The following is a 57,671-nucleotide window of genomic DNA, read 5'->3' on the forward strand; positions in this document are numbered from 1 at the left end:
GTTATGTCATGAAACATTGAATTTGATGATGCTATTTTTTTTGAGTCATTTTCTAATTTTTTCAAATTATTTCAATAAGTCAAGATTAATATAATATAAATATTTTATTAGAATCAAAAAAATATTTTTTACAATGAACTTAGTATATCAATATTGTATTTTACAAATATTATGTTAATATCGTATATTTTTTATGATTTTGATTCATAAAATGCTATTTTGTAATATGAAAGATCAAATTATATGGTTAAACTTTATATTAATATTTATAAAATATACTAATATAAATTAGTATTAATTTTTATAAAAATCTAATTAAACATGATTAGTATAACATGTCTATATTATAAGGAAATTATAAAAATTTAATATGTAAATTATATTATTTTAATTAAATGTTTGAGTTAAATAAATACATTATATAACATATATTCATTGTTTTAAAATATAGAAAATTTTTGTATATTAATAATATTGTTTTTAAATTTATTTTTTTTAAATTCGATAAACAATTTATTCATTTCGCTTATAATATGACATCAATTATTGTATAAATTCTTAAATATTTTTAAAATTATTTAAGCTTATACAGAAAAACATTGTTTATAAAAATATTATGATATCAATGATTAAATGTTATTGTTTATTATAGATTTTGTCATTTGTGCTTTGTTAAAATTCTATATCAATATTTATAATAGTCTTCTATTCATATGTATATTATAAAATATATAATAAAAAAATTTCATTTTTATTTATTAATTATATAATGTTGAGTATGATAATTCATTGTTTTTTATAATTTTTAAAATATTTATTATTAGTTTAATTTTTATAAAAAATTTTATAAATATATATTTATAAAAATAATACAATAAAATACTATTTTCAATATGTTTTATTAATACTATTGAAAATTACATGATTATGAATAAAGAAAAACGTTATAAAATTTTATCATTATTTCAAATGAAATATCCTAATCCTGCAACAGAGCTTATTTTTTCTTCTAGTTTTGAATTATTATTGTCTGTCATCTTATCTGCTCAATCTACTGATGCAATTGTGAATAAAGTTACTAAAAAATTATTTCGAATAGCAAATACTCCTGAAAAAATTTTATTGTTAGGCGAAAAAGGTCTTAAGTATTATATTAAAAGTATTGGATTATATAATATTAAATCATCTAATATAATTCATACTTCTTTTTTAATATTAACTAAATATAATGGATATGTTCCCAATAATCGTATCGAATTGGAATCTTTACCTGGAGTTGGAAGAAAAACTGCAAATATTATTTTAAATATACTATTTAACAAAAAAACTATTGCTGTAGACACTCATGTATTTAGAGTATCAAATCGTACTAATTTTGCTACAGGTAAAAATGTTCAAGAAGTTGAAAAAAAATTAATTAAAGTTGTGCCTAGTATTTTTAAATTATCTGTTCATAGTTGGTTTATTTTGCATGGGAAATATATTTGTACTGCGCGAAAAATTCAATGTAATATATGTTTAATATTTGAATTATGTGAATTTAAAAAAAAATAATATATTTTATGGATACATATGTGATGATTGTGAAAGTTGTTTTACCGTTTTCAATTAGACAACACTTTAAATATATTATACCTGATTTTATGCGTCCCATTATTGGGGCGCGTATTTTAGTGCCATTCAATTCAAAAGATGTTGTAGGTATTATAATTGATTTTTATAAAACTAATAGTATCTGTCAATTAAATTTAAAATATGCTAAATCATTAATTGATACTCAATCTCTTTATAGTCCAATTGTTTTAGATATTTTAATTTGGATTAGCAAAAATTATCATTGTCCTGTTGGAAATTTATTGTTTTCTGTTCTACCAAAATGTTTACGTAAAACTTATGTGTTACAAGATATGATGATAAAATGGACAATAACAAAAAAAGGTCAAACATTAGATTTAAATTTTTTAAAAAATAGAAAAAAACAATTATATGCACTACAAACTTTTAGAAAGACTAGTATATTAAATTCTGAATTAAAAAAATACAAATTATCTAAGTTTATTTTAAAAAAATTAGAAAATAAAAAATTATGCAAAATAGATGTGTCAAATAATTGCGTTTTACAAGATACATGTCATATGACAATGAAAAAAAAATTTTTTTTAAATAAAAAAATATTAGTCATAATTAATAACATTTTAAATAAAAAATGTTTTATCTCGTGTTTATTAACAAATATTACTTTATACAATAAAACAAAATTTTATTTAGGTTTAATTAAAACTGTATTATTTAACGGTAAACAAGTGCTAATATTAGTTCCTTATATTAAATATATTAATATAATTGTTATGTTTTTAGAAAAATATTTTAATATTTCTATATATGTTTGTCATGCTAAATTAACTAATAAACAATATTTTACAGTATGGTGGAATATCAAGAATAGTAAATATTCTATTGTGATTGGAACAAATAAAAGTATTTTTTTACCTTTTTTAAAATTAGGTTTAATTATTATTCTTGAAGAACATAGTTTAAAATACAAAAACAAAAATCAATATAGATATCATATTCGCGATTTAGGGATATTAATAGCTTATAAAACAAATATACCTGTTATTTTAGATTCAAATACTCCTTCATTAAAGACATTATACAATATTTTATATAAAAAAAAATGTTTATATATTAGTTTTAATCAATATCATATTTCTGATAAATATAATTATAAAATTATTGATTTAAAAAAAGATAAAATAAAATTTCGTTTATCTTTGACTCTAATTAATTCAATTTATGAAAACTGCAAAAATAAACAAGTATTATTGATTTTTAATAAATTTAGTTTGTTATTTTATATTTTGACATGCAATGAATGTTCGTGGATATTTACATGTTTTATATGCCAAGAAAATATAGAAATAAATGAATATTGTAATATTTTATTCTGTAAATTTTGTTTAATTAAGTTAGAAAAACCAAAATTTTGTTATTCTTGCGGGAGTTTATCTTTAATAATTAAAAATATTCATTTAGAAGAAGTAAAAAATAATATAAAAAATATTTTTCCAAATATTCCATTATTTTTTCTATTTAATAAAAATAAAATTTATAAAAATACATTGAATCAGAATCCTTTTAAAATTTCTTTACCTAATCCTTATATTATTGTAACAACAGAAGAAATTGTAGAAAATTATTATTTTCCTAACGTGCAATTAATTGGTTTAATTTGTATTGATCATTATTATTTTTCGTTTCATTTTCGTTCTATAGAATATTTTTCACAATTTTATCAAAATTTAGATCAATTAACTCGATTTAAAAAAGAATCTTTAACAATCTTGATACAAACATCATTGTCAGATACTTTACATTTTAATAAAATATATAATAATAAGTATTATGATTTTGCTGATAAATTGCTATCTATAAGAAAAAATTTTTTACTGCCACCTTGGAGTTGCCAAAGTATTATTTATGCTGAAAGCATATATTCTGAAGATAATATTATTTTTTTAAATTTAATGCGTAAAATCTTAGAAAAAAAATCCTATGAATATAATATTTTTTTATGGTTTATAGGTCCTTATCATTCTGTAGATCTGAAAAATAAAAAAAAATTTTGTAATCAATTATTAATCGAATGTTCTTCACGTGTTATTTTAAATGCTTTATTAAATATTTCTATTGATATAATCAATATTTTTACTATTTCAAAACGTGTAAAATGGTTTATAGATATTGAACCTAATTAATATAATAATTATTTTTATTAATTGAAGTTATAAACAAATTAGAATAAAATATTTTGATTATAAAAATTAGATTATCAATATAAACACAATTTAATTTGATATAAATAAAAAAATAGAAGGTTTTATGAGTCAATTTAATTTAATTGAAAGATTACGTGATAGAAATTTAGTATCATATATTTCGCATGAAAATAGTTTAAACGAAATACTTCAAAATAACTCTATTTCACTTTATTGTGGTTTTGATCCTACAGATAATAGTTTACATATTGGTCATCTTTTGCCTTTGATTACTTTAAGAAGATTTCAAATATCCGGTCATAAACCTATAGCCCTAATAGGTGGTGCTACCAGTTTAATTGGTGATCCGAGTTTTAAGAAAAAAGAGCGTATTTTTTGTTCTAAAAATAGTATTAATTTATGGACAGAACAAATTAGTAAACAAATTTCTTATTTTTTAGATTTTAACTGCGGAGATAAAAGTGCAGTTTTATTAAACAATAATATGTGGTTCAATGAAATTAATATTTTAACTTTTTTACGTGATGTCGGAAAACATTTTTCGATTAATACTATGATTAATCGAACTGCAGTTAAACAAAGAATAATTAGACCTGATCAAGGTATTTCATTTACAGAATTTTCTTATAATTTATTACAAGCATATGATTTTTTTATTTTACATCAGAAATATAAAGTGTTACTCCAAATTGGAGGAGCAGATCAATGGGGTAATATTTCTTCTGGTATGCATTTGATTTATCGCAAAAACCGAAAAAAAGTTTTTGGTTTAACTATCCCACTTTTAATTCAATCTAATGGAATTAAATTTGGAAAAACAGAATCTGGAACTATATGGTTAAATTCTGATAAAACTAGTCCTTATAAATTTTATCAATTTTGGATGAATATAGATGATTCTAATGTTTATTATTTTTTAAAAATGTTTACTTTTTTAGATATTTTAGAAATTAATCAAAGAGAGAAAGAAAGGCATATTGGAAATAATATTATTTATGACAAATCTTGTCTTGCAAAAAGTATTACTGAATTAGTTCATGGAAAAGAAAATTTATTATCCGTTGAACGTATCACTAATTTTCTTTTTTCAAAAAAAAATATACATATTAAAGAATCTGATTTCGATCAATTAAAACAAGATGGTATACCATCAGAACAAGCACATAATATAAAAGATTTACAAGACGCATTAGTTTTGACTGGATTAGCAAAGTCTCGAACTCAGGCTAAAAATATGATTATTTCAGATTCTATTTCAATTAATCGACAAAAAATAAGAAAAAATCATATTTTTAATAATCAAGATAAATTTTTTGGCAAGTTTACTTTGTTATCTAGAGGTAAAAAAAATCATTCTTTATTGTGCTGGTAACTATTAAAATTAATTGAAAAACTTTCTCCACAACCACAAAATTTTTCTAGTTTATTGTTGTAAAATTTAAATACTTTATTTACATTCTTTGTAATAAAATCTATTTTTAATCCTTCTAATAAAGGCATGTCTTTAGAAAATATATATATTAAAATGTTTTTATAAAAAAAAGTTACTTCTTCTGCATCATTATCTTGTTTACAATCTGAATATTTTACTAATTCCATTATATAACGAAATCCCGCACATCCTGATTTTTTTATTTTTAATCTAATTCCTTTATTATTAGTACTAGAATTAATTAAAAATATCATTTGATTTATAGCATTATCAGTAATAACAATACCGTTCCATGCTGTTTTATTTATTGCATTTATATTTATTGCATATTTTTTCATAATATTCTCTTTGTAAAATATTTTATAAAGAAAAAAATAATAGTATTTAAAAATGTTTTCATTATTATTAAATATTTATAATTTTAAACAATATTTTTTTTATTAATTATTTTTATCATTTTTAATGTTATAATTATTTTATATTTCTATAGAAATATAAATTTTTTATGAAAATTAATTTTGCAAGAAATTACTTATAATATATAAATATTGGGGTAAAAATAATTATATGCAAAATTCAATAGACAAGATAGATTTGTTGAAATCTATTTTATCACTGATATTTATTATTTCTATGGGTGTAATAAGTTTTTTAGTTATTAGACCATTTATATTAGGATTTTCTTGGGCAAGTATGATTGTTATCGCTACTTGGCCACTTATGTTAAAAATACAAAAATTTTTTGGTAGTCAACGTTCTATTGCAGTAATAATGATGATTATCATGTTACTACTTTTGTTTATCATCCCAGTATTTTGTTTAGTAAATAGTTTAATTGCTACAAGCATACCAGTTATACATTGGTTAAGTTCAAATGCGTTAGAATTTCCAGAGTTGGAATGGTTGCAAGATATTCCCTTAATTGGAAAAAAAATATTTCTCAGTTACCAAGAATTATTAGATAGCGATGGAAGAGCTTTAATTCGAGAAATAAAACCTTATATGGGACGTACAACAGAATTTTTTATCATACAAGTTAAAAATTGTGGTTTATTTTTCGTCCATTTAATACTAATGTTATTTTTCAGCGCTTTACTATATTGGAATGGTGAAAAAATTAATGAAATTGTGAAAAAATTTGCATTACGGCTCAGTCAAAATAATGGTTATGCTATTGTTTTATTAGCAACACAAGCTATAAGAGCTGTTGCATTAGGTGTTGCAGTGACAGCTTTAATACAAGCTTTATTATCTGGTATAGGACTGTTAATATCAGGCATTCCTTATTGGGCATTGCTAATGATAATCATTTTTTTTTCTTGTCTCATACAATTAGGACCTTTACCCATTTTAATACCTTCAATTATATGGCTGTATTGGAATAATAATACTACTTGGGGTACAATATTATTAATTTGGAGTAGCTTGGTATTTATTCTCGATCATATACTTAGACCATTTTTTATACGTATCGGATCAGATTTACCTATTTTATTAATTTTATTTGGAGTTATTGGTGGTTTATTGACTTTTGGTATGATTGGTTTATTTATTGGACCAGTTGTATTAGTTATATTTTATCGATTGATAATATCATGGATATATGGTATTTCAATCGCATCTTTTTTAGAAAAAAATACATTATTAAAAATAAATAAATAAATATATTAATAATTCAATGAGATTAATTTTTTAAATGCAATATAATCTAAATTATGATATATGCAAAAATTATTTTTTTATACGTAATATTAATAAAAAATTATTATAATATACTATTTTTTAAAGATTTAATTTATGTTTATTTCTATTTAAAATTTCTATTATATTATACTATTAATAATTCTTCTCCCTAATATATGACACTTTTCTATAAAGTATTAAAAACTATTAGAAATTAAATTTGTACTAATTAATTTTTTCATGATTTTATCATATCTTGCTATTCTTTCCAGAATAAAAAATTCATTTAGAGAATAAAATGAAAAAAACAGATGAACTACGTACAATACGAATTGATCCATTAATTACTCCAGCTGAATTGGCTAAGAAATATGCTATTACTTCAGAGATTATGGATACTGTTATCGCAACAAGACAAAATATTGCTCGTATCATGACTGGAAAAGATTTGCGATTACTTGTTGTTATAGGTCCATGTTCGGTTCATGATCCTATTGCCGCAGTAGAATATGCTCATCGATTATATGAATTACGATTAAAATATAAAGAACGTCTTGAAATTATCATGCGTACATATTTTGAAAAACCAAGAACAGTAGTTGGATGGAAAGGATTAATTTCAGACCCAGATTTAAATGGCAGTTTTAGAGTCAATCATGGATTAGCTATTGCTCGAAAATTACTATTAGATATCAATTCAATAGGAGTACCTGCAGCAACAGAATTTCTTGATATAGTTATCGGTCAATTTATTGCAGATTTAATTAGTTGGGGTGCTATTGGAGCTAGAACCACTGAAAGTCAAATTCATAGAGAAATGGCTTCTGGTCTTTCCTGTCCAGTAGGATTTAAAAATGGTACTGATGGAAATATACGAATTGCTATTGATGCTATTCGTGCAGCAAAAGTAAAACATTTATTTTTAGCTCCTAATAAAAATGGTCAAATGACAATTAATCACACTAGTGGAAATCCATATGGCCATATAATCATGCGAGGTGGTCGTATTCCTAATTATCATGCTAATGATATTAATTCAGCTATAAATAATTTACGTGAATTTAATTTATCAGAATATTTAATGGTTGATTTTAGTCATGGTAATTGTTTGAAAGAACATATTCGTCAAAAAGATGTTGCTAAATCTATTGCACATCAAATTTTTAATGGCTCTAAAGCAATATTTGGTGTCATGATCGAAAGCTTTTTAGAAGAAGGTTTTCAAACAGTAGAAAAAAACCAATCATTAATATATGGAAAATCAATTACGGATGCTTGTTTAAATTGGAAAGACAGTGCTTTAATTATTCGACAATTAGCTGATGCTGTAGATGCTCGTTTTTAATTTATATGCTAGTCAAATATTTTGACTAGCATAATTCAGTTTAATTAAAAATTATTTTATATGTTTTTTAATATATAATTATTGTATTTTAATATATAAAATATTTTTTTATAAATAATTATTTTTTTTAAATTGATAATTGAATTATCAAATTAATAATATTTTGATTAAGGACTTAATAGAATGCCTGTAATAAGATTTTGCGATGGAAGTCAACAGGTGTACGAGAATTCTATTGCATTAATAGAAATTATTAAAAATAAATATCCTAATATCATTAAGTCTCTTATTGCAATTTCTATAAATAATCATTTTGCTAATTTAAATTTTATAATCACACAAGATTCTATTGTAAAATTCATCAGCAAACAAGACTCTCAAGCATTAGATATTATTCGGTATTCTTGTGCACAACTTTTAAGTTATGCTATAAAAAATATATGGCCATATGGGAAAATTGCTGAAATTAATATTTCAAAGGATGGTTTTTATTGTGATATAGATTTGAAAGATCAGATTACCATTAAAGATCTTTTAATATTAGAAAATCAAATGAAACTTTTGATTAAAAAAAAATATGATATTGTAAATAAGTTTGTTTCTCATTCTAAAGCTAAAAAAATATTTCAAGCATATAATGAAACATATAAAATATTTTTTATAAATAATAGTGTTGATCCTAATATTAATGTTTCTTTATATTATCATGAAAATTATGTAGATTTTGATATTGGCATGCAAGTATATAATATAAAATTTTGTGATCATTTTAAATTGCAAAATATAGGAGGTGTTTATTGGAAAGGAAATAAAAAAAATAAGATGTTACAACGTATTTATGGTACCGCTTGGTCTAATCAAGAAGAATTGAAAAAACATCTAAAATACTTAAATGAATTAGACAAAAGAGATCACAGAAAGATTGGGAAACATCTTGAGTTATATCATATGCAAGAAGAATCTCCAGGTATGATTTTTTGGCACGATAAAGGTTGGATTATTTTTAATGAATTACAAAATTTTGTACGATTAAAATTAAAAGAATATCAGTATGAAGAAGTTAAAACACCGTTGTTGATAGATAAATCAATATGGGAGAAAAGCGGACACTGGGATAATTATAAAAATGCGATTTTTACGACGTTATCAGAACATCGAGAATATTGTATTAAACCTATGAACTGTCCTGGTCATCTGCAAATTTTTAATAGTAAATTAAAATCTTATCGAGATTTACCTATTCGTATGGCAGAATTTGGTAGTTGTCATCGCAATGAACCTTCAGGGTCTTTACATGGTCTTATGCGTGTACGTAATTTTACGCAAGATGATGCGCATATATTTTGTACGCGAGAACAAGTACGTACTGAAATTAATGATTGTATTAAAATGATATATGATTTATATAGTATATTTAATTTTAAAAAAATATTAGTTAAATTATCTACACGTCCAGATAAACGCATTGGAACTGATATTTTATGGGATGAAGCAGAAAAAGATTTATCTGATATGCTAATAAAAAATCATTTATCATTTGAATATCAATTAGGAGAAGGCGCTTTTTATGGGCCTAAAATTGAATTTATTTTACAAGATTCTTTAGATAGAAATTGGCAATGTGGAACAATTCAACTTGATTTTTATTTACCATTACGTTTAAATTCATTTTATATCAATAAAGACAATGAACGTCAAGTTCCTATTATGATTCATCGTGCAATACTAGGTTCAATAGAACGTTTTATTGGTATATTAATTGAAGAATCTTCAGGGAATTTACCAACATGGTTATCTCCAATACAAGTAGTTTGCGTAAGTGTTGCAAATGTTAATGACAAATATATTAAAAAATTGATTAAAAAATTTTCTAGTAGTAATATTCGTATAAAATCAGATTTAAGAAACGAAAAAATAGGTTTTAAAATTCGAGAACATATATTACATAAAATACCCTATATTATTATTTGCGGTGAAAAAGAAATTAATTCTAAAAAAATATCTGTGCGTAATAGAAAAGGTAAGAATTTTAATATGATTGATGTTAATGTTTTTATTGAAAAGTTACGAAATGAAATCATAAATCGTGATTTTCATCAAATGGAGGAATAAAGTATTAAAGGTGGAAAAAGAATGCAATTAATACGTCCTAATCGAATTAACAGTGAAATACGTGCTGTTAAAGTTCGTCTAACAGGAATAGATGGTAATCAAATTGGGATAGTTAATTTACGTGAAGCTTTAGAAAAATCTGAAGCATTAGGATTGGATTTAGTAGAAATTAGTCCGAATGCTGAGCCTCCTGTTTGTCGTATTATGGATTATGGAAAATTTCTTTATGAAAAAAGTAAATCTTCTAAGGAGCAAAAAAAGAAACAAAAAATCATTCAAATAAAAGAAATAAAATTTCGACCTGGAACAGATGAAAGTGATTATCAAGTTAAATTGCGTAATTCAATACGATTTTTAGAATATGGTGATAAAGTAAAAATTACTCTTCGATTTAGGGGTCGTGAAATGGCTCATCAAAAAATTGGTATCAATGTTTTAAATCGTATTAAACATGATTTAACTGATTTAGCTATTGTAGAATCGTTTCCATTAAAAATTGAAGGTCGTCAAATGATAATGATTTTAGCTCCTAAGAAAAAATAGTGTTAATACACCAATTATATTTTCTTTTTATAATTTTAAATGAAATAGTTTATGCCAAAAATTAAAACTTTAAAAAGTGCAGCTAAACGTTTTAAAAAAACTGCATCTGGTAAATTTAAACGTAAACAAGCAAATTTACGTCATATTTTAACAAAAAAAACAACACATAAAAAACGTCATCTTCGTTCTAAGATTCTAGTATCTAAAGGAGATGTAGATAGAGTTAAATCTTTTTTACCATATGTATAAAAATTTATTTTATTAAGATTTTGCAAATAGGAGAGCATACATGGCTCGTGTTAAACGTGGCGTCATTGCACATGCTCGTCACAAAAAAATCTTAAAACAAGCAAAAGGCTATTATGGAGCTCGTTCACGTATTTATAGAGTTGCATGTCAGGCAGTGACTAAAGCTGGTCAATATGCATATCGTGATAGACGACAAAAGAAAAGACAATTTCGTCAATTATGGATTTCACGTATTAATGCCGCTGTTCGTCAAAGTCAAATGTCTTATAGTAATTTTATTTTTGGTTTAAAAAAATCTTCGATTAATATTGATCGAAAAATATTATCTGATATTGCAATATGTGATATTTTTTCATTTAATCAATTAGTTGAGCGAGCAAAAAAAGCTTTGTTATAAATATTGAATTATAATATATTAAGAGGGGACAACTTATCTCCCCTCCAGTTAGATCAATTAATAATATTATATACAATATTTTGTATTATATCTAAATGCGTTATATTTCATATAAAAAAATAAGCTTCCTGTTTTTGGAAGCTTTTTATTATATGTTTCATTGCAATTTTATCAAAATAAAAAACAAAAAAAATGTTAAATTTAAATAAATTATTTAAACAAATTAAAATAGATATCAAAAAGACTAAAACTATTGTCGAATTAGATCAAATTAAAATTAAATACTTAGGAAAAAAAGGGATTTTAACGGAATATATAAAAAATTTAAAAAATTTTTCGTGTATAGATAAAAAAAAATATAGTATTATTAATCAAAAAAAACAAGAAATTATTAAGAATATTAAACAACATAGTCAATATTTAACTGAAATGATATTAGAAACAAGAATAAAAAAAGAAAAAATTGATGTTTCTTTACCTGGTCGTCGTTGTAATAATGGCTGTTTACATCCTATAACACAAACAATGAATTATATTAAAAATTTTTTTTTTACATTAGGTTTTCAATCAATTAATGGTCTAGAAATAGAAGATGAATATCACAATTTTGATGCTTTAAATATTCCTAAGAATCATCCTGCTCGTAATAGTCATGATACTTTTTGGTTTGACTCTAATAGATTATTAAGAACTCATACTTCAAATATGCAAATTCGTATCATGAAATCAGAAAAACCACCAATTCGATGTATTTTTCCAGGTAAAGTGTATCGGCATGATTACGATATCACACATACTCCTATGTTTCATCAAATTGAAGGTTTAATAGTTGATAAAAATATTACTTTTTCTAATTTAAAATGGATAATATACAATTTTTTATATTATTTCTTTGGAAAGAAAGTATCTATTCAATTTCGTCCATCCTATTTTCCTTTTACTACACCTTCTGCAGAAGTAGATATTATCAATCAAAATACTTTACAAACATTAGAAATATTAGGTTGTGGAATGGTGCATCCGAATGTATTAACAAATGTTAATATTGATCCAAATATATATTCTGCTTGTGCATTTGGCATAGGTGTGGAACGTATGACGATGTTACGTTATGAAATATATGATATTCGATCTTTTTTTGATAATGATTTAAGATTTTTAAATCAATTTAAATATAATTAGTGAGATAAAATGAAATTTAGTGAAAAATGGTTACGTGAATGGATCAAAATTAAAATTGATAGTAATACATTATGTGAACAAATTGCTAACTCTGGCATTGAAGTAGAGTATATTCAAGAATTTAATCCAATGTTTACTGATGTTTATGTAGGTAAAATAGTTGAATGTACTATTGATTCTAAATCTAATAATTATAAAATAGTTAAAGTTGATATAGGTCAGGAAAAATTATTAAATATTGTATGTCGAGCAGCGAATTGTCGTTATGGAATTAAAGTGGCAGTAGCTACTATTGGTGCTATTTTACCAGATAATATTACCATTAAAAAAAAAATAATACATAACCAATTATCAGAAGGAATGTTATGTTCTTTTTATGAATTAGGAATATTTTCTCAAAATGATCAAATTATTGAATTACCTCAAGACACTACTTTGGGTATGAATGTTTATGATTATTTATTATTAAAAGATAAAATTATTAAAATTTCTACTACGTCAAATCGCCCAGATGGATTAAGCATTTTAGGCATCTCACGAAATATATCAGCTATAAATAATTTTAAACAGCCAGATTTAAAAAATATATCAGTACCTATTCATTTAACGAAACAAATAGATATTAATATTGAAGCAAAAAAAGAATGTAGATGTTTTTTAGGAAAAATGATTAATAATATTAACGTTAATATAGATACTCCTTTATGGATGAAAAAAAAATTATTTTTTTCTGATATGTTATCTGAAAATATTATTACTAATATTATTAATTATATATTAATCGAAATCGGACAACCTTTAAATATCTTTAATTCAGATAACATAGATGATAATCATATCATTATTCGTATGGCAAAAAATCAAGAAAATATTATTTTGAAAAATAATATTACAATAAAATTAAATAAAAATATATTAGTGTTTGCTGATAAAAATAAAATATTATCTCTTCCTGGTAATATTCATACTATTTATGCTGATATTAATCAAAAAACTAAAAATATATTTTTAAGTTCTGCTATCATCAATAAAAAATCAATTGATAATATTTCAAAAACAATAAATTCTAATAAAATATTAGAATATTATAACTATGGTATCGATCCATCTCTACAAAAATATGCTATAGAATATGCTACTAAATTAATTTTAAATATATGTGGAGGTCAATCTAGCGTCATTAATTATAAAAAAATTAATACATTATTGTATCAAAATTATTCGATTAGATTATATTATAAAACATTGAAAAAAATCACAGGTATTAATTTTAAAGATACAACTATTTCTAATATTTTATATAATCTTAATTATAAATACGATTTTCAGAAACATTTTTGGGATGTAGTTCCTCCTAGTTGGCGTTTTGATATATTAATAGAAGAAGATGTCATTAGTGATATTTTAAGAATATATGGCTATAATAATATTTTTTTGCATCCATTAAAAGAAGATTTAAACTATAATAAAAAAAATGAATTAACAGATTTTTTATTAAAAAAATCTGCTATTATATTAATTAATAAAGGATATCATGAAGTTATAAATTATAGTTTTATTGATCCAAAAATAGAAAAGTTACTTTTTAAAAATAAAAAAAATATTTTAGTTGCCAATCCTATTTCTCAAGATATGTCATGTATGCGTTCATCATTATGGCCTGGTTTACTTAAAAATATTTCTCATAATAAAAACCGTCAACAAAAAAGTATACGTATTTTTGAAAGTGGATTATGTTTTTCAATAAATGAAAAGGATAACCTTGGAATTAAACAAGAATTTTTATTAGCAGCAGCAATTAGTGGAGACTATTTTTCAGAACATTGGTTGTTTAAAATGAGAAAAATGGATTTTTATGATTTGAAAGGTGATTTGGAATTGATATTAGATTCAATATGTGAATTGAATAATATAGAATTTAGACGTGAAAAAATCCTTGGCTTACATCCTGAGCAAAGTGCATCTATATATTTTCAGAATAATATGATTGGAAAAATTGGAGCAATTGATCCGAGATTAGAAAATAAGTTAAATGTTGATAGTGCTACATTTTTATTTGAAATATCATTAAAATATTTTTTTAATATTATTAAAAAATCAAAATTTCAAGATATTTCAAAATTTCCTACAATACGACGAGACATTTCAATATTAATATCAGATGACATTATCATTCATGATGTTATTAAAATATGTCAAGATTTTTTTATAAATCAAAACGTAGAAGTAAATCTATTTGATGTATATTCTTATCAAGAGTTATTAAATAAGAAAAAAAGTTTAGGTATTAGTTTTATTTTTCAAAATTATCAAAGAACTTTACAAGATAATGAAATTAATTTAATGATTCATGATTGTATAGGAGTATTAAAAAAGAAATTTCAAGTGATGTTAAGGAAATAAAGTTATGGTATTAACAAAAGCTGAAATTGTAGAACACTTATTTGAAAAATTTCATCTAACTAAACGAGATTCTAAAATATTAGTAGAATTTTTTTTTGAAGAAATTCGAAAATCTTTAGAGAAAGGAGAAGATGTAAAACTATCTGGATTTGGTAATTTTTACGTTAAAAATAAAAATTCTCGACCTGGCAGAAATCCTAAAACAGGAGAAGATTTTTTAATTAAAGCTAGGCAAGTTGTCACTTTTAAAGCAGGTCGAAAATTAAAAGATAAAATTGATAATTTTTTAATAAAAAAAATATGAAATTTTTATATTGTATATTAGTAATTTAAACATAAAATAATTATTTCTAATTTTTTCTTTTATTTTTAACGAAATTATCTATATTTTTTATTAATTAACAATTTTTAGTTATTTTCAATCGCAATTCATAGATTAATTAGTAGTATATTTTATATTATTTTTCAATATTATTAATGACATTAATCTAGCAATTTAATTAATTTAAATGATGTATAATAAATTTTATTCAAATAATATACATAACTACATCTAAATAAGATTAATACAAAATATTATCTCTTCAGAAAAAATAAATTTAAATTAATATTTATATGAATATGTTTGTTAATAATCAGGTTTGTATAAAATATTTTATTATTAATTATATAAATATTATTTTCTGAAATTGTATTTCCTATAATGTAATAGATTATTGTATAGATGATTAATTATTTTATAAAATTTTTTATTTCTAATTTTTTATATAAAATATTTATGAATAAATTTTATCTTATTATAGTATACATTGTAAAATTATATTTTAATTTTATGTTTATGAAATTTATAGATTTATTAAATTATAAGATAAATTATATCACATGAATCATCTAATTATTAACAGATATAATCTGTTACATTTTTTTGATATCATACATATGATATTATATGATTAAATAAAATAATAATATTATAGTAATACTGTTAATATTTTATATATATTTTAATTATTCAAATAATTATAACAATATATAATTTAATAATTTTTTCTCAATCAATTTTAATTATATTAGTATTTTTTAATTCGTATAAATATTATACGTATTTATGCCATTCTCATCAATTAATATTTTTAAACTATGTAATTTTATATATCTTAAAATAAATTCGTGTTATATATTTTTAAAGAAAATTTTTTTGAAAATTTTATATAAAGATTTTGGAGAAAAAATGCATTTTAAACTTTTACATCAAGATGGAAATGCAAGATATGGTTGTTTTAATTTTAAACAAGAAATAATAGAAACTCCTATTTTTATGCCAGTTGGAACTTATGGAGCTGTTAAAAGTATTAGTACAAATGAGATTAAAAATACAGGTAGTAAAATTATTTTAGCTAATGCATTTCATTTATTTTTACGGCCTGGTCAAGATATTATTAAAATACATGGCACATTGCATAAGTTTATGAATTGGCCGGGTCCTATTCTAACTGATTCTGGAGGTTTTCAAGTTTTCAGTCTTTCTCGTTTTTGTAAAATTAATAAAGAAGGAGTGTTATTTAAAAACCATATTAATGGAAAAAATTTTTTCTTAAACCCCGAAATATCTATGAATATTCAATTAAATTTAGGTTCTGATATTGTTATGGTCTTTGATGAATGTATAGAATATACTAATAATTGGCAAAAAACTAAAGATTCTATGAAAAGATCATTAGAATGGGCAAAAAAAAGTCGTTTTTATTTTGATTTATCTAAAAATAAAAATTTATTATTCGGTATTATTCATGGAGGAATATATCCAGAGTTACGTGAAATTTCTCTTAAAGAATTAATAAAAATCGATTTTGATGGATATGCATTAGGTGGGTTAGCTGTAGGTGAGTCAAAATACGAAATGTATAAAATATTACAATATATTTGTCCTCAAATACCAAAAAATAAACCACGTTATTTAATGGGAGTAGGTAAACCTGAAGATTTAGTAGAGGGAGTGAAGCATGGTATAGATATGTTTGATTGTGTAATTCCTACTCGCAATGCCAGAAATGGATATTTATTTGTAACAAATGGTATAATTAAAATCAGAAATAAAAAATATGAAAAAGATTTATCGTCTTTAGATAATACTTGCTCTTGTTATACTTGTAAAAATTACACTCGTTCTTATTTACATCATTTAGATTCTTGTAATGAGATATTAGGTGCGCGTTTAAATACCATTCATAATTTACATTATTATCAAACATTAATGTCAAACATAAGACAAGCAATAAAAAATAATACTTTTCATCAATTTCAATTAAATTTTTATAACCAAAAGAAAAATCTTATCAATAAATATCAAGGACAATAAAATGAATTTTTTAATTCAAAATGCTAATGCTTTTATGACTGAATCTTCAGGAAACCACAATTCATATTCTTTTATATTTATGATTATTGTATTTTTATTAGTATTTTATTTTTTTATTTTTCGTCCACAACAAAAAAAAGATAAAGAACATACTAATCTTATGAACTCTCTTATGAAAGGGGATGAAGTTATAACTACTAGTGGTTTATTAGGACGTATTAATAAAGTTACACAAAATGGATATATTTTTCTACAATTAAATGAAACAACTGAAGTTTTAATTAAAAAAGATTTTATAGCATCATTATTACCTAAAGGCACTTTAAAATCTTTATGATATTTATTTTATTAATGATTTTAGTATAAATAAGAAAAATCTGCTATTTTAAAAATCAATTCTTTAAAACGATTTAATAAAATTAATCGATTTAAAAAAATTTTAGTATTATCATGATGTATTTTGACTTTATCAAAAAAATGATATATAGGTTGTTCTAGATCTGCAATTTTTAAAAAAATATCTTCATATTTTTGTTCCAAAAATAAATTTTTTGTATGTATATATAGATTATTAATTTGATTAAATAGCATTATTTCTTCTTCTTTTTCCATTAATTGAGTATTTATTTCAGTATTAAGTGTTTGATTTGCTTTATCTAAAATATTTATCACTCTTTTAATGCATAACATCACTAACTTTGAATTTTTTGATTTTTGAAAAATAGATATTGCTTGTATTCTTTTATGAATATCTATTGGTTGTGTTAATTTATACGACAATACTGATTGAATAATTTTTTTATTATATCCATTTTCTTGATACCAGTAAAATAATCTTGATATAAAAAATTCAATAATTTGGTTAGATACATTTGAATTCTTGATGTATTTTGTATTATATAAAGATAAACTATTGTTAATTAGTTCTTTTAAATCTAATGATATGTTTTTTTCTATAATAATACGTAGTATTGCAATAGCTAAACGTCTTAATGCAAATGGATCTTTATTTGAACTAGGAATATTTCCAATATAAAACATACCTGATAAAGTATCTATTTTATCAGCAATAGATAATGCAGAACCTATAGGAGTTATTGGTAGTTTATCTCCTGAAAATGCAGGTAGATATTGTTCTTCAATAGCAAGAGCAATATCTTTTTTTTCTTTATTTTCTAATGCATAATACATTCCTATTGTACCTTGTAATTCTGGAAATTCACATACAATATTTGTTAAAAGATCACATTTTGATAATATTGCTGCTCTATTTGCATCTTCTAAATTTTCTGAATAATGTTGAATAATCCATCTTATTAAGTATTGAATACGTAATGTTTTTTCATACAATGAACCAAGATTATTGTGAAATAATACATTTTTTAGAGAAATTAAATGATTTTCTAATATTGTTTTTCTATCGTTTTGTAGAAAAAATTCAATATCTGAAAGTCTAGAATGCATAACTTTTTCATTATCTGCAATAATCATTGTTGATTTTTTTGACTGGATATTAGATACAAATACAAAATATGGCATTATAGAATGATTAATATTGTATATTGGAAAACATTTTTGTTGTTTTTCTATTATATATTTTAATATTTTTTTAGGTATTTTAAGGAATTTTTTTGAAAAAGTTGCTAATAGTATAACAGGTGATTCTACTAGATTAGTTACTTCATCAATGAGAATATTATTTTGTTCAATATAACCATCAATTGTTTTTATAGTTTCTTTGATATTTTTTATAATTATTTTTTTACGAGCTATATAATCAGCAAGAATATTTTGTTTTTTCAATAAAATATCAGGATATTCTTTGCCATGATTTATAATAATTTTATCTTCTTTGTAAGCAATGTGATTATGTAAAATCCGATTAGTATTGATATTAAATATTTTTCCTGAAATAATTTGATGATCCAATAATATTACAATATTACGAATAGGACGAAAAAATTTTTGATTACTCACTTCCCAACGCATTGGTGCTATGAAATAATTTTTTTTAAGTGCGGATTCAGTTATTTTAGGTATTAAGGATTCTATTTGCTCTTGTTGTTGTTTTTTTTTATATAATAACCATTCACCTTTTTTATTTTTTAAACGCACAGTATCTTGTATATTAATTTTATAATATTTTAACCAAGAAATAGCTGCTGCAGTTAAACACCCATTTTTATCATAAGACTGAATAATAGATGGACCTCTTTTTTCGATTTCTATATACTGATTTTCTGTATTCATATCTTCAATTTTTAATGCCAATCTTCTTGGTGTAGAAAAACATAAAATATTTTTATAGCGAATATTCAATATGTTTAATTCAGTGATAAAATTTTTATAGAAATTAAGAGATATATTATTAAGTAATCTAGAGGGTAATTCTTCAGTACCTATTTCAATTAATAGTGTTTGTGTTTTCATTTTTTTCTCTTGTGTGAATGCATAAAGGAAAACCTAATTGTTCTCTTTGATTTAAATATTTTTTTGCAATTTGAGTAGTTAATTTACGAATACGTAAAATATAATTTTGTCTTTCATTGGCTGATATAACTTTTCTTGCATCTAGTAAATTAAATATATGATTTGCTTGTAAAATATTTTCATATGCAACTAATAATAATGGTTTTGTTAACTTAATTAATTGTTTTGATTCTAGTATATATTGTTCAAAAGTGTAAAATAAAAAATCAATGTTAGAATATTGAAAATTATATTTAGATTGTTCGATTTCATTTTGTTGAAAGATATCACCATAAGTAATTTTTTTATTATTATGTATATTCCAAATAACATTATAGATATTAGATTTTTTTTGTATATGCATAGCCAGTCGTTCTAAACCATATGTTATTTCAACTGTTATAGGATTACATTCCAATCCACCAACTTGTTGAAAATAAGTGAATTGAGTAACTTCTATACCATTTAACCAAACTTCCCAACCAATACCCCATGCTCCTAATGTAGGATTTTCCCAATTATCTTCTACAAAACGTATATCATTTATTTTTTCATTAATATTTAATAAATTTAATGAATGTAAATAAAGATTCTGAATATCGTCTAAAGGTGGTTTCATAATAACTTGAAATTGATAATAATGTTGCAGTCGATTGGGATTGTCTCCATATCTTCCATCTAAAGGTCGACGACAAGCTTGTATATATGCTGCACGTATTGGCTCTGGTCCAATAGTTCCTAAAAAAGTTTTTTGATGAAATGTTCCTGCACCAATTGGCAAATCTAATGATTGAAAAATAGTACATCCTTGTTGTAACCAGTATTTTTGTAAAATATCAATTAAATGATAAAAATCATTACAATTATGTTTCATGTTATATCCAGATATAGAAATATATATTCTTTTCTATAATTATTCTTAATAATAGTTAAAAAATCTTATATCATAGAAAAATTTGAAAAATTTTATATTTTATATAAAAAAGATTATTATATGAAATATAAAAAGCATACAATGATATATATGAAAAATAAAGATAATTTATTAATAGTTAATTATATATAAAAATAACAAATATTTTAAGTATATAAATAAAATATTTATAATATTTAGATTGTATAAAGATTTTTATAAAAAAATTTTTATTTTTTTACTAAATAAAATTTATTTTAATCTCAATGTTTAATCAAATTAGTATAATATTAAATGAATTTTAATTGATTAAAATTAATTTTGTTAGTATTATATGAGTATTTTATTTGATAGATAAAATATATTGATAATAATTATGTTCAAATAAATATAAAATTATTTTAAAATATTTAAAATTTTTTATCATTTTTATATAAATTAATAGGAACAATATGAATTATATTGGCGCACATATTAGTTCTGCTGGTGGTGTAGAAAAAACCATTTTACGCGCTTGTCAAATTAACGCAACAGCTTTTTCTTTTTTTACTAAAAATCAAATTCAATGGTATGCTAAGCCACTAATTCAAAAACAAATTGATTGTTTTAAAAATTTATGTATAAAATATAAATTTACACCTAATCAAATTTTACCTCATAGCAGCTATTTAATTAATCTAGGTCATCCAGTTGATGAATTATTAAAAAAGTCACAAATATTATTTTTAGATGAAATGACACGTTGTAGTCAACTTGGTTTAAATTTTTTAAATTTTCATCCAGGTAGTCATTTAAATAAAATTACTGAATCGTCTTGTTTATCAAGAATTTCTCATTCTATTAATATGATTTTAGATCAAACACAAAATATTACAGCAGTATTAGAAAATACTGCAGGACAAGGAACAAATGTAGGGTATTGTTTTGAACATTTAGCTGAAATTATTGATAATATTCATGATAAATCTAGAATTGGAGTATGTCTCGATACCTGTCATTTATTTGTATCAGGATATGATTTACGAACTATACAAGATTGTAAGAATACGTTTAACAAATTTAATAATATAATCGGATTAAAATATTTAAAAGGAATACATTTAAATGATTCAAAAAAGAATATTAATAGTCGTGTTGATCGTCATGAAAGTTTAGGTCTAGGTAAAATAGGAACAGAAGCGTTTAGTTGGATTATAAGAAATAATAATTTTTCTAATATACCTATGATTTTAGAAACTATTAATCCCAAAATATGGAAACAAGAAATTCAGTGGTTACGATCACATAAAAAATAACACATAAATTTATATAATTTTTAATATTATAGAAGAGAATTTAATATGTTAACTTTAACTGCAGAAATAAGAAATAATAAAGGTAAAAGTGTTAGTAGAAGATTACGTATGCATAATAAGTGTCCTGGAATTGTATATGGCATTAATAAAAATAGTATTTTGCTAACATTAGATCATAATTCTCTTTTTAATTTACAGAAAAAATCAGAATTTTATAATGAAAATATATTATTATTAATTAATAACCAAGAATATATAGTTAAAGTACATTTGATTCAAAGACATTCATTTAAATTAAAATTGCTACATATTGACTTTATATATGTTTAATGTAATTAAATCTGTTTATTTTCTAAATATGAATTCAAATCAATTGTTTTTTATAAATTTCAATATTACACATAAAAATAAATAAATAGTTTGACATTAATTATGATTTAAATAATATAGTAAATAAAATATGTCGAAACATAAACATAGTAGGATGAAATTGTATAGCAATTAATCCTGTTATTCCAGCAGACAATGTTAAAAAAGATAAAAATCCAATTATATTTTTCTTGACAAAAATGGAATTATTTTTATTAATTTTTTTAATTTTCCACCATTTTGATAAAAGCCATATTCCAATCCATATTAATATTGAAATTATTAATAATAGCCATTTAAAATAATTATTTTGTGAGCTTTCTGGTATATTAATAGCGATTCCTGTAATAATACCAGGGAAAAAATATACTGGAGGCCAGAATATACATCCAATAATACTAGGATAAATAAATTTATTTAATGATAATTTAAGCATACCACATATCATTGGCATTAATGGTCTAGTTGGTCCTATAAATCTTCCAAGAATAATAGCGATTATACTATGTTTATCTAAAACAGATGTAATTTTATCAACTAATTTTTGGTTATTTTTTAAAAATTTTAATTTTGTTAAACAATTTTTAAAATATAATCCAAAATAGTATGATGCCCAATCACCACATAAACATCCAATACTACCAGCAATCCAGGCAGGATAAAATAATAATTTTCCATTGCCAATAAATGTACCTAATGTTGTCATTAAAATAATTCCTGGCAATAACAGTCCTACTAAAGCAAGAGATTCTAAAAAAGCAACCATGCCAATTAATAATAAAGAATATATTGAAGATTGTGTTATAAAAAATTCTATCCAAGATTCCATAATTGCTCATTATATTATATTAAAATTAAATTTTTTATACAAATATTTTATACTTTATATTTTTTTTTATACAATCTCAAGAAAAATATTATAATTTATTTATTTGTTTTAAAAAATATAATAATTATTATATTATTAAAATAATGATAACATTATTTATTATCGCATCTTAATTATCTAGATTATTAATAAACAAAAAAAGGAGCATCATGAAATTTTTTATTTTTATAATTATTTATATTTTTGGCAGCATGTTTCATGTTTCAGCTAAAACATATGTAGTAGATAAAATTGTGGCTATTGTTAATGATCAAATTATATTAGATAGTGATGTTAATCAAATTTTATCTTTTTTAAAAAAAGACAATAATGTTAATCAATTATTAAAAAAAAGTTTTTTAAAAGAAAATATTATTCAAAAATTAATTATTAATTCTTTAATACTGCAAGAAGCTAATAAAATAAACATTGTAGTAACGAAAGAACAAATTAATAATATTATAAAAAAGATTGCTTTAAAAAAAAATATTAGTGTTGCAGAATTAAAAAAACATATTATTTCATATAATAAAGAAAATCATCATTATTATGATTATTATATAAAAAATATTGAAGAATTATTAAAAATTAAAATAATAGAGAATTATGAACTGAATAAACGTATTAATATTTCAGAAGCAGAAATCAATGAAATGTTGAAAAAATTAATTCAATCACATAATCAATTACAAAAAATTAATTTCAGTTATATTTTTCTGCCTACTTCAAAAAAATACTCTAATCAAAAAAATCATCATATCAAAACAATAGTAAAAAGAATTAAAGACAAAATTCAACAGGGTCATAGTTTCGAAAAATTGTTAGTTGATTTGAAAGAAGATAAAAATATTTTAGTAAAAAAAATGTTATGGATGTCTTTATTTGATATACATCACCAATTATCTCATAAATTAAATATTACTAAAAAGGGAGAAATTTTAGGGCCTATTTTAGGATCTAAAGGATTTTATATATTAAAAATACATGATATAAATAAGAATGAAAAACATATAGTTACTGAATTTCATATACAGCATTGTTTGATAAAATCATCATCCTTGAATGATTCAGAAAATAAAAAACGTATTTTAAATATATATGAAAATATTCAAAAAGGTATGTATAGTTTTGATTATGCTGTGAAGCATTTTTCTGATGATTCTGATATATCTGATAAAACAGGTGATTTAGGTTGGGTATCAAAAGAATTACTGCATACTAATTTTAATAAATTAGAATTAAAATTTAATAAAAATCATATTAGTAAACCTATTAAATCTCATTTTGGTTGGCATATATTTAAATTATTAGATACACGTCAAGTAAATCAATTTTATAATTTTAAAAAACAACAAGCTTATAGAATTTTACTAACTCATAAAAAAATATTAGCAAAACAAGAATGGATACGAGATCTAAAAAAAATATCTTATATAAAAATTATCAAATCATCATAGTTTAAAACATTCTTTCATAATTTTAAAAAATATATTAATTAGAATTTTATGATCATAAAAAAATATAAAAAATTTTTTCCTCTTAAAAGATATGGACAAAATTTTCTTGTGAATCAAGAAAGTATACAAAATATTATCAAAATCATAAATCCTAAAAAAACACAAGCATTATTAGAAATTGGACCTGGTTTAGGTGCATTAACACAACCTATTTGTGAATTTTTAGATAAACTTATTGTTGTTGAAATTGATCCTAATATATTGTTATTTTTAAAAAAATGTATTTTTTTTTATAAATTGCAAGTATATTGTGAAGATGCTGTGAGTTTTAACTATCGAAATGTATTATGTTCAAAATATAAATATATTCGTATTTTTGGGAATTTACCATATAATATTTCTACATCTTTAATTTTGCATCTGTTTCAGTATATTGATATTATTCAAGATATGCATTTTATGTTTCAAAAAGAAGTTGCTAAAAGATTAGTAGCAATGCCTGGTGAAAAATATTATGGTCGTTTAAGCATTATATCTCAATATTATTGTAATATTAAAATATTACTAAATATTCCACCTCAATATTTTAAACCTATACCTAAAGTGCATTCTATTTTTGTAAATTTAACTCCTCATACTAATTCTCCTTATTTTGTTTACAATATAAATTTATTAACGAGTATTACAAAAAATGCTTTTCAAAATAGAAGAAAAATATTGCGTCATAGTTTAAAAAAACTTTTTTCTGAAAGAGATTTAATAAAATTAAAAATTAATCCTAATTTAAGAGCTGAAAATATTTCTATTATTCAATATTGTCAATTAGCTAATCAATTATATAAAAAAAATAAATAATTTTTTAAAAATTTATTAATACGAATTATTAAGAATTTTGCTTGTCAATTAAGAAAATATAAGGACAAAAAATATGAGCACTTATTTTTTAAGTGATATTCATGGTTGTTATAAAGAATTGAAAATGCTTTTAAAAACAGTTTTTTTTAATCATAAAAAAGATAATTTATGGATTGCGGGTGATTTAGTATCAAGAGGTCCTGATTCTCTAAAAGTTTTAAGATATCTTTATTCATTAGGAGATGCTGTTAAAATTGTATTAGGTAATCATGATATTAATTTAATTGCCGTACATGCAGGCATAAAACAAAATAAAAAAGAGAATTTTTTTGATGAATTTCTTGCTGCATCAGATAGTATAGAATTGATTGATTGGTTGCGTTGTAAGTCTCTTATTAAAATTGATGAAAATCAAAATATTATTATGTCTCATGCAGGTATCAGCCCACAATGGGATATTAAAACAGCGAAAATGTATACGTGTGATTTTAAAAAACATTTATCTCAAAAAAATTATATTCCATTTTTAAAAAAGATCTATTCTTATAATATAAATTTTTGGACAAATAATTTAAGTCGATATGATCAATTACGATATACTGTAAATGCTTGTACAAGAATGCGTTATTGTTATCCTGATAGTAGATTAAATATGTTATATAAGCAATCACCAAATATTGTTCCCAAGCCTCTACAACCATGGTTTTTAATACCATCTAAAATTCCAAAAATTTATTCTATTTTTTTTGGACATTGGTCTTCTTTAAAAGGAACTATTGTTCCAAAGCCTTTTATTTCATTAGATGGAGGTTGTTGTTGGGGGGAGGAGCTCATGATGTTTCGATGGGAAGATAAAAAATGGTTTTCTCAATCTGTAATGTCATCATGAATATTAATTATAATTTTAATATATATTATCTTGATAAAATTTCGAAAGTATAATTATAAGGATTAAATTGATTTTTGATATTATTTTTTCTAAATAAAGTTTTCCATGATGGATATAATGTATATTTAGGAAAATAAGCGTCTCCAATTGTATTAATATCTATATGTGTTAAATATAATTTATTCGCAAAAAATAACATTTGTTTATATATTTCTTCTCCCCCGATTACCATAATTTCTTGATGATATTTTTTAGAAATAATTATATTAGATGCTGCATTAGATATTGCATCATCTATTGAACGACACCAGATAATGTTTTTATTTTTAATTTCGCTCTTACTAATGACAATATTTCTACGATTAGGTAAAGGTTGAGAAATAGATTCCCAAGTCATACGACCCATAATTATATTTTTATTTACAGTTTGTTTTTTAAACCATTTTAAGTCATTAGGAATATACCAAGGGATTTGATTTTTATATCCAATAATTAAATTTTTTGATATAGCTGCAATTAAACTGATATTCATAAAATACTAAAATTATTTTGTGTATTATAAATATGTTTTACAACATATTTATAAATATAGTTCATGATATAATAAATTAATTATGTTTTTATAAAGTAAGTTAAGTTTTTTTATGTATTTCTTGTAAAGAAATAATATTATTTATTGGATTATTATTTAGAGACATGATAGTAGCTAAAGCTCCATTAATCGTTGTATCATAGTGTACTTTGTATTGAACAGCATCGCAACATATTAATTTTGAATCTTTTATTGTTTGTTGTTGAGATGATGTTGTATTAATAATATAAGTATATTCTCCATTTTTTAAACGATCTTGTATATGCGGACGTCCTTCATGCACTTTATTAACTAATCTAGATGAAATACCAGCTTTTTTTAATGCTATAGATGTCTCTTTAGTTGCATCTATTTTAAATCCCATCTTTTTTAATTGTATTGCTAAATTAATAATCTTCTGTTTATCATCATGTCTAACAGAAATAAGGACTCGACCTAATTTTTGAATATTTATATGAGCACCTAACATAGCTTTAGAAAAAGCTTCTGAGAAGTTTTTTCCGATACCCATTACTTCTCCTGTAGAACGCATTTCTGGTCCTAATACAGGATCAACACCTGGAAATTTATCAAATGGAAGAATAGCTTCTTTGACTGAATAATATTTTGGTACAATTTCTCTAGTAAATCCTTGTTGTAATAATTTTTTTCCATACATGACTCTTACAGAAATTTTAGCTAACGCAAGACCTGTAGCTTTTGAGACAAATGGAACTGTTCTAGATGCTCGAGGATTAACTTCAATAATGTATATTTGATCATTTTGAATAGCAAATTGGACATTCATTAACCCTCTTACTGATAAAGCAAAAGCTAATTTAATTACTTGTTGTCTAATTTTATTTTGAATATTTTTCGTTAAGGTATATGCTGGCAATGAACATGCTGAATCACCTGAATGCACTCCAGCTTGCTCGATATGTTCCATAATACCTCCAATTAACACTTTGTCTCCATCACATATGGCATCAACATCTACTTCAGTTGCATAATTTAAATATTGATCCAATAAAATTGGAGTAGTATTATTTGGTCTTAATATGTTTTGAAAATATTTTTTTAAATTATATGGTGTATAAATAATTTCCATTGCTCGTCCACCTAATACATAAGATGGTCTCACCATAATTGGATATCCTATTTTTTCTGCTGCTTGATAGGCATCGTTTAAATTAAATACAGTACTATTTAAAGGTTGTTGTAATTTTAATTTAGTAACAATTTTTTGAAAACGATCTCGATTTTCAGCTTGATCAATAGAATCTGAACTTGTCCCTATAATAGGAACTCCTTCTTTTTCAAAATCACGTGCTAGTTTCAAAGGTGTTTGACCGCCATATTGAATAATTACACCTATTGGTTTTTCTATTCTTATAATTTCTAAGACATTTTCTAATGTAATTGGTTCAAAATACAAACGATCTGAAATGTCATAATCAGTAGAGACTGTTTCAGGATTGCAATTAATCATTATTGCTTCAAAACCATCCTCACGTAAAGCTTGAGCTGCATGTACACAGCAATAGTCAAACTCTATACCTTGTCCTATACGATTTGGTCCGCCTCCTAATATAACAATTTTTTTATTATTTTTTTTTGGATTAGATTCACATTCATCTTCCCATGTTGAATACATATATGCTGTTTCAGTAGAGAATTCTGCCGAGCATGTATCAATTCTTTTATATACAGGATGCAATTGTAATTGATAACGTAATTGTCTAATTTCATATTCTTGTCTTTTAGTTAATATAGCAATACGTTGATCTGAAAAACCTTTTCTTTTAATAAAATACAAGAATTTATAAGTTAATCCAATAAACCCTTTTTGTATAATTTGTTGCTCTAATAAAATAATTTCTTCAATTTGTATAAGAAACCACGGATCAATAAATGTTAAATTATAAACATCATTAACTGACATGCCATATCGAAAAGCATCTCCAATATACCAAATTCGTTCAGACCCTGCATCTTGTAATTCACGTTTCATGGTAATTAAATTTTCTTCATTAAAACAAGATATTTTTGAGTCAAAACCAGTTGCGCCTACTTCTAATCCACGAATAGCTTTTTGTATAGATTCTTGAAAAGTACGACCTATAGCCATAACTTCTCCAACAGATTTCATTTGTGTAGTCAATCTATCATCACATCCAGGAAATTTTTCAAAATTAAATCTGGGAATTTTTGTCACTATATAATCTATTGATGGTTCAAACGATGCAGTGATATTTTTTCCTGTGATGTCATTTGAAAGTTCATCTAAAGTATATCCGATAGCTAATTTTGCAGATATTTTTGCAATTGGAAAACCCGTGGCTTTAGATGCTAGAGCAGATGATCGCGACACTCTGGGATTCATTTCAATAACAATAATACGGCCATCTTTTGGATTAACTGCAAACTGTACATTTGAACCTCCTGTTTCTACTCCTATTTCTCGTAAAATAGCTATAGAAGCATTTCTCATAATTTGATATTCTTTATCAGTTAAAGTTTGCGCAGGCGCAATAGTAATCGAATCTCCTGTATGTATACCCATAGGATCAAGATTTTCAATTGAACATACAATAATGCAATTGTCATTTTTATCTCTCACAACTTCCATTTCATATTCTTTCCAACCAATTAATGATTCATCAATTAACAGTTCTGTATTTGGAGATAATTTTAATCCTCTTTCACATATCTTTTGAAATTCTTCATGATTATATGCAATACCTCCTCCGCTTCCACCCATAGTAAAGGAAGGACGAATAATACATGGAAAACCTACATACTTTAATACTGATATAGCTTCTTGCATATTATGAGCTATTCCGCATTTTGCAGTTTCTAATTGTAATTTTTTCATTGCTTGTGAAAATAATTTTCTATTTTCAGCTTTTTTGATTGCGTTAACTGTAGCCCCAATGATTTTTACATGATTTTTATTTAAAATACCTTTTTTATCTAATTCTAAAGCACAGTTTAATGCCGTTTGCCCCCCCATAGTTGGCAATAATGCGTCTGGATGTTCTTTTTCAATAATTTTTTCCACTGTGGTCCAATGAATTGGCTCAATATATGTAGCATCTGACATATCCGGATCTGTCATGATAGTAGCGGGATTAGAATTAACTAGGATAATTCTATAACCTTCTTCTTTTAATGCTTTACAAGCTTGTGTTCCAGAATAATCAAATTCACATGCTTGTCCGATAATTATCGGACCAGCTCCAAGAATTAAAATTGATTTGATATCAGTAGATTTAGGCATATTCTCTCCTAATTAATTACTGAGTTTGAAATTTATGATGAATAATTAGTTGAATAAAATGATCAAATAAAGATGAAGCATCATGTGGTCCAGGGCTAGATTCTGGATGACCTTGAAAACTAAAAGCGGATTTATTAATTAAAGAAATCCCTTGTATAGTGTTGTCAAAAAGAGAAGTATGTGTGATGTTAATATTATTTGGTAAATTATTAATATCTACAGTAAAATTATGATTTTGAGATGTAATTATTACACGATTATTTTTTATATCTTTAACAGGGTGATTACCACCATGATGTCCAAATTTCATTTTGATAATTTTAGCTCCACTAGATAAAGCAAGTAGCTGATGACCTAAGCATATTCCAAAAATAGGAATATTAATTTTTAAGAAATGTTGAATTGCATGAATAGCATAGTGACAAGGCCTAGGATCACCAGGCCCATTAGATAAAAAAATTCCATCTGGAGATAAATTCAAAACAGTTTGTGGATGAGTTTCTGCTGGTACAATGGTTAAATAACATCCTCTATCTACAAGCATGCGCAATATATTTCGTTTGACGCCAAAGTCATATACAACTATATGATATAAAATATTTTCTTTTTTTATAGAAAAAAATTTATTTTCTTTAAAAATGAAGCTACCTTCATTCCAATGATAAATTGATTTAGTAGAAACTTGCTTTGCTAAATCTAAACCCTGTAAACTTGAGAAGTTTTTCGCATAATTATATGCGATATTATAATTATCCTGTTTATCTGATATAATACATCCATTTTGTGAACCTTGTGTACGTAGAATACGCGTTAATTTTCTTGTATCAATATCAGATATTGCAACAATATTATTTTGTTTTAAATATGATATAAAATTTTTTTGATTTCGATAATTACTCGCAAGATGTGATATATCACGAACAATTAACCCATTTGCGTGAATTTTCGAAGATTCTGCGTCTTGTATATTAGTTCCAACGTTTCCAATATGAGGATGAGTTAATGTGATAATTTGATGTGAATAAGAAGGGTCAGTAATAATTTCTTGGTAACCAGTAATTGATGTATTAAAAACAACTTCTCCTACAGTTTTTCCTTTTGCTCCAATAGATTTACCATGAAATTTTGTGCCATCTTCTAAAACTAGTACTGCTGATTGACTCAAAACATCCTCCAAAAAAAATTATTTTATATTTTAATTTTTGTTAGTATTGTACTAGTTATATTTTATTTTAACTAAAATTAATATTTTTGTCTATGATGATTATTATAAATTTATTTCAATATTATTATTAAATTGATAATACATTTGTCATATCAAATAAACCTGTATATTTTTTTTGAATCCATAAAGCAGCATATATTGCTCCTTGAGCAAAAGATTCTCTACTAGATGCAGTATGTGTTATTTTGATTTCTTCACCAGAATTAGAAAACATAACAGTATGTTTACCAACAATATTACCAGAACGAATCATAGAAAATCCAATTTTTGAATTTTCTCTAATATTTGTTATTCCTTTCTGATAATATAAAGAGTGTTTATTTAAATCCCATTTCATTTCTTTTGATATAATTTCTCCGAGTGTTAAAGCAGTTCCAGAAGGAGCATCAAGTTTGTTACGATGATGATATTCAATAACATCAATATCAGCAGTATCTCCTATAATTTTTGTTGTTGTTTTAATTAATTGAAACATTATATTCATGCCAAGACTAAAATTAGATGACATAATTATAGCAATGTTTTTAGAAAACATTTTTATGACTTCTATTTCTTCTGATGAAAATCCAGTTGTACCAATAACAATATTTTTATTTAATTTATTACAATATTTTAAATATTTTAATGTACTTTTTGGTGTAGTAAAATCGATTAAAACATCAAAATCATTATCAATTATATTCAGTGTATCACTAATTAATACACCAATTTTACCTATTCCTAAAATTTGTCCAATATCTTGTCCAATTAATTTATGATCATTTTGAATTAATACTGTTGTTAAAGATGTTTTTTTATTTTTAATTATTTCTTTAACAAGAGTTTGACCCATTCGTCCTAATGGACCAGTGATAGCAATACGAATTTGATTTGTCATATTTATCCTGAATTAGTTTAAAATATTATTAATATCAAACATTTTTCGTGAAATTTTAAAATTCATTGTTTCTTTAATTCCTAACATTTCTATTGGTTGTTTTGCTCCTAATTTTTTTAGATATTGAATTACTTCTTGAACTAATATTTCTGGAGCAGATGCACCAGCTGTAATTCCAATATAATTTATGTTTTTTTTAAACCATTCTTTTTTAATGTCAGAAACAGAGTCAATTAATTGAGTATATGTACCAGTTTCTCTACTTAATTCTGCTAGACGATTAGAATTAGAAGAATTTTTTGATCCAATAACAAGTATCATATTTACTTTTTTAGATAATTTATATACTGCTTTTTGTCGATTTGTAGTGGCATAACATATATCTTCTTTATAAGGACCAGAAATATGTGGAAATTTATTCTTTAAAGCTGAAATAATTTTTTTTGTATTTATAATAGATAAAGTTGTTTGTGTAAAAAAATTTAATTTTTGATTATTTTTTATATATAAATTTTTTACATCTTCTACACTTTGTATAAGGTGTATTTGACTTTTTTTATTAGTATATTGACCTAATATGCCTTTAACTTCAGGGTGTTCTTTATGTCCAATTAGAATCGTTTCTATTGATTGTTTACTAGATTTTGATACTTCCGTATGTACTTTTTGAACTAACGGACAAATAGCATTTAATATAATTAATTGTTTTTTTTTGGCTTTTTGTAAAGTTTTTTTTGAAACTCCATGCGCTGAAAATACAACTATAGAATAATCTGGAATTTCTAAAATATTTTCAACAAAAATAACTCCTTTAAGACGTAATTGATTAATAATATACTGATTATGAACAATTTCATGTTTGACGTAAATTGTTTTTTTATAAATTTTCAATGCTTGTTCAACTATTAAAATTGCTCTTTTAACTCCTGCACAAAAACCTCTCGGATTAGATAATATAATATTCATTAATTTAGTCTCTAGAGAGAGTATATATTTTAATAATAATAAAAATTATCAAAGATATTCATTATTTATAATAATTTTGCAAAAAAAATAATAATTCCAAAAAAAATACTACAATCTGCTATATTAAATGTTGCAAAATGCCAATTTTTAATATGTAAATCAATAAAATCTATTACAAAACCATAAAAAATTCGATCAATTAAATTGCCTATTGCACCTCCAATAATAAGAGATAAAGAAATAATTTGATTCATTTTTTTTGTTTTTAATTTTTGAATCATTTTTATGATCATAAAAATAATCAAACAACTAGTAGTAGCTAATATCCATCTTTGACATCCATTTTGAAGAGAAAATAAACTAAATATTGCTCCATAATTATGTATATGAAATAAATTTAAAATTGAAAAAATTATTTTCGTATCATATAATTTAAGGTATTTTGTGATTAAATATTTACTAAACATGTCTATAATAATAACAAGTACTATTATAGTTATAGATAAATATTTTTTTATTTTATTTAATTTTATATTAATCATATAAATATACGTTTTTCACCACTTCCTGTAGTATTTAATATACATCGATCACAAATTTGATTATTTTTGATTTGATCGATATTAATTTTATAATAATGCCAACATCTTGGACATTTTTTTCCTTTTGCTTTATTTATAGATATTTTTAATTGATGAATAATTTTGCTTTTTTTTGCATCTAAAGGAGCTGAATTATATGATTTTATTTCTACAGATGAAGTTAAAAAAATAAATTTTATTTCTTTTCTTAAAATAGCTAATTGATTGGAGAAATTTTGTGAAATGTATAATATGATTGAAGCTTCAAGTGAATTGTGGATAATTTTATTTTTTATTTTTTCTTCTAAGAATTTATTTATTTCATGCTTTAATGCAATAATTTTATCCCAAAATTGATTATCTAAGATATCATTATTATTTAAATTAAATAATTGATCAAACCATTCTTCCATAAAAACATATTGAGAATTAATACCAGGTAGATAATTCCATATTTCATGAGCAGTAAAAGACAATATAGGAGCAATCCATCTTACAAATGCGTGAATAATGTAATATATCGCTGTTTGACAACTTCGTCTTTCTTGACTATTTTTTTTTAAAGTATATTGTCTATCTTTAATAATATCAAGATAAAACGAGCCCATATCGATAGAACAAAAATACATTAAACGCTTCACTACTCCATGAAAATTATAATTTTGATAACAACAAATAATTTCTTCTTGCACTAATTTAGTTTTTCCTATAGCCCATTTATCTAAAACAATCATATTATCTTTAGATATTAAATCTGTTTTAGGATTAAAATCGGTAATATTTGCCAACATAAAACGAGCTGTATTTCTAATTCTTCTATACATGTCAGATGAATTTTTTAATATTTCGTTAGAAATTGAAATATCATTAGAATAATTCGATGATGCAACCCATAATCTTAATACATCAGCTCCTAAAGTATTAACTATTTTATTAGGACTAATAGTATTACCAATAGATTTAGACATTTTTTGCCCATTTCCATCTACAACAAATCCATGTGTTAATACTGTCGAATATGGTGCTTTTTGATTTATTATCATTGAAATGATCAATGAAGACATAAACCAACCTCTATGCTGATCTGATCCTTCTAAATACATGTCAGCAATATTTGTTTTATATTTTTTGTTTTTGTATTTAATTGATGTATGCGTGTTTCCTGATTCAAACCAAACGTCTAATATATCTAAAATTTTATCATATAATTGATAATTTGGTCCTAAAAGTTCTTTTATATTAATTTCTTGCCATGCTTGTATCCCTTTAAATTCTACTATTTTTGCTATTTGATGCATTAAATAATAAGTATTTGGATGTATTTCTTTTGTGTTTTTATCTATAAAAATAGACATTGGCACACCCCATTGTCTTTGTCTAGAAATACACCAATGAGGTCTTTTTTCAATCATATCATGTATTCTTGATTTTCCCCAATCAGGAATCCATTGTACTTTTTTAATTTCTTGTAATAATTTCATACGTAATTGATTTTTATCGATATTTATAAACCATTGCGGAGTTGCTCGAAATATTATTGGTTTTTTATGTCTCCAGCAATGTGGATAACTATGTTTCAAAGATTCATCATGCAATAATAAATTATTTTTCTTTAACATTTTTATGATAATTGAATTACCTTGAAATACGTTTATACCGTCTAATTCTGGATGTACATTAGAAATATAGTTTCCGTTGCAATCGACTAAATTACTTGTTTTGATATGATATTTTTGACTAATAATATAATCATCTATTCCATGATCAGGGGCTGTATGAACAGCTCCAGTTCCAGATTCATAGTTAACATGTTCACCTAAAATTATAGGTATATTAACATTTTTCAAAAAAGGATGTAAAAATATTAAATTTTCTAATATCTCTCCTTTCACAGAATGTATTATCTTCCATTTTTTTATTTGCAATTTATCTAATATATTTTTAACAAGTTCTTGAGCTATAATTATCATCCATTGTTCAGCTTGAATTAATTGATATTGAATATTTGGATGTATTGAGATGGCTTTACTAGATGGTAATGTCCATGGTGTAGTAGTCCAAATTGGCAAATAGATCTCTTGATTATTATATAATTTATGATTAAATAATTTTTTGATTATTGAAGGATTTTTAGATTTAAAACCGACTATGATTGAATCAGATTTTTTTTGAAAATATTCGATTTCTGCTTCAGACAATGATGATTTACAGTCTATGCACCATGGTATAGGTTTAAAATCTTGGTATAAATATTTTTTTTTAATAATTTTAGATAGTGTTTTAATAATATTTGCTTCATTATGAAAACTCATTGTTAAATGAGAATTATCCCAGTCCCCAATAACTCCTAATCGAATAAAATCGATTTTTTGTTTTTCAACTTGTTTTTCCGCATATTTTCTACATTTTTCTTGAAATTTTAAAATAGATATTTTGTCTTTATGAATATTATTTTTTTCCTCTACTTTTTGTTCAATAGGCAGTCCATGACAATCCCAAGACGGAATATATGGAGCATCAAAACCTGACATATTTTTAGATTTAATAATAATATCTTTTAAAATTTTATTTATTGCATGTCCAATATGAATATTGCCATTAGCATAAGGAGGGCCATCATGTAAAAAAAATATTTTTTTTTCTTTATTATTTTTTCTAATTAATTGGTATAATTGATTTTCTTTCCAATTTTGTAATATTTTTGGTTCTTTTTGTGACAAATTTCCCCTCATAGAAAATTTTGTTATAGGTAAATTTAAAGTTTTTTTATAATCATCCATTGTCTTCTCTTTTTAAATTTTAAAATATTCTTTTACTTTAATAATATCTTGATAAATTTGATTTTTTAATTCTGTTCGCGAAGAAAAAATTTTTTCATCACGTATTTTTTTATATATAAAAATTTCTATATACTTACCATATAAATCTATATTTTTATTAAACAGATGTACTTCAAGTAATCTTGTATTTTGTTTATTTTTTATAAAAGTAGGTTTTATGCCAATATTAGATATTCCTAAACAATATTTTTTTATAGAATATTTTATTTTTACAGCATATACTCCATTGCTTAATAAATGTTTTTCATTGATACGTACATTTGCTGTCGGAAAGTCTAATGTGCGTGCAATTTGATCTCCATGTATTACTTTGCCAGTAATACTAACTGGACGACCAAGTAAGTTGGTAGCCAATTTAATATTATTTTTAGATAATGCTATTCTAATATTAGTGCTGCTAATTTTTCCTGAGTGTGTATATAGTGATCGTATTATAATTATATTAAATTGATATTGTTGCCCCATTTCTTTTAAAAGATTAATATTTCCATTTCTTTTACATCCAAATTTAAAATCATCTCCTATTACTATATATTTAACATTTAGTTTATTTATAAGTATATTGATAATAAATTCTTTTGCATTTAAAGATTTAAAAGATTGGTTAAATCTAATACATAAAATTGTATCAATATTATAAGAGGAAATCCATTTTACTTTGTCACGAAACTTCATAATTCGCATAGGAATATCTTTTTTTTTTAAAAATTCTAATGGTTGAGGTTCAAATAGAATGACTATGCTTAATAATTTATATTTTTGACTTATTTGATATACTTGAGTCAATAATTTTTGATGACCTAAATGTATTCCATCAAATTTTCCAATCGTAATAACTGAATTAAAATTTATATGTTTAATATTATGAATACCTCGTATAATTTGTATCATAAAATTGACCTTATAAAATACAGCTAAACTGTATTATGTAATTTTTTATTAAATATGTTATAATTATATGATTCATATATAATTTATAATTATTCATTTAAATCATATACTTGAATATATTGATTAATATTTTTCAAAAGAATGTTTATTTTTTAATTTAGGAGTCACAATTGGCTAATATTAAGTCTTCTAAAAAAGATGTAATAACATCTGAAAATCGTCGAAAAAATAATGCTAGTCGGCGTTCTATGATTCGTACTTTTATAAAAAAAGTTCGGCAATCAATTCATTTAGGAAACAAAAAAATAGCAGAAGATGCATTTAGAAAAATGCAGTCTATTATTGATAGTCATGTCAATAAAGGATTGATACATAAAAATAAAGCTGCACGTTATAAATCTAATTTATTATTAAAGATTAATAAAATATCTTAATATATGAGTATTGCAATAGTATTGCCTCTAATTCATACAGAAGCAATACTTTATAATAATTTATTTAGTTAAATCATCAAAAAATCTTTTTACTCCATCAAAAAATCTTTTTGAACGAGGACTATTATTTTCACCACGAAAACCATGAAAACTTTTTCCTAATTCATATAATAAATGTTTTTGTTCATCATTTAAATTTACTGGTGTTTCAACTACAACGCGACATAACAAATCACCTTGATGTCTATTTTGTACTGATTTTACACCTTTTCCGCGAATACGAAATAGTTTTCCTGATTGTGTTTCATAAGGGATTTTTAATTTAACTTTTCCATCTAATGTAGGTACTTCAATTTCTCCGCCTAATGCAGCCATTGCAAAATTAATTGGTACTTCACAATATAAATTATTTGCTTCTCTTTCAAAAATAGCATGTTTTTTAACAGTTATTTGAACATACAAATCACCAGATTGAGCTCCATTTATACCTGGTTCACCTTCATTATTTAAACGTATTCGGTCATTTGTATCAACTCCTGCCGGTATTTTAACTGATAATGTTTTATATGTTTCTACTCGTCCTGTTCCTCGACATATATTACAAGGATTGATAATGACAGAGCCTCTTCCATGGCATGTAGGACAAGATTGTTGCACAGTAAAAAAACCTTTTCTAGTGTGTATTTGACCTTTTCCATGACATAAAGAACATGAACGAGGTTTTGTTCCTGATTTAGCGCCACTTCCATAACATACAGTACATTTTTGAAGAGCAGGAATTTTGATTTCTTTTTTAGCTCCTTTTACAGCTTCTTCTAAAAAAATTTCCATATTATAACATAAATCAGCTCCTTTTTTGTTTCTCTGTGTGCGATTTCCTCCAAAAATATCACCAAATACATCTCCAAAAATATCACTAAAATCTGAAGAACTAGTAAAACTAGTATATGTATTACTTGATTGTCCATGTTCAAAAGCTGCATGTCCATATTGATCATATGCACTTCTTTTTTCTTCATCAATTAAAATTTCATAAGCTTCTTTAATTTCTTTGAATTTATCTTCAGCAGTTTTGTCACCTTGATTTCTATCAGGATGATATTTCATAGCTAATTTTTTATATGCTTTTTTAATTTCACGCTCTTGAGCTGATTTTGAAACTCCCAAAATTTGATAGTAGTCTTTTTTTGCCATTCTTTCCTACTCTACCTTGATTTAAAAATAAATTGCACGAGCGTAGATTATTTGCTACGCCCGTGCTAGTTGAAATTCCATGATAATCTTTCAATAAAATTAATTATTTTTTAGAGTCTTTAACTTCTTCAAATTCTGCATCTATAACATTATTATCTTGTTGAGTAGAAGACGTGTTTTCATGTTGCGTATTTTTTTGAGATGGATCTTGATTTATTTTTTGTAATTTAGATGATGTTTGTAAAAGATTTTGTATATTTTTTTCTATATTGAATTTATCTTCTCCTTTTAATGCTTTTTCTAATTCTATTAAAGATGCTTCAATATCTTTTTTATTTTGCTCATCAATTGATTCTTTCGCGTCATTTAATTGTTTTTTAACACTATGAATTAATTGATCACCTTGATTTCTTATTTGAATCAATTCTTCAAATTTTTGATCAGCTTCAGAATTAGCTTCTGCATCATTTACCATTTTTTTAATTTCTTCTTCATTTAGTCCAGATGATGCTTTAATAGTAATTTTTTGTTCTTTTCCTGTTTTTTTGTCTTTCGCGGAAACATGCAAAATTCCATCTGAATCAATATCAAATGTTACTTCAATTTGGGCTGTACCTCTTGGAGCTGGTTCAATTCCATCTAAATTAAATTGTCCTAATGATTTATTGTCTGATGCTCTTTTGCGTTCACCTTGCAAAACATGAATTGTTACTGCGGATTGATTATCTTCTGCCGTTGAAAAGACTTGACTGTGTTTTGTAGGAATAGTAGTGTTTTTCTTAATTAAAGAGGTCATAACACCACCCATAGTTTCAATTCCTAATGATAAAGGTGTTACATCTAATAATAATACATCTTTTACATCTCCAGATAGAACTCCGCCTTGTACTGCAGCTCCAACTGCTACAGCTTCATCTGGATTTACATCTTTTCTTGGTTCTTTGCCAAAAAATTCTGCAACTTTTGCTTGAACCATAGGCATTCTAGTTTGACCGCCTACTAATATAATATCATGTATATCTGAAATTGATAATCCTGCATCTTTCAAAGCGACTTTTAATGGTTCAATTGAACGTATTATTAAATCTTCTACTAAAGACTCTAGTTTGGCTCTAGTAACTTTGATATTTAGATGCTTAGGACCATTAGAATCGGCTGTAATATACGGTAGATTAACATCTGTCTGTTGTGCAGATGATAATTCTATTTTTGCTTTTTCTGAAGATTCTTTTAAACGTTGCATAGATAATGGATCGTTTCGTAAATCAATTCCTTGTTCTTTTTTAAATTCTGATACTAAATAATTAATTAATCTACTATCAAAATCTTCTCCTCCAAGATGAGTATCTCCATTAGTTGCAAGTACTTCAAATGTTTTCTCTTTATCAACATCATCAATTTCAATAATAGATATATCAAAAGTACCACCACCTAGATCATATACTGCAACTGTTCTATTGCCCTGACCTTTATCTAAACCATAAGCTAATGCTGCAGCTGTAGGTTCATTAATAATTCTTTTAACTTCTAATCCAGCTATTCTGCCGGCATCTTTAGTGGCTTGACGTTGAGCGTCATTAAAATATGCAGGAACGGTAATTACAGCTTCATGAATTTTTTCTCCTAAATAATCTTCTGCAGTTTTTTTCATCTTTTTTAATACTTCTGCAGAAATTTGAGGAGGTGCCATTTTTTGTTTTTTTACATCAATCCAAGCATCACCATTTTCCGAATTAACGATTTTATATGGCATAATTTTAATATCACGTTGCACTTCATCGTCGGCAAATTTTCTTCCAATTAAACGTTTTATAGCAAACAATGTATTATTTGGATTAGTTATAGCTTGACGTTTTGCAGGTTGTCCAACTAAGACTTCTCCTTCTTGAGTATATGCAATAATTGAAGGTGTAGTACGATCACCTTCAGAGTTTTCTAAGACGCGTGGTTTATTGCCATCCATAATAGCAACACAAGAGTTGGTTGTGCCCAAGTCAATACCAATAATTTTACCCATGAATATTTCTCCTTTGATAAATTTGGGTTTTTGCAATCTTAATGCAGCCATTTTTTTGGCTCTGAATTAATAACATATTGTTTAGTGATATTTTTTATTATTTTCTATAATATTGAATGATTATTAAATGGGGTCGCTTTTTCTTGCATCAAGGTCTATAAAAAAAAAAATAAAGTTTTACATAAGTAAAAAAAATAGAAATTCAATGATTTATTGATTAAAGGAAACAGATTCATTAATATATTTAATGATACAATAAATTCTTAAGACAATATTTTAAAATTCTTTTAAGGAAAATATATGATTGAACAATTATTAATTAATAAAGAATGTCTATCGTTTTTTGTTTTTATAATTGCTTCTTTAGGTTTATGTGGTTTTATGCTTATGTTAAGTTGGTGTTTAGGGGGTAGATCTGTATCTAGAAACAAACATACACCTTTTGAATCAGGAATTATTGCTTCTGATAATGCTTGTCTTCATTTTTCTGTAAAATTTTATTTAATTGCTATGTTTTTTGTTATTTTTGATGTTGAATCGTTATATTTATATGCTTGGTCAGTTAGTATTCGTGAATCTGGATGGGGAGGATTTTTTGAATCCTTTGCTTTTGTAACGTCTCTTTTAATAGCTTTATTTTATTTAATTCGTATTAAAGCATTAAATTTGATATCTTCTTAAAAAAAAGAATCAAATATTATTTAATATTTAATTTTTACTGGAAAATAAAATGAAATATACTTTAACTCGAATAAATACACGTAATGTTCATCAAAAGTATCCACAACAAGAATCGCAATCCGTTGCAGATCCTGTTGAGCAGTATATAAAAAAAAATATTTTTATTGGCAAATTAAGTAAAATATTACATAAAATAGTTAATTGGGGTAGAAAAAATTCTCTTTGGCCTTATAATTTTGGATTATCTTGTTGTTATGTCGAAATGGTTTCTTCTTTTACTTCTATTCATGATGTCGCGCGTTTTGGGGCTGAAGTGTTACGTGCATCTCCGAGACAAGCTGATGTTATGGTTATTGCAGGTACTCCATTTATTAAAATGGCTCCAGTTATTCAAAGATTATATGATCAAATGTTAGAACCGAAATGGGTTATTTCAATGGGAGCATGTGCAAATTCTGGAGGTATGTATGATATTTATTCTGTTGTTCAAGGTATAGATAAATTTTTACCAGTTGATATTTATATTCCCGGTTGTCCTCCTCGTCCTGAAGCGTATATGCAAGGTTTAATGTTATTGCAAAAACTCATTAATGAAGAAAGACGTCCATTATCATGGATAGTAGGAGAACAAGGTATATATCATAAAAAAATGACATCTGAAAAAGATCAAAAAAGAAATAAAAGAATTAATGTCGTAAATCTGCCTACTTCAGAAAAAATTTAGATTAATATGATTGTTTTAATATTAAATATTAATTATTAATCAATATTTTTTTATAAAATTATATTAATATAACTTTAATAAAATTATAAAAGGTTAATATACTATTTTAGTATAATGAGACATGTATGGTTAATTTAATTAACAAAAAAAACAGTTTTACATCTAAAAACAAATCATGTGATTATGAAAAAGATTTAGTAGTACAAAGTTTATTTGATGTATTTGGAAAAGAATTATGCATGTATCAAATAACTTTAACTGGCTTTCCTATCATCTGGATTGATAAAAAAATATTAATTGATGTTGGAAGATTTTTATATGATATGTGTGAGCCTTATACAATGTTGTATGATTTACATGGTGTTGATGAAAGACTAAGATTACATCGTGACAAACTGCCACATGTTGATTTTTCAGTTTTTTATCATTTAATATCTATAGAACGCAATTCTGATATTATGATTAAAGTACCATTATTAGAAGATAATTTAATTTTACCAACTTTTACTAATTTATTTCCGAATGCTAATTGGTACGAACGTGAAGTATGGGATATGTTTGGGATTGTTTTTGATCAACACCCTAATTTAACTCGTATTATTATGCCTAATACGTGGGAAGGGCATCCATTGCGAAAAAATTATTCTGCTAGAGCAACAGAATATGAACCTTTTTTTTTGAATCAAACAAAAGAAGATTTTGAAATGGAAAATTTAAGATTTAAACCTGAATTATGGGGAATGCAACCAAAACATGATAATGTAGAATTTATGTTTTTGAATTTAGGTCCTAATCATCCTTCTGCTCATGGTGCTTTTAGAATTGTTCTTCAATTAGATGGAGAAAAGATTATCGATTGTGTTCCAGATATTGGATACCATCATCGTGGAGCTGAAAAAATGGGCGAACGTCAATCATGGCATAGTTATATTCCATATACTGATCGTATTGAGTATTTAGGAGGTTGTGTTAACGAAATGCCTTATATTTTAGCTGTAGAAAAATTAGCTAATATTTCAGTTCCAGAAAGAGTAGAAGTTATTAGAGTAATGATGTCAGAATTATTTAGAATTAATAGTCATCTTTTATATATTTCTACTTTTATTCAAGATGTTGGTTGTATGACTCCTGTATTTTTTGCTTTTACTGATCGTCAAAAAATTTATGATTTAATTGAAGCAATTACTGGCGCTCGTATGCATCCAGCTTGGTTTCGAATTGGTGGAGTTGCAAATGATTTACCGAAAGGATGGAATGTATTGTTAAAAGATTTTTTAGATTGGATGCCAAAAAGATTAAAATATTATATTAATTCAGCATTAAAGAATAGTATTTTAATTAATCGTTCAAAAAACATTGCTAAATATGATAAAAAATCAGCTTTAGCATGGGGTGTAACTGGGGCAGGTTTACGTGCGACAGGAGTAAATTTTGATATACGAAAAATGAGACCGTATTCTGGATATCAAAATTATGATTTCGAAATACCAGTTGGATCAGGAATTAGTGATGCTTATTCACGAGTAATGCTTAAAGTAGAAGAAATTTATCAAAGCCTCATTATTTTAAAACAGTGTTTAAATAATATGCCAGAAGGTCCTTTTAAATCTTCTAATCCATTAACGACTCCTCCTTCTAAAGAATCTGTTTTACAAAATATTGAAACTATGATTACACATTTTTTACAAGTTTCTTGGGGTCCAGTTATACCAGATAATGAAAGTTTTCAAATGATTGAAGCAACAAAAGGAATTAATAGTTATTATTTAATTAGTGATGGTGGTACGATGAGTTATCGTACAAGAATACGTACACCTAGTTTTCCACATTTACAGCAAATACCTTCCGTAATTCGTGGTAGTTTAATATCAGATTTAATTGTATATCTAGGTAGTATAGATTTTGTTATGTCAGACGTGGATAGATAATTATGTGTAAAAAAAAAGTTATATACGAGAAATTTCTATCAAGTTTCAATTAACTAATGAAGAAATAAATGAGATAGAAAATCAAAAAAAATATTATGAAAATTTTCGTGCTATTTCAATAGAAGCATTAAAAATTGTACAAAAAAAACGTGGTTGGATCTCTGATCAAGCCATTTATGCAATTGCTGAAATATTACAAATTCCTCCTAGTGAAATAGAAGGAGTAGCTACTTTCTATAGCCAAATTTTTCGTCAACCAGTTGGTCGTAACATCATTCGTTATTGTGATAGTGTAGTTTGTTTTTTAACTGGCTATAAAGAAATTAAATCAACGTTAGAAAAATTGTTAAAAATTAAAATAGGAGAAACAACTAAAGATAATCAATTTACTTTATTACCTATTTGTTGCTTAGGGAATTGTGATAAAGGTCCAACCATAATGATTAATGAAGATATATATTCTTTCTTAACTCCAGAGTCTATACCAAGTATATTAGAGCGTTATAAATGAATAATAATTTACGTACTGCAGAAACCCATCCTTTAACATGGCGTTTAAGAGATGATCAAAAAACTGTTTGGATTAAAGAATATTTTTCAAAATGTGGTTATCAAGCATTAAAAAAAACATTGAAAAACATATCACCTCAAGATGTAATTAATATAATTAAAGAATCAGGTCTTAAAGGTAGAGGAGGGGCCGGTTTTTCTACTGGAGTCAAATGGACTTTAATGTCTCAAAATAGCTATAAAAAAAAAAGTCGTTCATATTTAATATGTAATGCTGATGAAATGGAACCCGGAACATATAAAGATAGACTATTAATAGAAAAAATACCTCATCAATTGATTGAAGGAATAATATTATCAGCATATGCATTAAATGTTTCTTATGCTTATATTTTTTTGAGAGGTGAATATATTCAAGCTGAAAAAATTTTACATCAATCTATTAAAGAGGCAAGTTTTTTTAATTTAATTGGATCGAATATTTTAGGAAGCGATTTTAATTGTGAACTGATTTTGCATACTGGAGCTGGACGTTATATTTGCGGAGAAGAAACAGCACTGATTAATTCCTTAGAAGGCCGTAGAGCTAATCCTAGATCTAAACCACCTTTTCCTGCATCATTTGGATTATGGGGACAACCGACTTGTGTTAATAATGTTGAAACATTATCTAATGTTCCAAATATAATATTAAATGGAACAGATTGGTATAAAAATTTATCTTATAGTACTGATGCTGGGACTAAATTAATGGGTTTTTCAGGAAAAGTCAATAACCCAGGTGTTTGGGAAGTGCCTTTTGGTATTACTGCTCGTGAAATTTTAGAAGATTATGCTCATGGTATGAAATCTGGTTGTTTTTTAAAAGCTTGGCAACCAGGAGGTGCAGGAACAGATTTCTTAATTGAAAAACATTTAGATTTACCGATGGATTTTGATAGTATACGTCAAGCTGGTAGTCGATTAGGTACTGCTCTTGCAATGGCAGTAGATCATAACACTAACATGGTTGATCTTGTATATAATATAGAAAAATTTTTTTCTCGAGAATCTTGTGGCTTATGTACTCCATGTAGAGATGGCTTGCCATGGATCGTAAAAATATTAAAAAGTTTAAAAGAAAATAAAGGAAATAAAAATGATATTAAAGATTTAGAAAGATTATGTATTCACTTAGGTCCTGGTAAAACATTTTGCGCGCATGCTCCGGGAGCAATAGAGCCTTTACAAAGTGCTATAAAATATTTTCGATCTGAATTTGAATCAGGTATTAATTTTCATAACGTAAATTTAAATAAAAAAATTATTGGCATTCAATCTAATCATATTTAGTTTGAAAATGAAATACTTATTTTTGAATTAAATTTTATATATAAATTCAAACATTTTGGAACATGTTGTATATGGCTAATATTTATATTGACAATGTCATGTACGTTGTTAAAGAATCAGATAACTTATTACAAGCTTGTTTATCATTAGGAATTGATATTCCTTATTTCTGTTGGCATCCCTTATTAGGCAGTATAGGAGCATGTCGTCAATGCGCTGTCATGAAATATAAGAACTTAGAAGATAATGCCACCAAAAGTGGTCAATTAATTATGTCCTGTATGACCCCTGTAATTGATGGCACTATCATTTCTGTTAATGATACTGAATCAAAAATTTTCAGAAGCGCTATAACTGAATTGTTATTAACTAATCATCCGCATGATTGCCCTGTATGTGAAGAAGGAGGGCATTGTCATTTACAAGATATGACGGTTATGGTGAAACATAATATTCGAAATTATAGATTTAAAAAAAGAACACATAATAATCAATACTTAGGGTCTTTTATAAAACATGAAATGAATCGTTGTATTACATGTTATCGTTGTGTGCGATATTATAATGATTATGCGGATGGAACTGATTTTGGAGTATATGGATCTAATAATAATATTTATTTTGGTCGTATAGAAGACGGAATATTAGAAAATGAGCATTCAGGGAATTTAACAGAATTATGTCCTACCGGTGTATTTACTGATAAAATGCATTCTAAGAAATATAGCCGTAAGTGGGATATTCAGTATGCTCCGAGTATATGTCAAAATTGTAGTATTGGATGTAATATTAGTATTGGAGAACGTTATGGAGAAATTTGCAGAATAGAAAATAGATATCATGAAAAAATTAATCATTATTTAATTTGTGATCTTGGTCGTTTTGGTTACTCCCATACATGTTTAAGTCAACGTCCTAAAAATCCTGTGTATAGTAATAAAAAATATTCAACTATATTAACTTTTGATGAGGCTATTCAAAAAGGAGTAGATTTTTTTAAAAAATTTAAACGTATAATTGGAGTTGGCTCTACAAGAGCAAGTATAGAAAATAATTTTGCATTACAAGAATTAGTTGGAAAAAATAATTTTTCTAATGGAATGTCGAATAAAGAACAAATGTGTGTAAAATTAATTATAGAATTTTTAAAAAATAATTTTATATATACTCCATCATTAAGAGAAATTGAAAGTTATGATGTAATTTTAGTAATAGGAGAAGATTTAACAAAAACATCTCCTCGTGTAGCTTTAGCTGTACGTCAAGCAGTGAAAAATAAAGCAAAAGAAATAAATTATTTAAATGGCATTCCAAAATGGAATTCATCTCCTAGTATTCATATGTCTGAAGAATTAAAAAATTCTTTATTTATATTGCACACACATGAAAATAAATTAGATGATATTTCTGAGTGGTCTTATTTTGCACCTATTGACAAGCAAATTAATTTTGCATCTGCTATTGCTCATGAAATAAATGAAAACTTGCCGCCAGCATATGAATTGAATTCTATATTGCAAAAACAAGCATCATTAATTGCTAAGCGATTAATTTCATCTAAAAAACCTTTAATTATTTCAGGTTCACATTCTTTTGATAGTTCAATGATACAAGCATCTATCAATATAGCCAGTGCTATTAAAAATTATGCACCTAGTAATCATGTTGGAGCAGCTTTTTTTACTCTATCTTCTAATTCTTTAGGAACAGAATTAATTGGAGGCATGTCTATAGAATCTGTCTTGCAAGAAATTGAAAACAAAACAGCAGATGCAATAGTTTTTATGGAATATGATATATATCGTTTTATATCTGAATACGATTGTTATAATCTTTTTAAAAATCAAGAAAATATTATGACTTTAGATCATCAATATACAAAAACTTATCAAAAATCTGGATTAACTTTGCCATCAAAAAATTTTACTGAAAGTTCTGGAACAGTAATTAATTTTGAAGGAAGAGCTCAACGTTTTTTTCAAGTTTATGATCCTAATTTTTATAACAATGATTATTGTCTTTTTGAAAGCTGGAGATGGTTGCATTTTATTAAATCTAAAATTGATAGCACTAAGATATCTTGGCTGAATTTAGATGATGTAATTAATGATTATACTAAAAAATATTTAATTTTTGAACCAATCAAATTAAAAGAGCTAGATTCAAGTTATCGTATTTATGGGCAAAAAATTTCTCGATTGCCTATTCGAAGCAGCGGCAGAACAGCTTTACGTTCTCATATTGATATTCATGAACCTCGTCAACCTATCGATGTTGATACGATGTTTGCTTTTTCAATGGAAGGTTACAATCAACCCAATCAATCTATTGCTCATATTCCTTTTGCTTGGTTTCCAGGATGGAACTCTCCTCAATCATGGAATAAATTTCAAAAAAAAATAGGTGAAAATTTAGTTTCTTCTCATTCCGGGGTTCATATTTTTAAAAACAATCAAATTAATATCAATATACATTCAAAAAATATTTCTAATAATTCTCAAAAAGAAAAATATTTTTATATTATACCGTATTATCATCTTTTTGGAAATGAAGAACTGACGCAATATTCATCTATAATCAAAAAAAATATACCTATAGAATATGCTTTAATTAGTTTAGAACTTGGAACTCTATTAAAATTAAAAAATAATTCAATACTTCAATTCAATTGTTTAAATAAAAATTATCGTTTAGCAATTCAATTTTCTAAATATTTAAGTAAAAATCAGATAGGTCTACCATTGGGAAGAAAAGGATTTCCTATTTCTTTAATTGGTAAAAAAATTAAATTTTTATAGGAATTGATTATATGATCAGATTTGAAGAAAACATATTAGAAATAATTTTTTCTCTTTTCAAAATTTTTTTTCTTTTATTTTTAATAGTTTTTTTTGCTGCTTTATTAAGTGTAATTGAACGAAGATTATTAGCATTATTTCAAAATAGACATGGACCTAATCGAGTAGGTTGGATGGGTAGTTTGCAAATATGCGCAGATATGATTAAAATTTTATTTAAAGAAGATTGGATTCCTTCGTTTAGTAAAAAATATATTTTTGTTATTTCACCTATAATAGCTTTTGTGTCTTTGTTATGTGTAGTTCCTATTATTCCATTTACATCTAATTTTTATATTATTGATTTAAATATAGGTATTTTATTTTTTTTAATGATGGCTAGTTTATCTGTTTATTCTATACTTTTTGCTGGTTGGTCTAGCAATAATAAATATTCTCTATTAGGTGCTATGCGCGCATGTATTCAAACATTAAGTTATGAAGTGTTTTTAGGTTTATCACTCATGGGTGTAGTTGCGCGTGCAGGATCATTCACAATATCAGATATTATAAAAAGTCAAATAGAAATATGGAATATTTTCCCTCAGTTTTTTGGTTTTTTAACTTTTTTTATAGCAGGTTTAGCTGTTTGTCACAGACACCCATTTGATCAACCTGAATCTGAGCAAGAATTAGCAGATGGTTATCATATTGAATATTCAGGAATGAAATTTGGTTTATTTTTTATTGGTGAATATATTTCTATGATTGTTATTTCTTCCTTAATAGTAACTATGTTTTTTGGCGGATGGTTAGGTCCTTGGTTGCCTGGATTTATTTGGTTTTTTTTAAAAACGATATTTTTTATTTTTATGTTTATTCTCATTAGAGCATCATTACCAAGACCAAGGTATGATCAAATATTATTATTTGGATGGCAATATTGTTTACCGATGACATTATTAAATTTATTTTTAACAGCTTTTTTTATTTTACTATGAATTTCATTAGAGATTAATATATGACACTAAAAAATATTATTATTGGGTTTTATACACAAATCAGAAGTTTATTGATGATTATTTCTAATATTTTTTCAAAACCTGAGACTAGATTATATCCAGAAGAAAAATTAAATCTTGCTCCTCGTTATAGAGGTCGTATTATATTAACTCGTAATTTAGATGGAAGAGAACGTTGTGTAGCTTGTAATTTATGCGCAGCAGTTTGTCCTGTTGATTGTATTTCTTTACAAAAATCTGAAAAAATAGATGGTCGGTGGTATCCAAAATTTTTTCGTATTAACTTTTCTCGTTGTATATTTTGTGGTTTATGTGAAGAAGCATGTCCTACAGCTGCGATTCAATTAACTCCTGATATTGAATTATCTGATTTTAAAAGACAAGATTTGGTGTATGAAAAAGAAGATTTATTAATTTCAGGACCAGGAAAATATCCAGATTATAATTTTTATAATTTTTCCGGAGTAGCTATTGCAAATAAAAAAATAGGTGATTTAGATTTTGAGTCTAAACCTGTTAATGTAAAGGATTTATTACCATAAGGAGATTAATATGAATTTGATTTTTTATGCATTATCTTTGATAGCTATAATATCTACCATTTTAACAATTATTCAAAAAAACGTAATATATTCTTTATTATATTTAATTATTTCTTTTTTATCAATATCTGGAATATTTTTTTATCTTGGAGCTTTTTTTGCTGGAGCTTTAGAAGTTATTATTTATGCAGGAGCTATTATAGTATTATTTGTTTTCGTAATTATGATGTTAAACATTAATCAAGAGAATAATATAAAAAAAGAAAATTTTTTAAAACCTATTTATTGGATTGGACCTAGTATTTTATCATTAATATTATTTATTTCTATGACTTATGTTATTTTTTATTTAAAAGATAAAACAATTAATAAATTATTAATTAATTCAAAAATTGTTGGTATAAGTTTATTTGGTCCTTATATATTACTCGTTGAGTTATCTTCAATTCTTTTATTATCCGCTTTAGTTATTGTTTTTCATATTGGAAAAAACTATGAAAATAAATCAAAATTTTATAATTAGTTTTTAACTCAAGGTAATACTTTATGATTTCTTTATTCCACGGATTGTTTTTATCGTTAACATTATTTATTTTAGGTTTAACTTCTTTAATGATAAGACGTAATATATTTTTTTTATTAATTAGTTTAGAAATAATGGTCAATGCTGCTGGATTAGCATTAATAACAGTTGGCAGTTATTGGAAACAAGTAGATGGACAAATAATGTATATATTTGTAATCACTTTAGCAGCATCAGAAGCTAGTATTGCTTTAGCATTATTATTACAACTTTATAAACGTAATAAAACATTAAATATTGATATTTTAAATGAGATGAAAGGATGAATATTATTTTTTTCATAACTCTTTTTCCACTGTTAGGATTTCTTTTTTTATCTTCTATACAAGGTATGATGTCTAAAAAAAATATATCAAATTTAGGAATACTTACAATATTAATATCTTTTTGTACTACTTGTGTTTATGGTTGTCTAATTCACAAACATCATAATCAAATTTTTACACAGATATTATGGAATTGGTTATCTATTAATAATTTAAAAATTAATTGTAGTTTTTTTATAGATGGATTATCTATAAGTATGTTATTTTTAATTACAGGTATTGGTTTATTAGTGCATATTTTTTCTTCCTGGTATATGGAAGATAAAGAAGGCTATTCGCGATTTTTTGCTTATACTAATTTATTTATAGCAAGCATGTCTATTTTAGTACTTGCTGATAATTTTTTATTTATGTATTTAGGATGGGAAGGAGTTAGTGTTTGTTCTTATTTACTCATTGGGTTTTATTATACTAAATATAATAATTATCGATCTGCTTTTAAAGCGTTTATTTTAACTCGTATTTCTGATGTTTTTTTGATTATTGGAATATTTTTGATATATCAAAAATATAATACTTTTAATTTTCAAGAAATTAAGTTTTTATCAACATTTTTAAGTGTAGAAAACATTTTTGATTTAAATTATATTACATTGTTTTTATTAATTGGAGTTATTGGAAAATCAGCACAATTGCCTTTGCAAACTTGGTTATCTGATGCTATGGTTGGTCCTAGTCCTGTTTCAGCTTTAATTCATTCAGCGACTATGGTAACCGCAGGTGTATATTTAATTGCAAGGACACATTTTTTATTTTTACTTACTCCAGATATATTATATGTTATAGAATTATTAAGTATTTTAACAATATTTACTGCTAGTATATCAGCTTTATTTCAAAATGATATAAAACGCATATTAGCTTATTCTACTATGAGTCAAATTGGTTATATGTTTTTAGCTTTAGGAGTGCAAGCATGGAGCGCAGCTATTATACATTTAATTATGCATGGAATATTTAAAGCATTATTATTTTTATCTGCTGGATCATTAATCATTTCGTGTCAAAATCAAAAAAATATATTTAAAATGGGCGGATTAAGAAAAAAATTGCCTTTTTTATATATTAATTTTTTAATTGGAGGAGGATCTTTAGTTGCATTTCCTATATTAACTTCTGGTTTTTATAGTAAAGATGATATTTTGTTCAATATTTTGCAACACGGAGATTTATATTTTTTTTACGTTTCATTATTTTGTTCTTTTTTAACCGCTTTGTATACATTCAGAATGATTTTTGTAATTTTTCACGGCAATGATCATAATACTAATTTAGTAATTCCCAATAATAATTTAAAACATCATATTCCATTGTGTATTTTATTATTACTATCTACTGTATTAGGATCATATATATCATTTCCATTATTTAATATTTTTCCTAATTCTTATTTATTAGATAATAATAAGTTTATTTTAGAGATCATATCTAGCATATTATCTATTTCTGGAATATTTTTATCTTATTTCTTATGGATTAAGCACATTTTTTCAATACAAAAATATTATAAATATTCATTTATACAAAAAATACATTACTTTTTTTTGAATGGATGGGGTTTTGATTATGTTTATAATATTTTTTTTGTAAATATTTATTTATATATATCTAAGATATTCTCTTATGATCCATTTAATAAATTTATGAATTATCTTTTTAAAATAGTAAAAATATGTAACTTTTATTTACTAAAAAGTAGCAATGGTTATGTAAGATGGTATGTATCATCTATGATTTTAGGTATTAATGCAATCTTTATACTAATCCTTTTATATTAAAAGAAAGATATAATAATTTTTTATTTAATTTATTAATACTATAAATAATACATCATATATTTTATTGATTAAATAGTTATCATTAATTAAATAATTATATTAAATAATAGGAATATACTAATAATGTTACTTTCTTTTTTAATTATCATTCCATTTTTAAGTAGTATTTTTTCTTTTTGTTTTTATAAAATAAAAAAAAATATGTCTCGTTGGATTGCTTTATCAGGAACAATTTTAATTTTATTAATTACGATCATCATATTCATTGATAATAATAGTTTTTTGAATATTAAAAAGAATTTAATATGGAATCATCAATTAATTATACCCTGGATTACACGATTTGGCATTGAGTTTCATATCGCAATTGATGGATTCTCGATCATTATGATTTTATTTTCTTTAATATTATCTATTATAGCTATAATATGTTCTTGGAATGAAATTAAGCAGAATGAAGGTTTTTTTTATTTTAATTTTATGTTAGTGGTTACTGGTATTATGGGTATTTTTATGGCCTGTGATTTATTTTTATTTTTTTGTTTTTGGGAAATTATATTATTTCCAATGTATTTTTTAATTGTGCTATGGAGTAATCAAAATACAAAAAATAAAATTGTTATTGCTGCTAATAAGTTTTTTATATATGGACAAATATCTGGTTTAATATTATTGTCATCTATTTTATTAATAGTTTTAAGTTATTACAAAAGCACTAATATATTGACTTTTAATTATAATATATTATTGCACATGCATATTAATCAAAAAATAGAATATATTGCAATGATAGGTTTTTTTTTAGCATTTATTATAAAAATGCCGATTGTGCCGTTTCACGGATGGTTACCAAATGTACATGCTAAATCTATTTCTTGTGGATCTGTTGAAATCATTGGTATATTATTGAAAACTGCTCCTTATGCATTAATAAGATATAATTTAATGTTATTTCCAAATGCCAGTAAGACATTTGCTCCAATAGCAATATTTTTAGGTTTATTTAGTATATTTTATGGAGCTTGGATAGCTTTTTCACAAGAAAATATTAAGAAATTTATTGCCTATTCTTCGATTTCTCACATGGGATTAATTTTAATTGCTATTTATAGTACAAGTGAAATAGCGCTGCAAGGTGTCATAATTCACATTTTGTCAAGTAGTTTGACTTCTGCAGCTTTATGTATTGTATCTGGACAATTATGTAAATATTTTCAAACTCAAAATATTAATTCTATGGGAGGTTTATGGTCTCATATTTATTGGCTTCCAGGTTTATCTTTATTTTTTTCTTTATCAAATTTAGGAATTCCTGGAACTGGTAATTTTATTGGTGAATTTTTGATCTTATCTGGAATGTTCAAAATATTTCCATATTTTGCAATTTTAGGAACAATTAGTATAATTTTTTCTTCTATTTATTCGTTAAATTTTATACAAAATATCTTTTATGGTTCATGTGCAAAACATAGTTCTGTTATATTTATTCAAAAAAGAATTTTATGCATATTGATAATAATAGCAATAATGATAATTTTCTTAGGTTTATATCCACAAGCTATTATAAATATTTCATATGATTCTATATATAATATTTATAAAAGAATTTAATTACTTAATTTTATAAATAAGGTTTTAATTAAAAATGATAATAAATTTACAACAATTAACAGCTTTGCTGCCTTTGTTGATTATGATATTTACTGCAATGACAATAATGTTATCTATTGCTTATAATCGAAATCATTTTTTTGTTGTGTTATTAAGTATTTTTGGATTAATCTTTTCATTTTTTTCTTTATATTTATTAATACCAATTTTACCTATAGATATTTATGGTTTATTTCATGTGACTCATTATTCTATTTTATATATGAGTATGATTATATTCTCTAGTATTAGTACCTGTATCTTTGGATATGAATGGTTAAAAAATTTTTCTTATAATAAAGAGGAATTTTATTTTTTGATTATTATTGCTCATTTAGGAGCAATGTCATTAATTATATCTAATCACATGGCTTCATTTTTTATAAATATTGAAGTATTATCATTACCAATTTTCGGTTTAATTGCTTATTCGTCGTATCAAAAATATTCTTTAGAAGCTGCTTTAAAGTATATTATTTTATCTGGTGTATCATCTAGTTTTTTATTATTTGGTATAGCGTGGGTTTATTCAATTTCTGGATCGTTAAATTTTGCATCAATTATTCCTCTTGTGAATAGCCTTGCTTACCATGAAGAATTGATTGTATTATTTGGAATGAGTATGATACTGTTATCAGTATTATTTAAACTATCTATTGTTCCATTTCATTTATGGACTCCTGATATTTATCAAGGCACTCCTGCGTCTGTATTATCTTTTTTTTCTACTGCAGGTAAAATTGCTATTTTTAGTATGTTATTAACTTTTTTATCACATATTTCTTATTCAAATAAAACAATACATTTTTTATTATCATTAATAATTGTTCTTTCGATGTTATTTGGAAATTTAATGGCTATTTTTCAAAATAATATTAAAAGATTATTTGGTTATTCTTCTATATCTCAAATAGGTTATCTTTTTATTATATTTTTGGCATCAAATAAAAATTATTATTTTTCTTTAGAAGCTAGCGTAATATATCTTTATAGTTATCTATTTAGTAATATTGCATTTTTTGGTATTATCAATTTGATAACTAATCATAATCAAACTAATAATGTAAATACATTACATAGATATCAAGGATTGTTTTGGTCTAATCCACTTATATCCATGATACTAACTTTAGTTCTTTTATCTTTATCTGGTTTTCCTTTAACATTTGGATTTATTAGTAAATTTTATATATTATCTATTATCATTCATGAACATTTATGGATAATAGGTTTAGTATTTTTAATTAGTACCTTGCTGGGTTTTTATTGTTATTTAAGAGTCATTTTAAATTTGTATTTACAACCATTACAACTAGTAAGTAATGAGATTAGTATATCTCGTCACTGGTTATATACTCCATCTGGAGTAATAATATTTATTTCAGGAATATTTTTATTGATTTTAGGCATGTATCCAAATCAATTAATTAATTTAGTACAATTGTCTATAAAAGTTTAATTTAATAATATTACTATGATATTAATCATAGATAAGACTTATGAAAATTGTTAAATTTAATATTTTATATAATTCTAAAAAGTTATATATTAATATAATATCAATTCATCAATTATAAAAATATAATTTGAAAAACATTTAAAATATTATTTAATAAAAAAATAATAAGAGAATATGATCAATAAAAATGATTCTTTATCTGTTTGGCTTAAAAAATTAGAAAAATTAAACAAAAAAACAACATTTAATCTTAATCAATTAAAATGGATTGCTAAAAAGTTAAATGTTTTATACTTGCAATCTTTTATCTTTACAGTAGCTGGAACGAATGGTAAAGGAACTACTTGTTTCATGTTAGAACAATTATTATTACATTCAGGTTATCAAGTAGGATTGTATACATCGCCTCATTTATTTGATTATAAAGAAAGAATACGAGTCAATGGATTATTATTAAAAGAAGAAGATCATATTTCTGCTTTTCAAAAAATAGAATTTATAAGAGATTCTATTGAACTAACGTATTTTGAATTTATTACACTTTCAGCATTAATATTATTTAAAAGATATGAATTAGATTTTATAATATTAGAAGTAGGTTTAGGAGGAAGATTAGATGCAACTAATATTATTGATTCAGATATATCTATTATTACTAATATTGGCATAGATCATATTGAATATTTAGGAAAAGATCGTGAAAGTATTGCATATGAAAAATCTGGTATTTTTAGAAGCAATAAAATTGCTATTATTGGAGAGACAGATATTCCTAACTCTATGAATAAAATAGCTTTAAATACCAAAACAATATTAAAAAAAATTAATATAGATTGGTATTTTTATAAATATGATAAATATTGGAGCTTTATTCATTCTAA

The 57,671-nt window shown here is 24.4% G+C and carries 48 protein-coding genes (1 of these 48 only partly in view); 34 read left to right on the forward strand and 14 right to left on the reverse strand.

Going from position 1 to position 57,671, the window contains the following annotated elements; translation table 11 throughout:
* The first annotated feature begins 927 nt into the window (after positions 1 to 927).
* The 3 genes from nth to tyrS all read left to right on the forward strand — a co-directional run bounded on the left by nth (position 928) and on the right by tyrS (position 5,151).
* Positions 928 to 1,554, forward strand: a complete 627-nt coding sequence (gene nth / locus GUU85_RS00545) for an endonuclease III (RefSeq protein WP_163118978.1) — start codon at positions 928 to 930, stop codon at positions 1,552 to 1,554.
* A 23-nt stretch (positions 1,555 to 1,577) separates the two neighbouring features.
* Positions 1,578 to 3,758 (forward strand): replication restart helicase PriA, encoded by a 2,181-nt coding sequence (gene priA, locus GUU85_RS00550; RefSeq protein ID WP_254056370.1) that lies wholly within the window; start codon positions 1,578 to 1,580, stop codon positions 3,756 to 3,758.
* A gap of 124 nt (positions 3,759 to 3,882) precedes the next feature.
* Positions 3,883 to 5,151 carry a tyrosine--tRNA ligase gene (gene tyrS / locus GUU85_RS00555; RefSeq protein ID WP_163118983.1) on the forward strand — a complete coding sequence of 423 codons (1,269 nt, stop codon included), beginning with the start codon at positions 3,883 to 3,885 and terminating at the stop codon, positions 5,149 to 5,151.
* On the opposite strand, the gene GUU85_RS00560 is transcribed toward tyrS, so the two are convergent.
* Complete coding sequence (locus GUU85_RS00560) at positions 5,130 to 5,549, reverse strand: iron-sulfur cluster assembly accessory protein (protein ID WP_163118985.1); 420 nt, start codon at positions 5,547 to 5,549, stop codon at positions 5,130 to 5,132. The genes tyrS and GUU85_RS00560 overlap by 22 nt on opposite strands.
* 229 nt (positions 5,550 to 5,778) lie before the next feature.
* Between GUU85_RS00560 and ydiK the strand changes: the two genes are divergently transcribed.
* From ydiK to yajC, 11 genes are all read left to right on the forward strand, one after another.
* Positions 5,779 to 6,873 (forward strand): AI-2E family transporter YdiK, encoded by a 1,095-nt coding sequence (gene ydiK / locus GUU85_RS00565; protein ID WP_163118987.1) that lies wholly within the window; start codon positions 5,779 to 5,781, stop codon positions 6,871 to 6,873.
* 319 nt (positions 6,874 to 7,192) lie between these two features.
* Complete coding sequence (locus GUU85_RS00570; protein ID WP_163118989.1) at positions 7,193 to 8,239, forward strand: 3-deoxy-7-phosphoheptulonate synthase; 1,047 nt, start codon at positions 7,193 to 7,195, stop codon at positions 8,237 to 8,239.
* A gap of 183 nt (positions 8,240 to 8,422) precedes the next feature.
* Positions 8,423 to 10,351 (forward strand): threonine--tRNA ligase, encoded by a 1,929-nt coding sequence (gene thrS, locus GUU85_RS00575; RefSeq protein WP_163118991.1) that lies wholly within the window; start codon positions 8,423 to 8,425, stop codon positions 10,349 to 10,351.
* A gap of 3 nt (positions 10,352 to 10,354) precedes the next feature.
* The gene (gene infC / locus GUU85_RS00580; RefSeq protein ID WP_163119760.1) at positions 10,355 to 10,894 is read left to right on the forward strand and encodes a translation initiation factor IF-3; all 540 of its coding nucleotides are present in this window, start codon (positions 10,355 to 10,357) and stop codon (positions 10,892 to 10,894) included.
* 51 nt (positions 10,895 to 10,945) lie between these two features.
* On the forward strand, positions 10,946 to 11,143 hold the full coding sequence (gene rpmI / locus GUU85_RS00585) for a 50S ribosomal protein L35 (protein ID WP_163118993.1): 198 nt from the start codon (positions 10,946 to 10,948) through the stop codon (positions 11,141 to 11,143).
* 40 nt (positions 11,144 to 11,183) lie between these two features.
* Positions 11,184 to 11,540, forward strand: a complete 357-nt coding sequence (gene rplT / locus GUU85_RS00590) for a 50S ribosomal protein L20 (RefSeq protein ID WP_163118994.1) — start codon at positions 11,184 to 11,186, stop codon at positions 11,538 to 11,540.
* A gap of 192 nt (positions 11,541 to 11,732) precedes the next feature.
* Positions 11,733 to 12,722, forward strand: coding sequence for a phenylalanine--tRNA ligase subunit alpha (gene pheS, locus GUU85_RS00595; protein WP_163118995.1), 990 nt, complete (start codon positions 11,733 to 11,735; stop codon positions 12,720 to 12,722).
* 9 nt (positions 12,723 to 12,731) lie between these two features.
* Entirely contained in the window at positions 12,732 to 15,125 is a 2,394-nt protein-coding gene (pheT, locus tag GUU85_RS00600) for a phenylalanine--tRNA ligase subunit beta (protein ID WP_163118996.1), read from the forward strand.
* A 4-nt stretch (positions 15,126 to 15,129) separates the two neighbouring features.
* The gene (locus tag GUU85_RS00605) at positions 15,130 to 15,429 is read left to right on the forward strand and encodes an integration host factor subunit alpha (RefSeq protein ID WP_163118997.1); all 300 of its coding nucleotides are present in this window, start codon (positions 15,130 to 15,132) and stop codon (positions 15,427 to 15,429) included.
* 927 nt (positions 15,430 to 16,356) lie between these two features.
* Positions 16,357 to 17,484, forward strand: a complete 1,128-nt coding sequence (tgt, locus tag GUU85_RS00610; protein ID WP_163119762.1) for a tRNA guanosine(34) transglycosylase Tgt — start codon at positions 16,357 to 16,359, stop codon at positions 17,482 to 17,484.
* A gap of 1 nt (position 17,485) precedes the next feature.
* Positions 17,486 to 17,821: a preprotein translocase subunit YajC gene (gene yajC, locus GUU85_RS00615; RefSeq protein ID WP_163118998.1), complete on the forward strand. Its 336-nt coding sequence runs from the start codon at positions 17,486 to 17,488 to the stop codon at positions 17,819 to 17,821.
* Between the two features lie 20 nt (positions 17,822 to 17,841).
* On the opposite strand, the gene glyS is transcribed toward yajC, so the two are convergent.
* Positions 17,842 to 19,914 (reverse strand): glycine--tRNA ligase subunit beta, encoded by a 2,073-nt coding sequence (gene glyS / locus GUU85_RS00620; RefSeq protein ID WP_163118999.1) that lies wholly within the window; start codon positions 19,912 to 19,914, stop codon positions 17,842 to 17,844.
* Positions 19,889 to 20,827 (reverse strand): glycine--tRNA ligase subunit alpha, encoded by a 939-nt coding sequence (gene glyQ, locus GUU85_RS00625; protein WP_163119001.1) that lies wholly within the window; start codon positions 20,825 to 20,827, stop codon positions 19,889 to 19,891. The genes glyS and glyQ overlap by 26 nt, the downstream gene beginning before the upstream one ends.
* 491 nt (positions 20,828 to 21,318) lie before the next feature.
* Here glyQ and nfo point away from each other — a divergent pair, with 491 nt between their 5' ends.
* A complete protein-coding gene (gene nfo / locus GUU85_RS00630) occupies positions 21,319 to 22,161 on the forward strand; it encodes a deoxyribonuclease IV (RefSeq protein WP_163119002.1) in 843 nt (280 codons plus the stop codon).
* A 45-nt stretch (positions 22,162 to 22,206) separates the two neighbouring features.
* The gene (gene rplY, locus GUU85_RS00635; protein ID WP_163119003.1) at positions 22,207 to 22,491 is read left to right on the forward strand and encodes a 50S ribosomal protein L25; all 285 of its coding nucleotides are present in this window, start codon (positions 22,207 to 22,209) and stop codon (positions 22,489 to 22,491) included.
* Between the two features lie 100 nt (positions 22,492 to 22,591).
* Here the strand turns inward: rplY and GUU85_RS00640 are convergent, their stop codons facing one another.
* Complete coding sequence (locus tag GUU85_RS00640) at positions 22,592 to 23,359, reverse strand: DedA family protein (protein WP_163119004.1); 768 nt, start codon at positions 23,357 to 23,359, stop codon at positions 22,592 to 22,594.
* Between the two features lie 206 nt (positions 23,360 to 23,565).
* Between GUU85_RS00640 and GUU85_RS00645 the strand changes: the two genes are divergently transcribed.
* The 3 genes from GUU85_RS00645 to apaH all read left to right on the forward strand — a co-directional run bounded on the left by GUU85_RS00645 (position 23,566) and on the right by apaH (position 26,599).
* On the forward strand, positions 23,566 to 24,855 hold the full coding sequence (locus tag GUU85_RS00645; RefSeq protein WP_301951199.1) for a peptidylprolyl isomerase: 1,290 nt from the start codon (positions 23,566 to 23,568) through the stop codon (positions 24,853 to 24,855).
* Between the two features lie 48 nt (positions 24,856 to 24,903).
* Complete coding sequence (gene rsmA / locus GUU85_RS00650) at positions 24,904 to 25,710, forward strand: 16S rRNA (adenine(1518)-N(6)/adenine(1519)-N(6))-dimethyltransferase RsmA (protein ID WP_174240616.1); 807 nt, start codon at positions 24,904 to 24,906, stop codon at positions 25,708 to 25,710.
* Between the two features lie 73 nt (positions 25,711 to 25,783).
* Entirely contained in the window at positions 25,784 to 26,599 is an 816-nt protein-coding gene (gene apaH, locus GUU85_RS00655) for a bis(5'-nucleosyl)-tetraphosphatase (symmetrical) ApaH (RefSeq protein ID WP_163119012.1), read from the forward strand.
* Between the two features lie 25 nt (positions 26,600 to 26,624).
* On the opposite strand, the gene folA is transcribed toward apaH, so the two are convergent.
* From folA to ribF, 8 genes are all read right to left on the reverse strand, one after another.
* The gene (folA, locus tag GUU85_RS00660; protein ID WP_163119014.1) at positions 26,625 to 27,131 is read right to left on the reverse strand and encodes a type 3 dihydrofolate reductase; all 507 of its coding nucleotides are present in this window, start codon (positions 27,129 to 27,131) and stop codon (positions 26,625 to 26,627) included.
* Between the two features lie 100 nt (positions 27,132 to 27,231).
* Positions 27,232 to 30,453, reverse strand: a complete 3,222-nt coding sequence (gene carB / locus GUU85_RS00665) for a carbamoyl-phosphate synthase large subunit (protein ID WP_163119022.1) — start codon at positions 30,451 to 30,453, stop codon at positions 27,232 to 27,234.
* A gap of 16 nt (positions 30,454 to 30,469) precedes the next feature.
* Positions 30,470 to 31,618 (reverse strand): glutamine-hydrolyzing carbamoyl-phosphate synthase small subunit, encoded by a 1,149-nt coding sequence (gene carA, locus GUU85_RS00670; RefSeq protein ID WP_367889638.1) that lies wholly within the window; start codon positions 31,616 to 31,618, stop codon positions 30,470 to 30,472.
* 127 nt (positions 31,619 to 31,745) lie between these two features.
* The gene (gene dapB / locus GUU85_RS00675) at positions 31,746 to 32,555 is read right to left on the reverse strand and encodes a 4-hydroxy-tetrahydrodipicolinate reductase (protein ID WP_163119033.1); all 810 of its coding nucleotides are present in this window, start codon (positions 32,553 to 32,555) and stop codon (positions 31,746 to 31,748) included.
* Positions 32,556 to 32,567: 12 nt separating this feature from the next.
* On the reverse strand, positions 32,568 to 33,521 hold the full coding sequence (gene ispH, locus GUU85_RS00680; protein WP_163119035.1) for a 4-hydroxy-3-methylbut-2-enyl diphosphate reductase: 954 nt from the start codon (positions 33,519 to 33,521) through the stop codon (positions 32,568 to 32,570).
* Between the two features lie 65 nt (positions 33,522 to 33,586).
* On the reverse strand, positions 33,587 to 34,063 hold the full coding sequence (lspA, locus tag GUU85_RS00685; RefSeq protein ID WP_163119037.1) for a signal peptidase II: 477 nt from the start codon (positions 34,061 to 34,063) through the stop codon (positions 33,587 to 33,589).
* The gene (gene ileS, locus GUU85_RS00690; RefSeq protein WP_163119039.1) at positions 34,060 to 36,882 is read right to left on the reverse strand and encodes an isoleucine--tRNA ligase; all 2,823 of its coding nucleotides are present in this window, start codon (positions 36,880 to 36,882) and stop codon (positions 34,060 to 34,062) included. The genes lspA and ileS overlap by 4 nt, the downstream gene beginning before the upstream one ends.
* Positions 36,883 to 36,894: 12 nt before the next feature.
* Positions 36,895 to 37,833 (reverse strand): bifunctional riboflavin kinase/FAD synthetase, encoded by a 939-nt coding sequence (ribF, locus tag GUU85_RS00695; protein ID WP_254056360.1) that lies wholly within the window; start codon positions 37,831 to 37,833, stop codon positions 36,895 to 36,897.
* 170 nt (positions 37,834 to 38,003) lie between these two features.
* Between ribF and rpsT the strand changes: the two genes are divergently transcribed.
* Entirely contained in the window at positions 38,004 to 38,267 is a 264-nt protein-coding gene (gene rpsT / locus GUU85_RS00700) for a 30S ribosomal protein S20 (RefSeq protein WP_163119041.1), read from the forward strand.
* Between the two features lie 60 nt (positions 38,268 to 38,327).
* Here rpsT and dnaJ read toward each other — a convergent pair whose 3' ends face one another.
* Together dnaJ and dnaK are read right to left on the reverse strand one after the other, a co-directional pair.
* On the reverse strand, positions 38,328 to 39,461 hold the full coding sequence (gene dnaJ, locus GUU85_RS00705; RefSeq protein ID WP_163119043.1) for a molecular chaperone DnaJ: 1,134 nt from the start codon (positions 39,459 to 39,461) through the stop codon (positions 38,328 to 38,330).
* 103 nt (positions 39,462 to 39,564) lie between these two features.
* Positions 39,565 to 41,478: a molecular chaperone DnaK gene (dnaK, locus tag GUU85_RS00710; RefSeq protein ID WP_163119045.1), complete on the reverse strand. Its 1,914-nt coding sequence runs from the start codon at positions 41,476 to 41,478 to the stop codon at positions 39,565 to 39,567.
* Positions 41,479 to 41,778: 300 nt separating this feature from the next.
* Here dnaK and ndhC point away from each other — a divergent pair, with 300 nt between their 5' ends.
* The 14 genes from ndhC to folC all read left to right on the forward strand — a co-directional run.
* A complete protein-coding gene (ndhC, locus tag GUU85_RS00715) occupies positions 41,779 to 42,159 on the forward strand; it encodes an NADH-quinone oxidoreductase subunit A (protein ID WP_163119047.1) in 381 nt (126 codons plus the stop codon).
* A gap of 49 nt (positions 42,160 to 42,208) precedes the next feature.
* Positions 42,209 to 42,883, forward strand: coding sequence for a NuoB/complex I 20 kDa subunit family protein (locus GUU85_RS00720; protein WP_163119049.1), 675 nt, complete (start codon positions 42,209 to 42,211; stop codon positions 42,881 to 42,883).
* Positions 42,884 to 43,008: 125 nt separating this feature from the next.
* The gene (gene nuoC / locus GUU85_RS00725; protein ID WP_163119051.1) at positions 43,009 to 44,811 is read left to right on the forward strand and encodes an NADH-quinone oxidoreductase subunit C/D; all 1,803 of its coding nucleotides are present in this window, start codon (positions 43,009 to 43,011) and stop codon (positions 44,809 to 44,811) included.
* Between the two features lie 22 nt (positions 44,812 to 44,833).
* A complete protein-coding gene (gene nuoE, locus GUU85_RS00730; RefSeq protein WP_163119765.1) occupies positions 44,834 to 45,322 on the forward strand; it encodes an NADH-quinone oxidoreductase subunit NuoE in 489 nt (162 codons plus the stop codon).
* On the forward strand, positions 45,319 to 46,653 hold the full coding sequence (gene nuoF, locus GUU85_RS00735) for an NADH-quinone oxidoreductase subunit NuoF (protein ID WP_163119053.1): 1,335 nt from the start codon (positions 45,319 to 45,321) through the stop codon (positions 46,651 to 46,653). The genes nuoE and nuoF overlap by 4 nt, the downstream gene beginning before the upstream one ends.
* A gap of 71 nt (positions 46,654 to 46,724) precedes the next feature.
* On the forward strand, positions 46,725 to 49,451 hold the full coding sequence (gene nuoG / locus GUU85_RS00740; RefSeq protein WP_163119055.1) for an NADH-quinone oxidoreductase subunit NuoG: 2,727 nt from the start codon (positions 46,725 to 46,727) through the stop codon (positions 49,449 to 49,451).
* An 11-nt stretch (positions 49,452 to 49,462) separates the two neighbouring features.
* Positions 49,463 to 50,431, forward strand: coding sequence for an NADH-quinone oxidoreductase subunit NuoH (gene nuoH / locus GUU85_RS00745; protein ID WP_163119057.1), 969 nt, complete (start codon positions 49,463 to 49,465; stop codon positions 50,429 to 50,431).
* Between the two features lie 20 nt (positions 50,432 to 50,451).
* Positions 50,452 to 50,994, forward strand: coding sequence for an NADH-quinone oxidoreductase subunit NuoI (nuoI, locus tag GUU85_RS00750; RefSeq protein ID WP_163119059.1), 543 nt, complete (start codon positions 50,452 to 50,454; stop codon positions 50,992 to 50,994).
* 10 nt (positions 50,995 to 51,004) lie between these two features.
* Positions 51,005 to 51,517: an NADH-quinone oxidoreductase subunit J gene (nuoJ, locus tag GUU85_RS00755; RefSeq protein ID WP_163119061.1), complete on the forward strand. Its 513-nt coding sequence runs from the start codon at positions 51,005 to 51,007 to the stop codon at positions 51,515 to 51,517.
* A 23-nt stretch (positions 51,518 to 51,540) separates the two neighbouring features.
* Positions 51,541 to 51,843 carry an NADH-quinone oxidoreductase subunit NuoK gene (gene nuoK / locus GUU85_RS00760; protein ID WP_163119063.1) on the forward strand — a complete coding sequence of 101 codons (303 nt, stop codon included), beginning with the start codon at positions 51,541 to 51,543 and terminating at the stop codon, positions 51,841 to 51,843.
* Positions 51,840 to 53,681 (forward strand): NADH-quinone oxidoreductase subunit L, encoded by a 1,842-nt coding sequence (gene nuoL / locus GUU85_RS00765; protein ID WP_163119065.1) that lies wholly within the window; start codon positions 51,840 to 51,842, stop codon positions 53,679 to 53,681. Before nuoK ends, nuoL begins: the two co-directional genes overlap by 4 nt.
* Positions 53,682 to 53,804: 123 nt before the next feature.
* Entirely contained in the window at positions 53,805 to 55,292 is a 1,488-nt protein-coding gene (locus tag GUU85_RS00770) for an NADH-quinone oxidoreductase subunit M (protein WP_163119067.1), read from the forward strand.
* A 34-nt stretch (positions 55,293 to 55,326) separates the two neighbouring features.
* Positions 55,327 to 56,790, forward strand: coding sequence for an NADH-quinone oxidoreductase subunit N (locus GUU85_RS00775; RefSeq protein ID WP_163119068.1), 1,464 nt, complete (start codon positions 55,327 to 55,329; stop codon positions 56,788 to 56,790).
* Positions 56,791 to 56,964: 174 nt separating this feature from the next.
* Positions 56,965 to 57,671: the 5' portion of a bifunctional tetrahydrofolate synthase/dihydrofolate synthase gene (folC, locus tag GUU85_RS00780; protein ID WP_163119070.1), read on the forward strand. Its footprint extends 529 nt past the window's final position; only the first 707 of its 1,236 coding nucleotides appear in the window; the start codon lies at positions 56,965 to 56,967; its stop codon lies beyond the right edge, outside the window.

Origin of the sequence: Buchnera aphidicola (Uroleucon sonchi), assembly GCF_011035165.1 — a bacterium.
Lineage (GTDB): Bacteria > Pseudomonadota > Gammaproteobacteria > Enterobacterales > Enterobacteriaceae > Buchnera > Buchnera aphidicola_BE.

Coding starts and splice junctions, on each gene's coding strand:
- nth (WP_163118978.1), top strand. CDS start 928: ATGAATAAAGAAAAACGTTATAAAATTTTATCATTATTTCAAATGAAA.
- priA (WP_254056370.1), top strand. CDS start 1,578: ATGATTGTGAAAGTTGTTTTACCGTTTTCAATTAGACAACACTTTAAA.
- tyrS (WP_163118983.1), top strand. CDS start 3,883: ATGAGTCAATTTAATTTAATTGAAAGATTACGTGATAGAAATTTAGTA.
- GUU85_RS00560 (WP_163118985.1), bottom strand. CDS start 5,549: ATGAAAAAATATGCAATAAATATAAATGCAATAAATAAAACAGCATGG.
- ydiK (WP_163118987.1), top strand. CDS start 5,779: ATGCAAAATTCAATAGACAAGATAGATTTGTTGAAATCTATTTTATCA.
- GUU85_RS00570 (WP_163118989.1), top strand. CDS start 7,193: ATGAAAAAAACAGATGAACTACGTACAATACGAATTGATCCATTAATT.
- thrS (WP_163118991.1), top strand. CDS start 8,423: ATGCCTGTAATAAGATTTTGCGATGGAAGTCAACAGGTGTACGAGAAT.
- rpmI (WP_163118993.1), top strand. CDS start 10,946: ATGCCAAAAATTAAAACTTTAAAAAGTGCAGCTAAACGTTTTAAAAAA.
- rplT (WP_163118994.1), top strand. CDS start 11,184: ATGGCTCGTGTTAAACGTGGCGTCATTGCACATGCTCGTCACAAAAAA.
- pheS (WP_163118995.1), top strand. CDS start 11,733: ATGTTAAATTTAAATAAATTATTTAAACAAATTAAAATAGATATCAAA.
- pheT (WP_163118996.1), top strand. CDS start 12,732: ATGAAATTTAGTGAAAAATGGTTACGTGAATGGATCAAAATTAAAATT.
- GUU85_RS00605 (WP_163118997.1), top strand. CDS start 15,130: ATGGTATTAACAAAAGCTGAAATTGTAGAACACTTATTTGAAAAATTT.
- tgt (WP_163119762.1), top strand. CDS start 16,357: ATGCATTTTAAACTTTTACATCAAGATGGAAATGCAAGATATGGTTGT.
- yajC (WP_163118998.1), top strand. CDS start 17,486: ATGAATTTTTTAATTCAAAATGCTAATGCTTTTATGACTGAATCTTCA.
- glyS (WP_163118999.1), bottom strand. CDS start 19,914: ATGAAAACACAAACACTATTAATTGAAATAGGTACTGAAGAATTACCC.
- glyQ (WP_163119001.1), bottom strand. CDS start 20,827: ATGAAACATAATTGTAATGATTTTTATCATTTAATTGATATTTTACAA.
- nfo (WP_163119002.1), top strand. CDS start 21,319: ATGAATTATATTGGCGCACATATTAGTTCTGCTGGTGGTGTAGAAAAA.
- rplY (WP_163119003.1), top strand. CDS start 22,207: ATGTTAACTTTAACTGCAGAAATAAGAAATAATAAAGGTAAAAGTGTT.
- GUU85_RS00640 (WP_163119004.1), bottom strand. CDS start 23,359: ATGGAATCTTGGATAGAATTTTTTATAACACAATCTTCAATATATTCT.
- rsmA (WP_174240616.1), top strand. CDS start 24,904: ATGATCATAAAAAAATATAAAAAATTTTTTCCTCTTAAAAGATATGGA.
- apaH (WP_163119012.1), top strand. CDS start 25,784: ATGAGCACTTATTTTTTAAGTGATATTCATGGTTGTTATAAAGAATTG.
- folA (WP_163119014.1), bottom strand. CDS start 27,131: ATGAATATCAGTTTAATTGCAGCTATATCAAAAAATTTAATTATTGGA.
- carB (WP_163119022.1), bottom strand. CDS start 30,453: ATGCCTAAATCTACTGATATCAAATCAATTTTAATTCTTGGAGCTGGT.
- dapB (WP_163119033.1), bottom strand. CDS start 32,555: ATGACAAATCAAATTCGTATTGCTATCACTGGTCCATTAGGACGAATG.
- ispH (WP_163119035.1), bottom strand. CDS start 33,521: ATGAATATTATATTATCTAATCCGAGAGGTTTTTGTGCAGGAGTTAAA.
- lspA (WP_163119037.1), bottom strand. CDS start 34,063: ATGATTAATATAAAATTAAATAAAATAAAAAAATATTTATCTATAACT.
- ileS (WP_163119039.1), bottom strand. CDS start 36,882: ATGGATGATTATAAAAAAACTTTAAATTTACCTATAACAAAATTTTCT.
- ribF (WP_254056360.1), bottom strand. CDS start 37,833: ATGATACAAATTATACGAGGTATTCATAATATTAAACATATAAATTTT.
- dnaJ (WP_163119043.1), bottom strand. CDS start 39,461: ATGGCAAAAAAAGACTACTATCAAATTTTGGGAGTTTCAAAATCAGCT.
- dnaK (WP_163119045.1), bottom strand. CDS start 41,478: ATGGGTAAAATTATTGGTATTGACTTGGGCACAACCAACTCTTGTGTT.
- ndhC (WP_163119047.1), top strand. CDS start 41,779: ATGATTGAACAATTATTAATTAATAAAGAATGTCTATCGTTTTTTGTT.
- GUU85_RS00720 (WP_163119049.1), top strand. CDS start 42,209: ATGAAATATACTTTAACTCGAATAAATACACGTAATGTTCATCAAAAG.
- nuoC (WP_163119051.1), top strand. CDS start 43,009: ATGGTTAATTTAATTAACAAAAAAAACAGTTTTACATCTAAAAACAAA.
- nuoF (WP_163119053.1), top strand. CDS start 45,319: ATGAATAATAATTTACGTACTGCAGAAACCCATCCTTTAACATGGCGT.
- nuoG (WP_163119055.1), top strand. CDS start 46,725: ATGGCTAATATTTATATTGACAATGTCATGTACGTTGTTAAAGAATCA.
- nuoH (WP_163119057.1), top strand. CDS start 49,463: ATGATCAGATTTGAAGAAAACATATTAGAAATAATTTTTTCTCTTTTC.
- nuoI (WP_163119059.1), top strand. CDS start 50,452: ATGACACTAAAAAATATTATTATTGGGTTTTATACACAAATCAGAAGT.
- nuoJ (WP_163119061.1), top strand. CDS start 51,005: ATGAATTTGATTTTTTATGCATTATCTTTGATAGCTATAATATCTACC.
- nuoK (WP_163119063.1), top strand. CDS start 51,541: ATGATTTCTTTATTCCACGGATTGTTTTTATCGTTAACATTATTTATT.
- nuoL (WP_163119065.1), top strand. CDS start 51,840: ATGAATATTATTTTTTTCATAACTCTTTTTCCACTGTTAGGATTTCTT.
- GUU85_RS00770 (WP_163119067.1), top strand. CDS start 53,805: ATGTTACTTTCTTTTTTAATTATCATTCCATTTTTAAGTAGTATTTTT.
- GUU85_RS00775 (WP_163119068.1), top strand. CDS start 55,327: ATGATAATAAATTTACAACAATTAACAGCTTTGCTGCCTTTGTTGATT.